This window comes from Planktothricoides sp. SR001 (assembly GCF_001276715.1).
Classification (GTDB): domain Bacteria; phylum Cyanobacteriota; class Cyanobacteriia; order Cyanobacteriales; family Laspinemataceae; genus Planktothricoides; species Planktothricoides raciborskii.
In genome coordinates this window covers 1-55,977 of the sequence record NZ_LIUQ01000045.1, presented here as the reverse complement: position 1 = coordinate 55,977, position 55,977 = coordinate 1, and the positions used below count along the sequence as shown (strand labels likewise).

Here is a 55,977-nt window from a genome sequence, read left to right as displayed (position 1 = left end):
GCGTCAGCGAAGGAGACACCGCCTTAGTGGATATCAACGAAGAAGGAAAAGTCATCGTTCAACCCGCCAAAGATCGGGAATTACTAACACCTGCGGTTTAATAAATCCGCGTAGGGTGGGCAATTGCCCACCCTACATAACTAACTACATAACTAACACCTGCGGTTTAATAAATCCTCGTAGTAGCGCGATCGCCATTAATGAATAAACCAGGGATTTTTTCTAGTAATAAGCTTTGCAGGCGATCGCGCAAATCGGCAATTTTTGCCTCATCTTTGGTCATTTCTAACTGTCGCAGTTCACAAGCTTCTCCTAACCCGACTATTCCGGGAAAATTCAGAGTTCCTGACCGGATTCTTGTTTGATCTCCGCCACCAAAAATTATCGGTTCTAAGTGAGTTCCTTTTCTGACGATTAAAGCCCCAGAACCTTTAGATCCCTATAATTTATGGGCAGAGATGGCTAAATAAGTGATATTAGAGGCGACAAAATTAGTCGGGATTTTTCCTACAGTTTGGGAGGCATCACAGAGAAAAGGGATATTATATTTCCCAATCTCTAATATAGGGTAAATATTGCCGATTTCATTATTGGCGGCCATGACGCAGAGTAGAGAAATACCGCTGCGACAGATTTGTTCAATTTCGTCTAAATCTAATCGACCCTTTTGGTCAATTGACAGATAAATAATTTCCGCTAATCCTTTTTTAGCTAATGCATTACAAGTATCTAAAACCGCTTTATGTCCAACCGGAGAAACGGCAATGCGCGGCGGTTTAGATTGTTGGTAATTTACCGATAAAATATGCCCTTGAATCGCTAGATTAATGCTTTCTTGTGCTCCAGAGGTAAAGATAATTTCTTTGGGTTTAGCGTTGACTAACTGGGCGATTTGTTGGGCGGCTTTTTAATCCCTTGTTCGGCTTCATCTCCATAGCTATGTGCTGCTGGCATTTCCATAAGCGGTGGTCATGTAATGTAGCATCAGGTTGGCTACTCTGGGGTCAACGGGAGTTGTAGAGTGATAGTCGAGATAAATTGGCTGAGATTTTACGATCATATTCGCTTCGGTTGATTGTTTAAATTAAGTCGCTATTATTTTAATAGTTTAGCGTAAATTTTATTAATTAATAAATGTTAATTTAATCTCAATTTATTAAAATATATGCATTACTAAATGTAAAAGATTAATCCGACTATTTCAGGAGGAGATTATGCAACCAACAAATCAGCAGGATATGGGTAAAGTTTTTACAACTCTGACAATTATTAATCGCCCTGACCAAATGCTGACCAAATTTTGGCCGAAGCTGGGGTAAAAACCGCAGATCAAGTGCGATCGCTGACCTTAGAAAATGTCTTAGTTGATACCGGGGCAACGACTTTATGTTTACCCCCAGAGGCGATCGCGCAATTAGGCTTAAAAATCCTCAAAGAAGTCGATGTCGCTACGGCAATGGGGATTGATAAAGCCCGCATTTTCCAAGATGCAAAAATATCCATATTTGACCGAGAAGGAACTTTTGAGTGTTTGGAGTTACCGGGAGGACATGACCCGCTTTTGGGGGTAATTCCTTTAGAATCTTTGGGGTTAGAAGTTGACTTAAATCGTCAAGTATTGAAGCCGTTGCCGATTAGCCCCACGGAAACCTATTTAACAATTTTGTAAACATCAAGAAACCGGGTTTTCCGTTGCTTTTGCAACAATATCGAGGTTTAAAGAAGAAACCCGGTTTCTGAATTAGGGGCGATCGCGCTTCAACTACGCAACCAATCAAGCAACAAAGAAACCGGGTTATCCGTTGCTTTTGCCACAATAACCAAGATGTAAATAAGCCTGCCCCCATGCAGCCTGCCCCCGTGAAGACGGGGGAATGCAGGGGAAACCCGGTTTTTGCTACCCCAGATTATGCTATTGTCTGTTTCTCATCTTTGTCTTTAGACTTCAAATACCAATACAAATTAGCCACGGTAATATCGGAGATTTCCTGCCAGTTAGATGCAGCCAGGGCTCGATATCCGTGATGGGGCGATCGCGCAGAAATATAGCTTTCGTAGTTCTGCCGCGCTTGGGGATTAATGGTAAATTTCAGATGGTCGCGCAAAGCCAGAAAATGAGATGTATTTTTCAACTGTTCATATTGAGTTTGTTCGATTAGTTCATTGTTTTGTTCGATTAGTTCATTGTTTGGAGATGCGGCTAAGGTTTCTTGCGGGCTTTCCTCGGTATTTACCAGATTTTTAATTGCTTCTAATTCTTCTTTCGGTGCGGTTTTCAAATAATCCACTTGAGCGTGCCACCCAGCGATCGCGGGTAAATCTTGAGTGTGAATTCGCATCAGTTCAGGATAAATAAAATCAACTTCTTCCTCGGTTTCACAACAAGACAAGATATCCCATGTATCTTGATAAATATTGTCCCGCAACTGCTGCATTTGACTACTCGCTGCCCCAAACTCACCTTTCCAGATAAAAATCATCGCCATTGCTTGTTCCATTTGCCATGCACATTCATGCCGTCTTAGTCGCCCCGGAGCATTTGTGTTTTGATTGTATATTTGAGGATTTTTGTAGTCAGCTAAAACTTGAGTTAAATTTCCGTATATGTTTGCCAAGTTACTCAGGCGAGAATGACTATCTTGGATTTCTAAAATATTTTTAAGACTACGAATACTTTGCTGAAATCGCCCATAAGCTTGATCTAATATGGTGCGGTGCATCTTAAATTCAACATCCTGCGCCACTTGATCGATTCTTTGTTTGATATCCTCCGACTCTGAACTAATTTTATCTAAAACTTGATCGATTTTTAAATCGATTTTTTGGAGACTTTCTCTAATTTTCAGAGTTTGATATAAATTTACGCCAGATAAAGCGACTCCGGCAAAAGTCCCCACCCCAATCACCGCCGTTGTCCCCTGCAACACTGCTACACTCTTCTGCAAAGTATCCAGCATTTGATAGGTTTTTTGGAATCCCAGGTGAGTTTGAACCATCTGAATTGGCCCCATGATCAGTTGAGCAGGAGCGGCGATCGATTCCAGGGAAAATCCGGCGGTAGCTTTGGCTATCTCGACCATTCGACCTGTGGTGACATCTCGCAATATCGGTAATAACGTTCCATCTGCTGTATGTGCTTGCACTAGCTTGCCTGCGTGGAGCAAAGCTTGACTGGCTGCGCTGAAATAGTAGTTCATTGTTTTTGCTTTTGAGTCTACATATTGGCTAATTCTTATTGTATTATAGATCGATAGTTATTCCGACTATGCTTTTAATACAATGACTACCAATCCCCTCATCCCTATCCGTAAAATTACGGAATCACTGCGTCAAGTTCAAGCGGAGCCTGCACAGCCTGAAGTTTCCTCAGAGTTAAAAGTATATGCCCAAGAAATTGATGAATCGCTGCGTCCTGTCTTAAAAATATTCCAGGAATCAATCAGTCAAATCCAAGAGAGTTTATCGGTTAGCTTTGAAAAAATAAATCTGGCTAGAGAAACTTGGAAAGCTAAACAAAGAATCTGTGAAATTAATCCCCTAGAGATTTGGGAGGAAATTGGCAAGGTTAGTGGGTTTATTCAAAAAATTAAATTAGAAAAAAGCCGATTAAGAATTCTCACAGTAGATGCCGTGAAAACCAAATGTAATTCTCAATTTATTCTCATCAAAGATCAATACTTAAAAGACTCTCAAGGAAGTCCTAAGTCTTTATCTGTGTTCGATATCCCTAAATTGCAAAATAAAATTACTGAGGCGATCGCCGAGATTTCTCTATTTTGTTCTCAGATAATCCTGGAGCGATTACAGGAAATTTTCGATTTATACGATCGCGGAATTAATCGGCAAAAAATTACTGAATATCTATTTTGGGAGGATCCGAAAAGCCAAGAAAAATTTCAAGCTAGTTTAAATTTAGCGGAACGTGAATTAAATGCATCTTGGGAAAATCATAGTGACATTATTAAAGTCTATTTAAGCAAGTTTGAAAAAGAGGCTATCGACAAGTTTAAATCCATGAAGAAATCAATTTCGCAAAAAAATACACAAATTGAAGCTTACGATCGCTTTGAGCAAGAGGTTTATCAACTCATTTCACAAACCATTGAATCGATATTTGACGAACGAGTAGAAATCACCACAGTGATTTTAGACGATGTTTTATCGTTTTATGATTACTTGCTGGAACAACAGCAAAGATATAGTCAAGAGTCCCCAGAAATGATCAAAGCTGAGAAAGATTGGATTGATACTCAAGAAGATCGACTCAAGCAAAGTTCAAACCAAATGTCTGAAATGATCGATATTTGTAATATTTTATTGAATTAGTTTGATTATTGCCGATATCTGGCAGATACCGGGTTTCTTAAAGCAACCCGGTATCTAGCCATCCTTTGACCCGCTAACCAGCTAGTTGTCCAAGCATTTAGCTGCATTTGAAATTCGGGATTTTGCACCAAATGCCGCCCCCGAATTCGCAGCATTTCCCCGACCATAATATTAGCATCTACGACTAATTTCATAATTTTATCTAACTCCGATCGCCGGCTTCAAATCTTAAATTTCGGATGAATCGGTAATAAGCTGCGAATTTTCTTCAAATGGAAAAGGTTGACTAGGATCTAAAGCATCAATTAAAGCTTCTCGATCGATCCCACTTTCTGCTACAGCTTGAGCCAAAACTTGATCCAACCGCTCCCAAACAGCATCGACTTCAACTGGCTGTAAAGATGCCGGGTAAAAATATCCCAGCAACTTGCCATTATGCTCTACAGACAGAGCCTCGTTATTTGCTAATAGCACTTGTTCTGATAACTGGTTTAATTTGATATTTTTCATGGTGTACCTATTTTTTTACCAATTCCATAATTTATCTGTAATTTAACTAGATAAATTTTAACATATAAGTAGGTGAACATAATTAATTGCACTTTTCGTTCCTCGCCGATAGGCTTTGGATTCCCGCCTTCGCGGGAATGACAGTTTTTTTTCTCATGGGGTCTGTGGTGCATTTATTTCTGCCCGTAAACTTATAATAGCGGTTTTTATTGGATTACAGATTTTTTGTGGATTCCCACCTGCGCGGGAATGACAGGTTTTTTTGTACTTCATAACCCTGAAAAGTGCTATATCTGGCAGATACCGGGTTTCTTTAAGAAACCCGGTATCTAGCCATCCTAATTTGCCATCCCTTGCCCCGCTAACCAGCTAGTTGTCCAAGCACTTTGGAAATTGAAACCCCCGGTAATTCCATCAATATCTAAGATTTCTCCCGCAAAAAATAGACCGGGACAACGGCGACTTTCCATTGTTTTAAACTCGACTTCTTTTAAAGAAATGCCCCCACAGGTGACAAATTCTTCTTTAAATTCACCTTTGCCGACGATTTGATAGCGACTTTGAGTTAGTTCGGTGATTAATTGATTAATTCCTTTATTAGATAACTCTGACCAACGCTTTTCATGGTCAATTTCCGTCACATTAAGCAGCCTTTCCCAGAGACGACGGGGAACGGGAAAAGGGCAACTGGTAGCGATCGCTTTTCGGGGAAGTTGCGATCGCACCGCTTGCATTTGTTCTTGCAAAACTTCTAGCTTATATTCCGGCAACCAATTAATCATCAGGGGCGTATCATATCGGCGATCGTGGAGAAATCTCGCCCCCCAAGCGGAAAGTTTCAACACTGCCGGACCACTAAGTCCCCAATGCGTAATCAACACTGGGCCAGTTTGTTCTAATTTCGCCTCTGGCAAGCGGACTCGCGCTGTTTTCACCGCCACTCCCGCCAAATCTTCCAATCTGGCATCCCGAATTTTAAAAGTAAATAAAGAAGGAACTGGCGGTTCAATAGTATGACCCAAAGATTTAGCGATCTGATAGCCCCGTGGACTGCTACCTGTCGCCAGCAAAAGTTTGTCACATTCCAACATTTCCCCAGATTTTAACTCGATTTCAAACCCAGGGTTTTTGTCCCTAGGATACACCGCCATCACCGGGCTTTCTGTCCGCAGTTCCACCCCCGCATCCTTTGCCGCAGTTAACAAACAATTCACCACCGTGGCAGAATTATCGGTAATCGGAAACATCCGCCCATCAGCTTCGGTTTTCAGTTCCACCCCCTGCTGGTTCAGCCAAGCCACCATATCTTTAGGCTGAAACCGGGTAAATGCCCCCCGTAACGCTTTGCCCCCTCTGGGATAATTTTGGGCTAAAACTGCCGGTTCAAAGCAAGCATGGGTGACATTGCAACGACCTCCACCAGAAATCCGCACTTTAGTCAGGGGTTGCCGTCCTGCCTCTAATAAAATTACATTCGCTTTTGGGTTGGCTTGTGTACAGGCGTTCGCGCCAAAAAAGCCAGCCGCCCCCCCGCCAATTACCACAACTTGTAAACGATTTAAACTCATTTGAACTGACTCCGATATTTGTTGGTTTACATATTTGTTTACATATTTGTTTACATATTTGTTTACATATTTGTTTCTGTAAGCAACTCATTAATATTAACCCAAAAATACCCATTACTGGATTGTTATAAACCTAAAAATGACCTTTTTGGGCAAGATATTCAGAAATTTTCCTGATGGCATCACGAATCGCCTGATCGGAATATACCCCATCATCAATCACTGTTAAAATATATTTATTTCCCGAAATTTCCATCGCTAAAGTGGTGCCAATGACCCAGGAATTTTGCCCGGTTTTTTCCCCCAACCACTTGGCAGAGGAACCTTTTAATGCGGCAAATCCTAATTCGCGATCGTGTTGTAGCCCAAATAGAGAAATTAATCTATCATCTCCAGGATGCTGACGATTATAAATTTGCACCATCATTTCCGTCAGTTCATTGGTCGTTGAAGTATTTAACTTTTCTCCAGCATCATCAGGGATGAAAATATCCCCAATAAATTTAGCATACACACGGGTGGCTCGGTAGCCGCGACTTTCTAACACTTGGTTAATATAATTTCTGCTTAAGTAGTCTATCAGTTGATTGGGAGCAATATTACTGCTGTTGACAATCATTTCCAATAATAATTTACCCAGGGGATATTTTCTTTCTACTTTTAAATCGGAGGCATCTTCGGTAAAGTTACCTTTACTGATATAAATCTGGTTATTCAGAGGAATCTTTTGCCGATTCACTTGATCTAAAAGAGTGACGGCGATCGGTACTTTCATTAAACTGGCTAAACTGATTGGGATTTGGTTTCCTCGGAGGTGCGAACAGGTTCTCTGGAGATTACAAACGGTAATCTTCACTTTGGTTGATAAGCCACTTGTTTGGGCAATTTGATCTAATATCTTAGAATTAGAATACTTAGAATTAGAATACTTAGAATTAGAATACTTAGAATTAGAATACTTAGAATTAGAATATTCCGGAAATACCACAGATTTTTTGTCTGATGGCTTGGTTTCCACCGCAGAATTTATGGCCAAAAAGTTTTGCCCGAACTGGGAGCCGAAAATCAGGTAAGCCACTAACCCAATTATACTAGAAGCGAAACCACAGCCAATCAGAAAACCTAAACAGTGCGTCCAGGTAAAAAAAGTAACAGGTTTCAGGAGAGAACCGACCGATCCGGAAATCCGGTTCTGAGATAACATATTAATGACAGTCTCAATTTTAGCTATTCTCTTGATATATTAAAGATTAAAATACAAATCGGTCAAGGTTTTTGTCCAGATTTTTTGAGATTTTTTTGGCGATTTTTCGGTCATCTTGCGGCGGAAATTGTCTGCAAGCCTTCATTTATGGGCATTCTTGAGGCAATCGGCTGGCAGTGATTGCCTCTAAAAGCTTTAGACAGCCAAAATTTACCATAAATCTAGCTGGAAATATGCCGGGAAGATGAGAAGGTTGTTGAGAACTGAGAACCCGCGACGCGATCGCTGCCCGATCTAGTGATTTGCCAGAAATTACTTATTATGTCATAATGAGGTCAGGGACGATCGGGTAAGAACGAGACTCAAACCATCGAGTAAAGTCAATGGAAATCCCGCTTTTTCAAAAATGGGAAAACCTTCGATAAAAGCATAAGTTATTTCCCAGAAAAATCCAGAAAAATATTATGATATTTCGTTGGTTTGACAAAAAATATCATAGCCGATTGTTGATGAATTTTGATCGGCAAAATAATATTCAGTAATAATCATGCATAGCTGGAGGTAAATTTTATGAATTCAGAGTTGAATATTAATGGGGTTTTAGCTTCAGTTTTGCTGAATGATGAGGAAGAGGACGATCCTGATATCAGAAGCATTGACGAGTTAGAAAGTGCGAACGATTTGTTTGATAATAACTTCATTAATCCAAGCAATTTTGCCCCAGCCAATAATTTCATTGATGAAGATTTATCAGTATTGATGTCTAATAGTGATGGCGATCGCGACAATCCTGAAACCGGATCTAGAACGAATAATAATCAATATTTCGCAGATGAGGATTATTTTTGGGATTCACCCGTTCAAACTAGCGTGGTAGAGAGTCAACAATCATTCAACCCCGAACTTTTTGAGAGACAGGGCATTGATATTCCAGGGCTGAACGAGGATCCTGTGGCCAACAATCTTATGAGCGATCGTCAAATCACCGAGGTTTCTGAAAATGATGTTTCAGGCAGTTCAGTCGTAGATCCAGATTTTTTTGGGGACTTAAATGAGGATTTTTTTGGAGATTCAGACATATTAAACTTCACCAGAGATTCTCAAGTAAATGAAACAGAAAAGGAATCTGTTGGTGACAATAGTTCTGAAAAAGAGCAAACCACCTCTGGGAATCAGCAAAATATTCAGGAAAATATTGAGGAAAATATCGATCCCCTGACTGGCGCTCCTTTCAATGATTTTTTAGCGGATCCCAACGTTCAAGAAAACTTATTAGCCTATTTTAATGAGCAGTGGTATCGGCAGCAAAATCCCGATGTGGATGCGGCGATCGCTCAAGGATTCTTGAAAAGTGGTCTAGAGCACTTTATTTTATTTGGCCAAAAAGAAGGTCGTCCGAGTAACCCATTTTTTGATGAAACGGATTATTTGACTCAAAATCCTGATGTTAATCAGGCAGTAATATCCGGGTTTTTTCAATCTGGAGTAGAGCACTTTCTCATACATGGCTTAGATGAAGGACGCAACCCAGGCCCAGGATTTGATAGCAATTTCTATCTGAATCAAAATCCTGATGTGGCTCAAGCAATTCAAAATGGGGCTTTTGATAGTGCCTTTGAGCATTTTTTGCTGTTTGGTCAGCGTGAAGGACGGATCTCAACGGGTGAGACATAGCAATCCTATTTAAGTTGTAATATTTTGGGAAATTTAACCCATATCGTAGGGGTATTTTATGAATTACCCCTACCAAAACCTCTAAACGGATTGCTATATAATTATAGCAATTGTCATGGTCATGAAGTACAAAAAACCTGTCATTCCCGCAGGGATTAAAACCCCCCTTGGCTAATAGGGAAAATCATCACCACAAAGACACAAAGGAACACAAAGGCGACATATTCTCTGTGTTTCTCTGTGTCTCTGTGGTAAAAAATCATCACCACCGTAAAAACTTAGGCTTCCGTGTCCCGACAGAGACAGAGAGAATTATTTTAGTTTGATAAGGCAAGAACGCGATCGTATAGTTGGGGACTAATCCGAAATCCCGCTTGTTTTACCAGATCATCCATGAGAGTTTGTACTCTAGGAATTAAGCCTCTTTGTTTAGGGATCATCAAAATACCCAATATGCCAATTACAGATAGTCCCAGTTTCAAGGCTTCTCTGCGTCCGAGTCGTTCATCAATTAGCAAATCATCTGCAATTAATTCAATGGTTATCGATAAAGGTGATGTGTCGCTGACGACAATCATAACCAACCTCGATCGCGCAAATGCTGAATATCTTCTTCAAATTCTTCCACATCATAATGAATACAAATGCCTCGACTCGCTAAAAGCTGCTGAAATTCAATGGGGTGCATTCTGGCAATTTTGCTGCCTCGACCCAGGGTAATCAGTTCTTGTTGAAATAGCGCGATTCTCGTTCCGAGACGCTGCGCGATCGCAATTTCTCTTAACCAGTCAGCATCACTTAATTGACTTGCTTGGGCGATCGCCTCATCAGAAATTTCTAGAGTTATTTGCATTGCGTCCCTCGTCTATTTTATATTGCTTTATATTGCTTTATATTGCTTATTTCTTAGCCTATCGCCAATACCTTGTAGGCTGACACGGATTTCCATTATATTTTTATAAGATTATTTTGCCAGAAATAGGGAAAATTGTCAATAGGGGCAAAGCGTATAGCTTACCCGGATGCTGCTTCGCGTCTACGGCATCGAAATTACCGCGCAGATATTTTTAGGAAAAATAGACAAATTTTAGCCGCGAATAAAAAAGCCCTCACTTGAAACCAAATTCTAAGCAATAAGTTATTTCCCGGAATGCTTTGCCCCTAAAAAATTATACCAAATTATACCATTTACAAAAATTCATGCAATTTGGGCGCGGCGGAAAAACGCCCAAATAAGCCTTGGAATGGTAGCAAAATTTTAAAAAATTGGTATCAAATTTTGGTGTGTTTTGGCGGAGAGAACCCCCCAGCAAGAAGCGTAAGTCCGGTAAAAAGGCTAATATGAGATTGGTTTATCGATCATAAATCAGATGATATTGCGACAATTTCCGGCAAAGTTTCTCTGGGGGGCAGCCACTGCTGCTTATCAAATTGAAGGGGCATGGAATGAAGATGGTAAGGGTGAAAGTATTTGGGATCGATTTGTTCACCAACCTCAGCGGATTTTAAATGGGGATACGGGGGATATCGCCTGCGATCATTATCATCAAATGCCGGAAGATGTGGCCCTGATGCAAGAATTGGGGCTGCAATCTTATCGTTTTTCGGTTTCTTGGCCACGAGTGCTGCCCGAAGGACGAGGAATGGTGAACCAGAAGGGATTAGATTTTTATGACCAGTTGGTCGATCGCCTATTGGATGCGGGGATTGTGCCGAATGTGACTCTGAACCATTGGGACCTGCCCCAAGCATTGCAAGATTTGGGTGGCTGGCCCAATCGGGATTGTACGGATTGGTTTGCAGACTATGCCGGGGTGGTGTTCGATCGCCTCGGAGATCGGGTGGCGCTGTGGTGTACCCATAATGAACCGGGGATTATTGCGTTTTTGGGCCACGCTTACGGGGTTTTTGCCCCAGGAATTGCGGACTATTCTCAAGCGTACCAAACCGCCCATCATTTGCTGCTGTCCCACGGCAAAGCGGTGCAGCTATTTCGCCAAGGGGGATATGCGGGGGAAATTGGCATTGTTCTCAGTGTGTCCCATTATGAACCGGCCAGCGATCGCCCGGAAGATGTTGCTGCCTGCGATCGCGCTGATCAAAATGGCACCGCTTTATTTATGGATCCGCTGTTCAAGGGTCACTATCCAGAAATGTTATGGAATTGGATCGGTACTCATCAGCCAAAAATTCACGATGGGGACTTAGAAATCATTCGTCAACCCATTGATTTTTTAGGGGCAAATTATTATTTTACCGAGGGGATCGCCTTTAAACCCTGGGGCGGTTTGCTGAAACTGGAGACGACGCCAATTTCCGCATCCGGTTGGGGCAAAACGGAGATGGGCTGGGGAATTAATCCCGCTGGGTTTACCAAAATTCTGCGGAATTTTCAAGAAAATTATGGCAATCCGAAAATGTACATTACGGAAAACGGTTGTGCCATCAAAGATATTCCCAATGCGGAGGGATATGTGTGCGATCGCCAAAGAATTATGTTCATACAAGAACATTTAATCGCGATCCATGATGCGATTCAAGGGGGCGCGAACGTGAATGGTTATTATGTCTGGACATTAATGGATAACTTTGAATGGGCGCATGGTTTTTTCCCGCGCTTTGGACTGGTTAGAATAGACCCGCAAACGGGCAAACGCATTCCTAAAGAAAGTGCTTTTTGGTATCGGGAGGCGATCGCGAAAAATGGCGTTTAATGCAGTATAATCCACCAGGGGCGAAGCATTCCGGGAATAAACTGAAGCTTTTAACCAGAAATATCTGCGGTCATGCTTCGTTCCTACGGATATTTGTGGTTCACTAATCTGAAAATATAAAAACTGGGGGCTTTGCGCGAATCAAAGCACTCGTGTCTAATGTGATAAATAAAATGTGATAAATAAGATGTAATCTCAGCCGCATATGTGGTGTTGATACCTATGAACCAGCAACATGAGCCTAACTCCCAAACTGACAATTCTCAGCCGTCCCCGGCACCAATTTCCGACCCATCTAGGAATGATGAAAAAGTAGGAGAGATTCGCGAATCGCCCCTAGGATGGAAAAATCGCCTAAGTGGGATTTGGCATAACTCCACTGACCGAATTAAACAACTTTTTCCCGTGGGCAAAGCCGCTGCCCAAAAACTGTTGCAATCAATTTTACAATCATTAACAGTCAGTGAAGCAGAAATTGCCGAAATTTTAGAGAAAGTTAGGGCAGAATTACCAACTACAGAAGCGACGTTAATTGGCAAACCCCAAGCGGGAAAAAGTTCGATTGTCCGGGGACTAACCGGGGTTTCCTCAGAAATTGTCGGTCAAGGTTTTCGTCCCCACACCCAACATACTCAACGCTATGCTTATCCTTCTAATGACCTGCCGTTGCTGATTTTTACTGATACGGTCGGACTCGGTGATGTGAGTCAAAATACAGAAGAGATTATTCAAGAATTAGTGGGAGATTTGCAACAACCTAGTCAGCGGGCAAAAATTTTAATCGTCACGGTAAAAATTAACGATTTTGCCACAAATACTCTAAAAAAAATTGTGCAGCAATTGCGACAATTTGATGCAAATATTCCTTGTTTGCTGGTGGTTACTTGCCTCCATGAAATTTATCCCCCGGAAGTTGATAATCATCCGATTTATCCCCCGGAAGATCCAGAAATACAGCGAGCATTTGCTAGTTTGCAAGAGGCTTTTGGTAACTTGTGCGATCGCGCTATTTTAATTGACTTTACTTTAGAAGAAGACGGTTACACTCCGGTATTTTATGGCCTAGAAAATCTCCGAGATACCTTGGCGGAAATGCTGCCAAAAGCTGAAGCCCAAGCGATTTATCAACTATTAGATGAAAATGCCAGCAAACAGTTAGGCAATCTTTACCGAGATGTCGGTCGGCGCTATATTTTGGCCTTTTCCGTGATGGCGGCCACCCTAGCAGCAGTCCCCCTGCCTTTTGCCACCATGCCCGTATTGACCGCATTGCAAGTGTCAATGGTGGGTTTATTGGGCAAATTGTACGGCCAAACCTTGACCCCATCTCAAGCGGGAGGGGTGGTCAGCGCGATCGCTGGGGGATTTTTAGCCCAAGCAGTAGGACGAGAATTGGTGAAATTTGTCCCGGTACTTGGTAGTGCGATCGCTGCTTCTTGGGCTGCTGCTTACACCTGGGCATTAGGGGAAGGGGCTTGTGTCTATTTCGGTGATTTAATGGGGGGCAAAAAACCCGATCCCCAGAAAATTCAACTAGCCATGCAAGAAGCATTTAAAGCCGCCCAAGAACGGTTTAAAAAAAATTAACCGTCAACAAAATTAACCGCAATACTCAAAAAAATGTGCAAACAAATAAAAACCGGGTTTGGCTGAAAAACCCGGTTTTTGAAGATTAAAGTTTAAGATTACTCAGATTAAGAATTGTTCCCAGGTCGTCAATAATACTTTACTTCTGTTTCTGGCTGAAGTTCAGGCATGGCAAAATTAGAAGGATCGTAAATAAACCGATGAATTTCTTCTTCTAGCCTGTTAACTAGATAGGCTTCGATCGTATTGGTCTGTCGCAATGCAGCTAAATAGCCGTCTAAATACATTCGCATATCGTCATAACGATAGCCCCGATTCCATAATTCTACGAGGGCGTCAGAAAGTTTTTGGTAGTGACGGATAGTTGCGGTATCTTGTAGCATGGTAGCCTCTTAAGATTGGGTAGATATAAAATTAGAAGTGGATTTTTATCAACGGGGATCGGTAGGTTTATTTCTGGTTGAACATCTTCAGAGATTGTTCAAATGAGAGTGATTTCCTCGAACCCAAATTTAACAGCTTGCAGGGGTTGGCGTAGCCTACCGTAGGTAATCGCCGATGGCATTGAGAATGCTAAAATAGATTAGCTAAGTGATAAATTGAATCAATGAACTTGACTCAAAAGACGAAAAAATTCTCAAAATTGTTCGCTGTCAAGCTCAAACATAGCCGTCGATCGCTCTAAGGATTTAAAACATTGGGCTTAGTCTCCTGTAGCCATCGCTTTGGGTAACTTTTTCCACAAAACTCGTCTGAAAAAACGAGAACCTTAAAAGATATCAGCAGCAGCGATCCAGGTTATGAAAATGCTCTGGTCTGAACGATCGCATTTACAGCGAATATACACAGCGAATCTACAATGATCCGTACCCGAATTGTTGAGCCAAGGAGAGTGGATCGTCATCAAGAGGCATCAATTGTAAGCTGTGGCAGAATTTGACCCGGAAATGGCACCCGGAAATGGCACCCGGAAATGGCACCGAGAAATGGGGTTTTCTGGGTATGTTAATCTGTTATACCCATTTTAGCCAGAATTCAGATGAGGCAATCATTAAAGATGGCTATCCCTTTAAAAATGAGCGAATTACCCTAGCTATAGGGTAATTGTTCCCTTAAATACCCCAATCTTACACCAAATATAGAGATGGTGCATTAGTCTTAAGTAGGGGCGATTCGCTTTCTCCTCCCGTAAGGGATTTTCGTGGAGATGGCAGCAAATCGGCGGCGATCGGGGGCAAGAATCCCCGGAAAATCGAGGCGTTTACCGGAGATTGCTCTCTGAATCGGATGGTTACTGATTCTCAAAATTTAAGCCGAAGATCAAGATGAATCTTATGCGTCTTCTGCCAATTATTTAATAATAAATTAAGATTTAGAGTAACAAATGTGACAAAACCTTGACAAAAGCTCTGTTAACGTGAAAATCACTATTTTGCCAAGCGAAAGTCTTGTGTGAGCAACCCTTATGGGAAATTTGCGCCTAGGGAAATATAAACAAAGAGGGTTTTACAGGCAATTTGTCAACCAGCAATGGCGATCGCTCCCATAACCGCGATAAATTGTCTGATATTAAGGGTTTGAAGCATCCGCTCTATCAGCCCAATTCAGAAAAGTTGGGTCAGCACTCTAAAAAACAGGCGCTTGTAATTGATCCTAGGCAGAACCTATTTTCATACAGTAAGGTAAACCCAAGGTTAGTTATGATGTTGCCCATCCAAAGGATCAAGCATACTTGGCCTGTAATTTCTTGAGTTGCCATGAGCGCGAACCAAATCATCGGAGATGACTCAAACACAGTACCCTTTGAATGAAACATCTCTGCGAACTAGCCAGTTCTCAGAAGGCGCAAGTCTTCTGTATAAATAAATTTGTCTAGGTGTACATAGTCGGTCATGCCGACAATTAGGAGGTAGTGGTGGGATCAATTTCTATTTTGATTGTTGAGGGAAATCCTCACCTGCGATCGCTATTAGGTTGGCATTTGCAGCAAGTCGGTTACAGTGTCTATCAAGCCAATGATATCCGGCAGGGACGCGATTTATTTTCCAATCATCAGCCAAATCTGATCGTGCTTGATTCGGAACTTCCCGATGGGGATGGTTTGGAATTTTGTCAGTGGCTGTATCAGCAGCAACAAAGCATGGTTTTAATTTTATCCGCTCGCAATAACGAAGCGGATATTGTCAACGGCTTAAAAGCAGGCGCGGATGATTATCTGAAAAAACCTTTTGGGATGCAAGAATTCCTGGCTCGAGTCGAAGCCCTGGTGCGACGGCAAAAACGCATTGCCCCACCGATTTCGCTGGATTATGGGGATTTGCAAATTGACTTGGTGCATCGTCGGGTTCGCTATAAGGGGGATCTCATCGAACTCACTCCCCAGGAATTTAGCTTGCTTTATGTGTTAGCTCAAGCCGGAGGACTGCCCATGAGTCGTCCAGAACTGCTGCGGAGAGCTTGGCCCGAAGCCATTGATAATCCCCGCACCATAGACACTCATGTCTTGTCGTTGCGAAAGAAAATCGAGATCGATCCTCGGCAACCGAGTTTGATTCAGACGGTGCGAAATGTGGGCTATCGCTTGAATATGGAGATTCTCAGCGATCGCGTCATCTCGAAAGTGGAATCCTTGCAGGTGAATTCCCACGGCCAACAAAAAATGTCCATGCGTCATTTTTCTGAGGTTGGCAGCCGGAATAACCCTCGATAAAAAAGCAAACAAAATATGACGCACTGCTCTTAAGTGTGGGGTTCCACTTCAGCAATCCGGAGTTAATTTCGGGCTTAATACTGAGGTGGATATTTCTATGACTGGGAATCATTGGGATCATTTAATTCCATTCATCCACCGTTTGAGTTTCGGCAATTTTCAGGCTTTGCCGTAATTGGTTCCAGTCCATTTGTGCTGCCAGCACATCTTGAATCAATGATCCTTGTGCTAAATGCAAGACACGGGTGCAATATTGTGCAGCAAATTCTAACTGGTGATTCACCATTAAAATTGTGGTTTGACCATTAGTGGTCAATTCTTTTAAAACTGCTAAAACATGAGCGGAGCGACCCGTATCTAAAGCAGAAGTCGGTTCATCTAATAACAAAATCTGCGGTTGAATCACCCAAGCCCTGCACAAAGCGACCAGTTGACGTTGACCCACCGATAGTTGGGATTCTGTTTTTTCCAACCATTGATCGGGAATGCGCCACTTTTCCAGCCCTAGGGCAAGTGTTTGCTTGATATCGGGAGCCGCCATTCCGCGTAATTTCAACGGATAGGCGATCGCCTCTTTGACCGGCATCCCCAACAGCTTCGACTCTTGAAGTACCAGAGTCACTGAAGTCCGTAAATCCATCACGGGGATCTGGCGGTAATCCCGATTTTTCCAATAAATCGCTCCCGACGTTGGTTCATTCAGCCGATTTAACAACCGTAATAAAGAAGTTTTGCCCGCTCCCGTAGCCCCCACAACCGCAATAAACTCACCCTCCCTAGTCGAGGCATCATCTCTACACACCTCAAAAGAAATATCTTTCAGCAAATAGCTATTGCCGATTTTTGCGGTTAAGCTCACTTGCTCTAAGCGGAGTAAAGAAGAATTCGGAGAACTTGGCAAATTCATAATTTATTTGTTGTTGGTTATTTGTTCTTGGTTCTTGGTTCTTGGTTATTTGTTGTTTGATTCTAGTCAAGAATCACCAATAACTAATAACTAATAACTAATAACTAATAACTAATAACAACCATAGCTTAAATATTGGTTCATATATTATGGGCTATTATGGGCGATCGCCGTGGAAATTGTCCAAACATCCATCAGCAATAACAACAAAGTACAGCCCAACAAAATCAGATACATCCACGGTTGCGCCAAAGGACGGACATCCCTTGTATCAATTCCGGTTTTGGCTTCCACCAGCTTCACCAACTTAGCAAAACCAGCCACCCGCATGGGCAGCAAAAATCCTTTACCCGACTCACTCAAAAAATAGTAAACCAATCCCCCTTGACCTGTGGTGCGAGGTTTCAACTCTTTCACCTCTGCCCAAGGTAGGGACCACCCAGAGCGAAAAAAACGCGGCACCCATTGAGCATAAGTCACCTGAATTCCTTGGTCATCCAAAATCACCCGCTCAGTCAGCGCCCCATACAAAGCCACGGCACCCAATCCTAAGCCCACCCATAACATCCGAGGATCCACGGGCGCGGCGGTGACTTCCGCCAGAAAAGGCAACGGCACCGTTAAAGCCACATACAAAGATAACAGCGTGATTCTAATTAATGGAGAAAGACGGAAAACCGCCGGAAAATCACTGGTCATGGTAGAGATTTCTTGGTTCATTTTCTGAGGATTCACGGGATTAATTGGTTCTTTTGTTGTTTGTTGTTTGTTGTTTGTTGTTTGTTGTTTGTTGGTTGTTGTTTGGGGAACGGGGAACAGTTATCAGGAGCCACTGCGATCTTGGGGTCTCCCCAAGTCTAGCAAGTGGCGTGGAACGGGGAAAGTGAATAGTCGTAGGGGCGAATGGCCATTCGCCCGTACAAAAGTCGTAGGGGCGAATGGCCATTCGCCCGTACAAAAGTCGTAGGGGCGAATGGCCATTCGCCCGTACAAAAGAAGTATCACTATTCACTATTCACCACTGTTGCCTGTTGCCTGTTGCCTGTTGCCTGTTCCCTGTTCCCTGTTTGTTGTTTGTTGTTTGTTGTTTGTTCCCGATCGTTTCATCGGTAGGGTGGGCAAAATTTGCCCACCCTACAAATAACACATAACCAACAACCAACAACCAACAACCAACATTAAGGTAAATATTTCTGTACCACCGTCCAACCAGTCCAGGAAACCCAACTTAAACCGAAAAATAGTAAAGCGTTAATACTGATATGTAGCGGTTTTGCCCAAGGACGTTCTGGGGAAATTTGGCTGGCAGCCCCCGCAGAACATAAGACCAAAGCCACTACCATCAAACCAGCCAGCAAATGTGGGGAATGTCCCAGGTTTCCATAGTGACCCAAAGTGCCGACGATGCCTATGCCCAGCAGTAGTAAGACTAGGGCGACTAGGATCCAGCCGATCGCATAATGAAGCGATCGCACCACTCCGACCCTAATGGGGTTTGGCGGACGGACTGCTGGGGGATTGGCTGCTGTGGGGAATTTTCTCATCCAAAACATCAATCCGCCACTGGCAGCCAACAGAACATAAGCCAACACAGACAAACCCATTGACCAAGCGGCGATTTTCCACAACCAAAGAAAAGAAGGCAGATCCAATGTAAACAAATGTAAAAAAACGATTAACAAACCTACACTAATCATAGCCTGCGGGATTCCTCCTGAGCGAATTCCCGTCGTCAATTTTGAGACGTAGCAGCACAAATTAGACGTAGCAACACAAAAAAAAGAAGAGTCATTGGGGTTTTCCACCAACGACTCTCCTGATTTTTCAAGCTGATTTTTCATTCTTAGGTTGCACAAACAACAATCGTTGAGTTGAGCCACCTATTTTTTTCATTTGTCTTGCTTTAAGGGATATTCAATGAGGAGATGTTTCTCCCAAACCCCAGATTAGTATCAACCTATAATCCCAGTTTTTCGTCACTTAATCATCTAAAATTCAGGTCAATCAAACCTGAAACATCGATGATGACTATTTTAACTAGGACTTTCACTAAAACCTCGGTCAAAAATTTCTCAGCATTCCGGGATTATGAGGAATCAGCGTCCTACTTGACAGCGAATCTACAGCACATCACATCAATAAACCCACAAATTAACTAACAGCTTACCATTTAATCCGCGAAATCACTGTTAGATAAAATTCTGGTGAATGAAGGCTGATTACTGCAAGATCAATCCTGACAAAAATGCGTGACCCTTCAGATTGATCCTGGAATTTTGTCCGATCTTTAGATCTAAATTTTCTTTGATAATTGTCAAGCATCAAAGCTTGATAAAAGATGCACTCAGCAGATGTATCCGTTTCTCGGAGAACGTTCCCGGCACTGGTAGGACTAATCTCAAAACCAAAAAAAACGGTTGATTGGCATCAATCCACCAAGGTTAGAGCCGGTTCCATGAAGGATTCTGCGATCTCTTTTACCTTATTCGGTGTGGCAAAAGGTTTGGAATTATAAAGTGATTTGGCAACGGACTCTAGGGTTTTTTCTGAGTCAGGTTGCTGATGAGCATCATTGGGTCTGCCGATGATTAAGCGATCGCAGGGAATCGTATCTGATAAAATCGCACTAGCCATCATCCCTGTATGAATTTCCAACAAAGCTTCTGGCAACGCTTCAAAAATCAGCCGCTGTCCAGGGAAGACCACGCGCTCAAAATACCAATTAGAAATATTTGTCACGCGAGCAATCTGAATCTTGCTGGTGGCATTCACATAGCAGCAAAGAATGTGATTCGGGCGATCGGATGGAACGGGATCTAGTATTTGAGACATATCTGCACAGGAATCTTTATTGTAAAACCTCTTATCGTATAAAAGAAATAACATTCACCGATCCCGAATCGCTGTAAAGAGGAATACCAACTGCCAATAAATCGGCAAAATTTTTCTCAAAAATCTGAGAATCATTGATTCAAGGATTTTAGGCTTGAGGGATTCTGATAGGGATCATTAGATTTTCTTGTGTTGGCACCGGACGGGGCAAGATACCGGCAAACTCTTGATTAGAGATAGTTTCAGCGATCGCGAGCCTCTGGGGATCTGGAGCGGAAAGCGCCGCCAAAATCATGCTTGTGTCAAGAATAGAGTGGTATTGTTAAGTTATATGAACCGCGCTTTCATAAAACTGTGACAGTTGAGACAGTATGGAAAATCGTATCCTTTACGTTCGCCTTCCGTGTAATCCGATCTTTCCCATTGGGGTGGTCTATCTCTCGGATCATGTCCACAAACTTTTTCCCGAAGTTGAGCAACGCATTTTCGATCTGGGGACTATTCCTCCCCTAGACTTTGGGAAAGCCCTGGATGCTTGCATCGATGAATTTAAACCAACCCTGTTGGTGTTCTCCTGGCGAGATATTCAAATCTACGCCCCAGTGGGAGGACGCGCTGGCAACCCGTTGCAAAACGCTTTTGAGTTCTACTACGCCAAAAACCCCTTGATTAAACTACGGGGAGCCCTGGGAGGCTTAAAAGTCGCCACCGCGTATTATGGGGAACTTTGGCGCAACATTGGCTTGATCAAACGGGGATTGAACCGTTCTCGCCAATATCATCCTGAAGTTCGGGCGGTGGTTGGGGGTGGCGCCGTGAGTGTGTTTTATGAACAGCTAGGGCGAAGCCTGCCAAACGGGACGATTATCTCCGTAGGTGAAGGGGAGGCTCTGTTAGAAAAACTGTTGCGGGGTCAAGATTTGAGTGATGAACGCTGTTATGTGGTGGGAGAAACTCAACCACGCGATCGGCTAATTCACGAACAACCCGCCAACATTGAAAAAAGCGCCTGTAACTACGACTATATCGAAAGCATCTGGCCAGAATTCCCCTATTACTTCCAAGAAGAAGACTTCTATATTGGCGTCCAAACCAAGCGCGGTTGTCCCCATAACTGCTGTTACTGCATTTACACCGTCATTGAAGGCAAACAAGTCCGCATTAACCCTGCGGATGAAGTAGTCAAAGAAATCCGCCAATTATATGACCGAGGTATCCGTAACTTCTGGTTTACCGATGCTCAATTTATCCCCGCCCGTCGATTTATTGATGATGCGGTGGAACTGCTGCAAAAAATCATCGATGCGGGGATGGATGATATCCACTGGGCTGCCTATATCCGCGCTGACAACCTGACGCCCGAATTGTGTGATCTGATGGTCAAAACGGGGATGAATTATTTTGAGATTGGCATTACCAGTGGTTCTCAAGAATTGGTGCGAAAAATGCGGATGGGCTATAACTTACGGGTGGTCTTGGAAAACTGCCGCGACCTAAAAGCCGCTGGATTTAATGACTTAGTTTCCGTCAATTACTCGTTTAATGTGATTGATGAAACCTTTGAAACTATTCGCCAAACCATCGCCTATCATCGCGAACTGGAACGAATTTTTGGGGCTGATAAAGTTGAACCAGCGATTTTCTTTATTGGGTTACAACCCCATACCCATTTAGAGGAATACGCTTTCAAAAACGATATGATCAAACCGGGTTACAATCCAATGAGTTTAATGCCTTGGACAGCCCGGAAATTACTCTGGAATCCTGAACCGTTAGGGTCTTTCTTTGGGGAAGTTTGTCTGGAAGCTTGGCGCCGAAATCCCAATGATTTTGGCCGTGAAGTGATGCAAATTCTCGAAGAACGTCTCGGATGTGCAGATTTAGAAGAGGCTTTGTCTGCCCCGATTGAAAGTAAAAATCCGCCTAAACAACTGGTGACTGTTTAATTCCATTATGGTTTTTTTGTAGGGACACGGCACTGCCGTGTCCTTATTTTATTTCCTGATTGATTGGCCATCAAAATTATGGTTTTCACCTCCCAAGATTATTCCGGTGAACCGGGAAAGATTCTATCCCCAAACTTGTCACCAAAATTGTCACCAAAATTAAGCGGTTCGTTCGGTTCGCTGTTGAGTAGTTCCTCAATTAAAGCGGGGGGTGTGGCGGAACGATACGCCCCACAATAAGCCATTGTTTGCACGGCTTTAAATGCCCAATGATTCGCCGGGACATCGCTGTATAGTTGGGGCAAAGTTTCCGCTCTTTCTTGAATACAAGCGTTGAGAATTTCTGCTTTGGTAAGTTCTCCTTGCTGCGGGTTATTTTGTGCCACTGTTTCAGGGTTTTCTGGGGAAATTTGCTCCGATCGCGCAGCGGCGAGGATGCGCGATCGCCCCGGCAAACTACTCCCCACCCAAAGCATCAAACTGATTAAAGGAATAATACTATATTTCATTTTTTTGCCTCTTGATTGCCTATTTTAATAATCAGAAAAAAATCCTGATTAATAATTATTAATCAGTGAAATATGGACTAGGGCTGGATAGAACACAAGGAGCGATCGAACTATTACCAAATTGTCGATAAGTCTAAGACAAAACCGGGTAAAATATTCTCGCCCGATACCGTATCGGGATTATCCAAAATTTCTACCTCTTTATCCGGGTGATAAACTTCTACCTGTCGCTGTTTTCGGTTAATTAACCAACCTAACTGGGCGCCATTGGCCATATATTCTGCCATCTTTTCGCGGGTTTCTGCTAAAGTATCGTTTGGCGACATCAGTTCCACCACAAAATCAGGACATAAAGGGAGAAATTTATCTTGTTCTTCGGGAGTTAAAGCATTCCAACGCTCCATCTTTAACCAAGACGAGTCCGGGGCACGTTTTGCTCCATTGGGAAGTTGAAATCCGCCATTAGAATCAAAGACTTTACCAAGATTATTCTGGCGACTCCAAGCTCTTAATTGATAAGTTAGATCGGCATTGCGATCGCTAGTGGTTCCTCCAGTCGGTGGCATGATAATTAATTCTCCGGTCGCGGTAGCTTCAAATCTTAAATCGTCGTTTTCCTGGCAGAGTTGCCAAAACTGTTCGTCAGTCAGGTTGAGTTTTAGCTCTAATCTTGGGGGTAAACAAATGCCTGCGGTTTCCATGATGTTTTTCTCCTAAAACCCGATATTATCTATTTTAGCTCAATATTTTAGTATTTATATTTTAGGGTGGGCAAAAATCCACACTGAGGAAAGAGAAAAGAGGAAATAGGAAAGAGGAAAATTCTTTTTTCTCTCTTCTCTCTTCTCTATTCTAGGCATTTTTTGCCCACCCGAAGAATGTTAGGGGCTGTTGGATGAATTTTTGTAAATGGTATTATCTATTTTAGATCAATATTTTAGTTCAAAATAATACAGACATATTTGTAAATAGACTTTGCCTTTAACCTTATTCCTCTTCCCTCTTCCCTCTTCCCTCTTCCCTACACCCTACACCCTACACCCTACACCCTACACCCTACACCCTACACCCTACACCCTACACCCTACACCCTACACCCTACACCCTGTTGCCTATTCCTTTGGTAATTTTGCCAAATTACCCTCGCGTCGCCCCACGCCGCATAAACACCGCAATTATACCCAAAAATAAAATACCCATTAATCCGGCGATCGGATTTTTGCCAATTCCCGTCAGCCATTCAGAAACCTGGTCAGAATAAACCACTAACTGACCCGTATTAATAATATAATAACCCCAGACTAAACCGCCATGAAAACCCATCGGCAAACCCAACCGACCTTGACTACTTCTCTTTGCCCAGACTAAGGTCAAACCCAACAACAATAAACCCGGAAAAGCCGGTAAATTTCGCACCATTTCTTCAACAGGTTTGATATAGTGCAAACAGGCAAAAATTGTTGCCGAAGCCCACAGGGATGCGGTCAAACTATAGTCCCGCTGCAACTCAGTCAACAGCCAACCCCGAAATAACAGTTCCTCGGCAAATCCCACCCCCAGAGACACTAAAAAGCCTTCTAAAATTACCTTGGGTAAATTGCTTGGTTCTGGCAACTGCCAGGTTAACCAACCTAACCCGGATTCTAAAAGTAACAAACTCATCACAACCACCAAACCAAAAGCCAAGCCTCTGATTAATTCTTGGCCATTGCGTTTGGTAAATTCCAGCCCTAATGAGTGGAGAAGTTTGGGTTCTTGGTAAACGTGCTTGCCCCAATATTTGACTAGAAAAATAAATTCACCATATAAAATAGCCATTGTCAGGATGCTTTGCCAATTCGGGTCACTGACAAGCCAATAAATGGGGATAGCTAAGGGTGCCCAGAGGCACAGCAGAGTCAGCACAAAAATTGCCAGCCTCAGCGGTGCTGAATATTCACTGAGACTGGTGGAAATAAGTTTCACAGGATTAATGCTTAAATGGTTACTCGTCCGGTTCGATTGTGCTAGTTAGCCCGTGGTTTTTCAAGGTTTCACAGTAGAACTCTGCCGGTTCTAAGGCACAAGTAATTACCAAGGCAAGGCCATTGGTGTGGGCTTCCATCATAATGCTGACCGCTTGGGGCTGAGTCAGACTCGGCACTGTGGTCAACAAGGTTTGTACGACATGCTCCATTGAGTTGAAATCATCGTTATGGAGCAACACCCGATAACGCGGTGCTAACTTCCTGACTGTTGAACGTTTTTCAATGGTTTCAACTGACACGGCTGATAACCTCTTTGGCAAAAATGGACGTTGATGTGATTTATCCTAGTATATATAGTGTGTGGGATTCTACTTGACCAATATTCAGCCGCCCCTGGCTAGTGCCTCAGATATTAGCCGTTGGTCGGTTCGGGTTCTGTAAAAATTTTAGATAAGTTTAGATCAGATTTAAAGAAATCAAGCAAAGATGTGTGCGATCGCCAACTTAGGAACGATGGACTCTGACACCGAAGCTTTTCAACCTTGTCAGATTGTTTGCCTAGAACATCAAAATCGCTGTTTATACGCCGAAATTATTCAAGTTTTGCCATCACGGGGTCGCTTTTGGCTGCGACCCTTGATGCTGGGCATTTGGCCAATTAAGGATGATCTCCGTTTTACCGAACCTCCTCAAGAACTCTACGATCTGCGTCAAGGGGCCGATCTGGTTTGGCCTACTACCGGATTTCGGTTAGCCTGGGACACGGAGGTGATTCCTCTGTTGATGCAGTTGGAAACTTTGGAAAAATCCCCAGATCATCCGATTTTGGCCCATCGTCAACTGAGAGATTTTGTGGATCGAGTTTGGCAAGCCTCCTCTGAACCCGTCTAATATCTACCAATACCAAAAAGGACATGGGAGCGATCGCCATAAAGTGAATAAAGTGATTGGTTTTCCAGATATCTGTAATTTATCTGTAATCTATTGGTAGCGAATTCCTGCCGCTTTCATGCGAGCGATCGCCTCTTGGATCCGTTCTTCTCCCAGGGTAATGGCAATACGGAAAAAACCCTCACCATTTTTGCCATAAGCATTACCCGAAGGCACAATAATCCCACATTTGTCCAACAGTAACGAGACAAACTCCTGGGAAGTATAACCTGGGGGAACCGGCACCCAGATATAAAGAGTCGCCCCAGGGGGTGAAATCGGCCAACCCAGAGATTTTAATCCTGCCACCACCAAATCCCGGCGTTTTTGATACAGAGAAATCATCGGTTGGATTTCTGCCTCGGTAGAATCAAAAGCGGCGATCGCGGTTTTTTGAATTGCCTTAAACACCCCAGAGTCCACATTCGACTTCACCTGTCGCAAACCCTGAATCCCCACGGCATTACCCACCACAAAGCCAATCCGCCAGCCGGTCATATTATAGGATTTCGACAAACTATGAAACTCGATCGCCACATCCTTAGCCCCCGGAACTTGCAACACCGAAGGAGGCTGATACCCGTCATAAGCGATCTCAGAATAAGCATGGTCATGGCACAGCAAAATATCGTAATGACGGCAAAATGCCACCAATTCCTCAAAATAAGCCAAACTTGCCAAAGCCCCCGTGGGATTATTGGGATAATTCACCCACAGCAATTTCGCCTGTTGCGCCACCGACTCAGGAATAGCTTTCAAATCCGGCAAAAAATGATTTTCTGGCGTCAAGGGCATCACAAAAGGCTCCCCACCGGCAAAAATCGTCGCACTCCGATATACCGGATACCCAGGATCGGGAATCAGGGTATAGTCACCGGATTCCACAAATGCCAGAAAAGTATTATGAATCGCTTCTTTCGCCCCAATAGAAGAAATAATTTCCGTATCTGGGTTTAATCCAGAAACCCCAAACCGCCGTTCCATCCACTGACCAGCCGCTTTTCTAAACTCAAGGATGCCCTGATAAGGCGGATAACTATGATTAGACGGATCATCCAGGGCTGCGTGCATCGCTTTGAGGATCCGTTCCGGAGTGGGTTTATCTGGATCTCCGGCTCCCATATTGATAATATCAACCCCTTGAGCGATTAGCTCCTGGCGTTTGCGGTCCATTTCCGCAAAGAGATAAGGGGGAATTTTTTCTAAACGTTTGGCAAACTGCATGACAATGTGACAACCCACTCCAGATGGTAACGAGAATCAAGCCTTTGCAAAGTTTACCGCCAAGTGGTCTCCTGGATCGTCAAACGGCCAAGATAAAATCAGGAGTTACCCACAGAAACTATATGTATGGGCAATATCCCCGTTTTTGCCCAATATTGCGCTAAATATATAAATGTTGCGTAAATCCTCAAAATGCCAAGTTTAGGATCCAAGGTGTCTATCAGAGAATCGGGACTGCCATCCCTAGCAGATTCGCCAATCCCGCATCTCAAGCTGATGGGTAAGCTGATGGATAAATAGTATGGCCGGAATTTTTCTCGTTTTATGGGTTAATTTTGTCATTTACAACCTGTAATGTGTCAAATCGTCACCCACGAGAGGACTATTTTACTAAAACAGCGGTGATGGCGAAACTTTTTCGATGGAATTTCGTCCCAGGCTTGGTCTTGATATTTGCAGAGCATATGGGATAAGTTTGACAAATTAGCTGAGTGATTTGAGTGATGAAAAATTAGCCACCAACTCAATCTGCCCAGCATCCATTTCACTCATCAATAATTCGAGGGCTTCATAATCAGCATCATCAATATAACCAAGCCTGGTAAGCTCTACATTAATTGCGTTCTCAATCTCAGGGGTTAATCGTTTAATGTAAAGAGCTTTTTCGACTAAATGACGAATCATTTTTTTTACCGTGTTGAAATCAATGAATGTAAGCTATCAGCATTAAGCTATCAGTCAACAATTAAAAAGCTAATAGCTGAAGGCTGATAGCTAATAACTGAATGCTTAAGGTTTATTAAAACTGTTTTTTGCCAATTTATAATCTATGTCTGAATTTTAGACAATTATCGGTATTAGATCAGTGATCTAAATCACTTCCGTAAATTCACGGATAATTTTGCACAATCTCCAAAATTATGCAAAATTATACAAAATTATTTAAAATTATCGGAGTGGCTTCAGCCGAAAGTGTTGGCGATTCTGCGGGGATGTTAATGGCCAGCAAGGGTTTATAGTTCTGTTTGTCAAGTAGAATACAAATTATTTTTTTTAGCCAAATCTTTATAAACTATAAGATTTTGATATAAAAGCTCCCTTTTTTTTAAAGATTTGGCAAAATATACTCTATTTTGTAGCCAAACTAGGCAAAAAGCGATTATGCTCAGAGGTAGTGGCGATGATTAGTCGGTGTCGATCGCTTATAAGCCTTAAGCCGATAAACTTTTGTAACGTATTGCCAATATGGCAACACAGTTATTAAAAAATATTGTTTGATCGGCACAGGCTTGCTGTATTTAAGTTGATCTGTGGTTTAGCTTTCTCTTGGGAGTTTCATTATGTACGGAACGGCTTGTGTTTCAGCCAAAGAAATTACGGTGGTTCAGCCTTCTGGGCCAATTAATGCCGCCAATGCTGCTGCATTTAGGTCTGAGTTGCATTGGGCAGTAGAATCAGCCGTCGATTCTCCATTGCTGGTCGATATGCAAAAGGTAGAATTTCTCGACAGTGCCGGACTGATGGTTTTAGTTAGTGCCCTGAGTCGCGCTCAAAAAGTGCAGCGGAAATTTGGTCTTTGTTCCGTTGATCCAGCAATCAAGATGATTTTTGAGTTGACCCAGTTGGAGAGAGTCTTTGAACTGTATGAAAGCCGTGCCGCTTTTGAAGCTGCAATTGATTAAATTTGGCTAAGGTTCAAATCCATGACTTCTAACCAAAGCTGAAGACACCACCGAATGATGATGGTGGTGTTCGGCTGGAGGTGACACCTGGTAAAATCATTATTTTTTTTGATGGGTCATTTTTAAATCATTTGTTTGGCAAATCAAAAACGGCAATGAAAGTGCTTAACGCTTCAAGTGAATAAAAAAACACCGGGCAGTCCCATCAGGAAAGTTGGCATATTTGGGGCTGCCGTTTAGTTTTGCCGTCAATTTTGGCCTGGACGCCTGAATCTGTTAATAGATCGATCGCCTCGATCGCCCCGATCGCCCCGATCGCGATCTCCTCATCCACCGTAGGATAAATTTGAAGTTCACGATATAATACTCATCACGCCACCGAGTCTTCTTTGTCTGGAACGATTTTTGATGTCGCGCTCTCATTGAACTGGACAAAAAATATATAAAAGATAGATTATATAAATTAAATGTGCAATTAAATCGGCCATAGACTCGGTAGTAACTTGAGATTTAGCAGCATAGAGAAGGTAGAGTAATATCGTGGCGATCGCAATCGAAAAACTTATTTCCACTGAAATCCTACAACCGGCTCGTTATCTGGGCAAAGAACTAGGGACAGTTCACAAGCCCTGGGAATCCGCAACGGTGCGCTGGGTTTTGACCTACCCAGAAGTGTATGAAGTTGGGGCATCTAATCTCGGTCATATCATTTTGTATAACATCTTAAATGCACAACCGAGGCAACTGTGCGATCGCTCCTACCTCCCAGCCCGCGACCTAGCCCAAAAACTCCGAGACAGCCAAACCCCCTTATTTGCCGTGGAATCTCGCCGTTATTTAACGGATTTCGATATTCTCGGCTTTAGCTTAAGCTATGAACTGGGCGCCACCAATATTCTAGAAATGTTGGACTTGGCAGGCATCCCCCTCACCTGGAAAGAACGAGCGGAAAACCCCCCAGCCACCGGGGAGTCAGGGGCAGGGCAACCACAATGGCCGCTGATTTTTGCCGGGGGTCAAACTGCCACCGGCAACCCAGAACCTTTCTCCGACTTTTTTGACTTTATTGCCCTGGGAGACGGGGAAGAACTCCTGCCAGAAATCGGCTTAGTCCTGGAAGAAGGCAAAAATGCTGGCCTCAGTCGGGAAGAACTGCTGCTAGATTTAGCCCAAGTCCCTGGGGTCTATGTGCCTCAGTTCTATGATTTAGCTGCCGATGGCGCCGTTTACCCCAACCGCCCTGGGGTGCCTGCGCGGGTGTTGCGGCGCGTGGCTACTCCCATTCCCGCTTATTCCATTGGTTTGGTGCCTTATACGGAAACCGTCCATGACCGGCTGACGATGGAAATTCGGCGCGGTTGTACCAGAGGCTGTCGTTTTTGCCAGCCCGGAATGCTGACCCGACCAGCCCATGATGTAGAACCAACGGTGGTGGTGGAGGCGATCGAGCAAGGAATGCGAGCCACGGGCTATAATGAGTTTTCCTTACTTTCCTTGAGTTGTTCTGATTATCTGTCCCTGCCCGCAGTGGGGATGGAAATCAAGAATCGCCTGAAAGACCAAAATATTTCCCTTTCTTTGCCGTCCCAACGGGTCGATCGCTTTGATGAGAATATCGCTAATATTATTGGCGGCACCCGCAAAAGCGGTCTGACCTTTGCCCCGGAAGCCGGAACTCAGCGAATGCGGGACATTATTAATAAAGGGCTGACCAATGAAGAACTCTTGCGCGGGGTGAAAACCGCTTTTGAGCAAGGGTGGGATAAAGTCAAGCTCTATTTTATGATTGGCTTACCGGGAGAAACCGATGCGGATGTTCTGGGCATTGCCGAAACGGTGCGCTGGTTACAGCAGGAATGCCGCGCCCCCAAACGCCGCCCACTGAGTGTTAATTTGACCATTTCTAACTTTACGCCGAAACCCCATACGCCGTTTCAGTGGCATTCTGTCTCTACCGCAGAGTTTCAGCGCAAACAAGAAATGTTGCGCTCCTATTTTCGCAGTATGAGAGGAGTTAAGGCCAATTTTACGGATGTGCGGATTTCGGCGATGGAAGATTTTATTGGTCGAGGCGATCGCCGTCTCGCCCCCGTGGTGCGTCGGGCTTGGGAGTTGGGCGCCGGGATGGATTCCTGGTGGGAAAGTTTGGATAATGCTTTTAAAGCCTGGACTGAGGCGATCGCCCAATCGGGCCTAACCTGGAAATACCGGCAAATTGAAAATGGGGAATGGAATTTAATTCCCGGATCCAGTCATCCAGAATCTACTCAGACTCCAGAAATCCTCGATGCCCAGTTAGATGCCCCACTACCTTGGGATCATATTAATACGGGCATTGATAAAAATTGGCTCAGAGAAGACCTGAAACGAGCGATCGCGGCGACCACCGTGGCCGATTGTTCTTTTGATGGCTGTTCTCACTGTGGGGTTTGTGGCACAGATTTTGGCCATAATATTGTCTTTGAAGCCCCACCAATTCCCCCATTTATCGGTCAAGTTCAACCCCTACAAGACCGCACCCAACGGCTGCGCGTCTGGTTAGGCAAACTCGGCGAGATGAAATTTCTCAGCCATTTAGATTTAATGCGTCTCTTTGACCGGGCAGTCCGACGAGCCGGATTACCCATTTCTTACTCTGGGGGCTATCACCCCAGCCCAAGAATCTCTCCCGCGAATGCCCTGAGTTTAGGTGCGACCTCTAGCGGCGAAATTGTCGATTTTGAACTGACTCAGACTATGGATCTGGGGGATTTTCAAACTAAATTGGCGGCTCAACTGCCCGCTGAAATTCCCATTTATCGGGTAGAGGAAGTGGAAGTTAAGTCGCCGTCCGCCACCCAGTTGTTAGAACAAGCGGAGTATTTATTGACGGTGGCTTGGGTGCCGTCCCCAGACCAGTCCCCAAATCCGGTTGATGAGCAATTGAGTACAACCCAGTGGCAGCAGTGGCTTGACCAGATTTTAGGGACCGCAGAAATTCTCTGGGAACAGACCACGAAAAAAGGCAAGGTGAAACAGGTAAATCTGCGCGATCGCCTCCTGGAACTAGAATTGCTAGAAGTCAATCCCGATGCTCAAACCAGCCAGATCCGGTATCGTGGCATTTGCCGCAATGATGGCACCAACCTGCGTCCCCATCAAATCATCTATTTATTGGAACAAGTCACCCAGGAGCAATTTCAACTTTTAAATATCCATCGGCAACAACTCATATTAGGATCGGGATTGAAAGAATTTTTGTAATCTCACCCGTTTCCGTAGGGGGAATTGATCGATTTCCCCTATTAGGGAGAAAGGTGATCCGATCAGTCCGCTCTAAAAAACCAGGGATCTGGCTAAAACCCTTGTTTTCACCACGAGGGTGAATATTTATAATCAATCTAGCCACTTCAACTTCAGACTAGAGACGGAACATTAACCCGGAAAATGGCCAATCGATTTATTCGTCATGTAAACCGATGGTATCCACCAATTCCTTGACAGTGATTAATCGGTGACAAGGTTAATCAGAATCTTGTTTAAGCCCTCAAAAAGCTTGAATCCTAAGCAGAGAGCCTTTTCCTGAGTCTAATCCACTCAATTCCCCAATGCCGAAATTTTTGAGCGTGATTTTTTTTCAGCCTTAGCATCGGGTATAATTCCGAATAGAAAGAAGTTGTTGTGGCTTGAGAAGCCAATTAAACCGATCTCACTCAAGCTTTCGCAGTTAGAGAAACTGGGCGTAATTCCAACTAATAAAGAATTTCAAGCTTTTGATCGATTCTTGGTAAAATTGGGAAAATCACGGTTGTATCCCAGTATTAGCCTTCCGGCCATTGGGAACATCGATTCCAAAAGCATGGACAGTCCTTTGGTTCCATCCAACCATCGGCTCCTTTGTTCGCGATCAGGGAGTCCAATGTACCCCATCAAGTCCCTAAGCTTGAATTCTTTAACAAGAAATTTTTCCGGCGCGATGGATCGGTTTTTGGGTCATGGTTGTTGACATTCTCCATTGATGATTGGGTAATGATTTTTACCATCAAGATTCTGTGTTGATTAGAAAGAAATGGTTTCCCCTGGTTAGACCACGGACAACCGGAGGCTCTTACCACACAGTAATCAAATCAATGCTGATGTAAGGTGACAGCCTCCGCCCACAAAAAACAAATAGCTGATAGTGAATTACTGTTCAGCCAAGTTTTGAGGAAATTGAATGCCGAAACAAATTATTATCGCGGAGCAATATCGACTTGCTGCCGTTTTTTCTGAAGATCAAATCCAGGAACTGGTTGTTGCCACAGGACAACATCAGGTTGGTGATATTTATCTGGGCGTTGTGGAAAATGTACTTCCTGGAATTGATGCTGCCTTTGTCAATATTGGCGACGCCGAACGCAATGGATTTATTCACGTCAGCGACCTCGGTCCCCTGCGCTTGAAACGTTCTGCGGGCGCCATTACCGAACTGTTGGCACCTCAGCAAAAAGTGCTGGTACAGGTGATGAAAGAGCCAACGGGCAATAAAGGTCCTAGACTCACGGGTAATATCACTCTACCCGGTCGCTATTTGGTCTTAATGCCCTACGGTCGAGGGGTGAATCTTTCGCGGCGAATTCGCTCGGAAGCGGAACGCAGCCGTTTACGCGCTTTGGGAATTCTGATTAAGCCTTCGGGGATGGGTTTGTTGATCCGTACCGAAGCGGAAGGGATGGCCGAAGAAGCCATTATGGAAGATTTGGAATTTCTCCAAAAAGAATGGGAAGAAATTCAGGTAGAAGCGGCGTCCATTAGACCTCCCGCCCTGCTAAACCGGGATGATGATTTTATTCAACGGGTGCTGCGAGAAATGTACAGCACTGATGTGAATCGAATTGTGGTGGATTCGCCGATCGCCGTCAGTCGGGTGAAGCAACAGTTAATTAACTGGAGTGGTGGCAAGTCACCCCAAGGGGTCTTGGTTGACGAACACCGAGATCCTCGCTTGCCGATTTTGGAATATTTCCGGGTGAATGCGGCTATTCGTGAAGCCCTGAAACCCAGAGTGGATTTACCGTCTGGGGGCTACATTATCATTGAACCCACGGAAGCACTGACGGTGATTGACGTGAACTCTGGTTCTTTTACTCGTTCGTCTACAGCGCGGGAAACGGTTCTCTGGACTAACTGTGAGGCGGCTACAGAAATTGCCCGTCAATTGCGATTACGCAATATTGCCGGTGTGATTATTGTGGACTTCATTGATATGGACTCCCGGCGGGATCAGTTGCAGGTGTTGGAGCATTTTACTAAATGCCTACGAGCGGATAAAGCTAGACCCCAAATTGCCCAATTGTCTGAACTAGGTTTAGTTGAACTGACTCGGAAACGCCAAGGCCAAAATATTTATGAGTTGTTTGGTCGGGTTTGTCCAACTTGTGGCGGTTTAGGCCATGTGATTCATTTGCCCGGTGAAGGGGAGCCGATCGCCCCTGAACCCTTCCCCCCCATCAGTCGCCCGGTGGTTCCCAGCGAGTCCCTGGCTCAGTTGGCCCAAGAACGAGAACGTTCGGTTTCACTTCCCAGTCGAGAAGTTCCACCCCTGGAGTCCCCCGCCCGTGATTTGCTGGATTTGGAATCGACCAGTGATTTACAAGAGCTTGATTTGTTGAATCATCCCAGCTATCAGGAAATTGGTGGGGCTGCCAGTCGTCGTCGTCGCCGCCGTCGCCTGGAAGTTGGGGAAAAAGATGCCACCGAGGACTTGGGTCTGCGATCGGGGGGACGGCTTTCGGCTCCCACTCTCTCCCCTTTGCGGGAAAGTAAAGGGGAATGGGATGAACCCAGTGAATCTTTATCCCCTACGGGACCAATTCATAAAGAGGAACGTCTGGAAAAAACCGATCGCCGCTCTAAGCGTGACTATAACAAGTCATCCGCAGAACCCCCGGAAATTATTCCGGTACAAATGACCGAAGATGAACAAGATGTTTATGCCTTGATGGGAATTTCACCCCTGGTTTTGTTTGATGGTGAGGTGAAAAATCCTAAATCAGCAGTGATTGCGGTTTATGAACCCGGAACCACACCGAATATCCCGATCGCTTCGGTCAGTTCTGCATCTAAACCCTTGGAAGTTGTGCAAGTCGTGCAGAATAACCCGGCGATCGCACTTGATGAGATGGATGAGATCGACGAGATGGATGACATCGATGAGTCTGATGAGTCTGATGAGTCTGATGAGTCTGATGATTTTGATGAGTCCGATGATTTTGATCGGTCTGAGGCGATGGATTTCTCTGATGACATCGATGAGTCCGACCAGTCCGACCAGTCCGACCAGTCCGACGATGTTGATCAGTCTGAAAAGTCCGATCTCACCCTGGGTACTAGCGCACCGACGAGTCGGCGCCGCCGCCGACGCTCTTCGGCTTTGTAATGGTGAGAAAACTTACGCCAATTTTCAGATTTATCAGATTTAAAGAATATCAGTGCCACCTGGTTGTTCGCTCCTAGGACACCAACGGTTGACTATATCTCAAGGTGATGCGTAAGTTCTCAGGGATTTAGTTTGAACGATTAATATTGCTATACTCCTGGCAAATTCCCGACGATAAGGTTAACGGTTAATGATTAACTGTTAACCTTATATTCTTTTAATTCCACCAGATATGACGTAGCAGCACAATTGTGAATATTCAACAGGTACTTCAACAGGTACAAAGACAGAAGCTATCATTCGATCGCCCGGTGGCTGGGGTCGATGAAGTAGGCCGGGGTTGTTTATTTGGTCCGGTGGTCGCAGCGGCAGTGATTTTGCCTGACTCAGGTTGGGAAATGTTACAAAATGCCGGGGTTACAGATAGTAAGAAATTGTCCGCAAATCAACGAGAATCCTTGGTTCAGTTGATTATAAAAGTGGCCATTGATTGTAAGATTGGTGTCGCTTCGGTGGCAGAAATTGACCGATTAAATATTTTACAAGCGTCTCTGCTGGCCATGAGGCGATCTCTCCTGAAACTTTATCCCCAGCCAGAACTTTGTTTAGTGGATGGGAATCAGCGCATTCCGGGATTATCTCTACCCCAAGAAACCATTGTTCAAGGAGATAGTCAATGTTTGCCGATCGCCGCCGCCAGTATTCTGGCTAAAGTTTGGCGCGATCAATTAATAATTCGCTTGGCAGATCGATATCCTGAATATGACTTAATTAATAATAAAGGTTATGGCACAAAAGCCCACAAAAAAGCCTTAGCTTTGTATGGTGCATCGCCTCAACATCGACTCTCTTTTAGTCCTTGCCAGCCCAATCTTTCCGCCCCAAATCAGCTTTCACTATTTGATATAACACGATAATTTGTATTACTTTTTTATCCTTGAAAAATATCCACGTATTTACTGATTATCATAGCAGGGGCAACCACCAATACCAAATAAACCCTAAAGACCAGTTGCTATCACTAATTCTGAAAAAAATCAGCTTTGATCTTGACAATTTCACCAAGCTATGTCAAAATAATATTATCAAGATATAATCGGAGTCCGTGTCGGCCTACGAGGTATTGGTGACAGGCCACGTTAGGGAACCCCCCGTCGGCAGAGGGGGGATGAGGGGCAGGGGGCTGAAGGGCAGGGGGGAGAGAGAAGAGAGGAGAGAGGAGAGAGGAGAGAGAAGAGAGGAGAGAGGAGAGAGAAGAGAGAAGAGAGGAGAGAGGAGAGAGGAGAGAGGAGAGAGAAGAGAGAATTTTCATGGTTCACCTCTTTCATTAGCATCCTATGCATCCTATGCATAGGATGCATCCTCCCCACACTTCCCACACTTCCCCTGCACCCCCGCTCTAGAAGATCCCCTACAACCTGCACCCTGCAATCAATTAAGCGGCGATCGCCTCTTCGGGTTGGGCGATCGCCCACTTACTGTAATCTAACAACAACTGCTGCATTAATTGTTGCTTCATTTTCAGCAAAATACTCCGCAGCAAACTATTGCCCGTAGACTGTACCATTTGCTTTGGCATCATAGAAAACGGCGGGGGTAGAAAAATCTTTAATCCCAACTCAGCCCCACCTTTTAAGTAAGTTTCTCCGTCAACTTTACACGGCTGCATCGTCCCCTGAAGTTGGATATCAAAATGTTCGTTAATTGTCTCAATGCCTTTCAGTTCACAACCGACGGATTTTAAATGAATTGTCCCATTAGAATCAGCCCATATTTTTAAATCCACCGTTGGCTCTATTTTTAGGGTAAAAAATTTTAATGGTCGCATGGTCAGCCGATAGGAATCGTGGCCAATTTGGTGGATCCTGCTGGAGTCGGCGATCGCCCGCACAATCCGCTTTGGCTGCCGTAAATAATGATGAATCGGTACAGCTTGCTGGGGCACCGCTAGTTTTACGGACTGAGAGGCAAAGAAATTGTTATACATTTTATAAATTTACGCAAAAACACAGGGACGTTTTGATGATTTGATAAAATTTACAATACTTTAAGGAATGTTGCAAGATTCTCAGGAATAAATTTTGTTATTTATTGGTTATTAGTTATTATTTGTTAGTTTTATTCATCAAATAACGAATAACGAATAACCAATAAATAACAAGCAACAAGCAACAAGCAATAGCCAATAGCCAATAGCCAATAGCCAATAACATTACGCACTTTGACCATTGGGGGAAAATACTGGCTGCTGAGAGAAATTCGTTGCCTCAATTTCATCGGAAGCCCAACGACGATAATCGAGTAATAGTTGCTGGGTTAACCGTTGTTTAATCGTCAGCAAGATACTCCGCAGCAAACCATTGCCGGTGGTTTCTAGTATCATCGGTGGGGTGATATCCAACGGAGGGGGTACATCTACTTGAACAATTAAATCCGCTTTTCCTTTGAGATAGGTGATACCGTTGACTTCACAAGGGGACAATTGACCCACTAAATCTAAGGCAAACCGTTGGTTGATATAGTCCACTCCGCGAATTTCACAGCCCACGGAGGCTAAATGAATGGTGCCATCAGCTTTTGCCCAGACTCGCAGATCCACCGTTGGCTGAAGCCGAAACATCATAAACTCGCGAGGACGCATTTTCAGGCGAAACTTTTCTGGGCTTAACTGTTCCATCCGACTGGGTTCGACCAGGCTATGTACCAGACGCTGGGGTTGGCGTAAATAGTGACTGATTGGTATGGGCTGCTCTGGAACCACGATTTCCACAGATTGTGAGGCAAAAAAATGAGTCAACATGAGAAACCAGTAATCATTGTTCAAATAATTTGTGATAAATTGTAACAAATATTAATAATGTATGAAGAGGCGATCGCGGCTGTGGGAATTTTTTGCTCGTCAATCAGCGCTGGCAACTGAAACTATTAAATAACTTGGCGGATAAACTTGGCGGATAAACTTGGCGGATAAACTTGGCGGATAAACTTGGGTGATATTTTTCACCTCACCATCAGACTTTTTCCCGATCATCCTAGGGCATTATGGTGATAATTCCCCAGAAATTCCCAGGTAATGAAAAAAATCTCTTGATTACTGAATCAGCAATGACTAAATCGAAATATCCGGGCATATCCCTAAAAAATTCGCGATCGGCTTTCCCTTGATTTCTGAGACGGCGGGGAAAATTTGCTGAATTTCCGGGATTAAATCAGTACAAATACTTAAATAAATTGCGATGATTTCCAGGATCAATACCAGCATCAATAATTATTGAATGTAGAATCAAAAATTCTTATGAATCAATCAATTGCGTATTTAGGCCCTGCGGGGACTTATAGTGAAGCCGCTGCCCTGGCATATCTGAATCAACAATCGGTAAAATTTTCCGGGGAATGTTCGTTGTGTCCCTATCCGACGATCGCCCAAACTTTGCGGGCAGTGGCAGAGGGTGAAGTTTCTCTGGCAGTGGTGCCGGTGGAAAATTCCATTGAAGGCAGTGTGGCCACAACTTTGGATACGATTTGGCAGTTAGATCAGTTGCAAATTCAGCAAGCTTTATTGTTGCCTATTGCTCATGCTTTGCTGGCAAGAACCAGTAATTATGAAGGGATTAAAACTGTGTATTCTCATCCCCAGGCTTTGGGGCAATGTCAGCAGTGGTTAGAAAAGTCTTTGCCCGCAGTGAAATTGATTGCGACTAATTCTACTACTGAGGCAGTTCAGCAATTAGATCAAGATGAGTTTGGCGGGGCGATCGCTTCTATGCGAGCCGCAGAATTATATCAGGTTCCCGTACTCGCTTATCCTATTAACGATCGCCCAGATAATTGTACTCGGTTTTGGGTAGTGAGCTTGCAACCTTCTCAAGAGGGAACTCACACTTCTCTGGCTTTTAGTTTACCAAAAAATATCCCCGGTGCTTTAGTCAAACCGTTGCAAGTTTTTGCAGAAAGAGGGATTAATATGAGTCGGATTGAATCCCGTCCCACTAAACGGGCGATCGGTGAATATTTATTCTTTATTGACATCGAAGCGGATGCGGAAGATCCTTTAGTTCATTCGGCATTAGATGAACTCAATGCTTGCACCGAAACCCTCAAAATATTTGGCCGATATCCGGTGATATTCATCAAATACTAATTAACTATGAGAATCATAGATACCTGGTTGCTAAAATAAACCTGGTATCTTGTCTTTTTTTTACCACAGAGACACAGAGATTCACCGAGTAAATACCGAGTCAATATTGTATAACAAAAAGTTTTCTCTTGGTAAGCGATCGCTATCGCCAGGAAAAGAAACCCGGTTTCTTCTCTGGGAAAAAGAAACCCGGTTTCTGAGTCTAATTCCCGGTTGTCTTATCTAAAATTGAAATATATTCCACCACCGAAGCAATCAAATGCAAGGCCAACTCCTTAAAGGACGCTATCAAATCTTACAACCACTGGGGCAAGGCGGATTTGGTCAAACCTATCTCGCTGCGGATACCCAACGACCAAACCACCCCCAATGTGTAGTTAAGCATCTCCAAGTGCTGTGCCGTCTTCTTTTTGGTCATAACTGCTGACACGAGCATAGTTTATAGTTATGCGCTCATCTAATTGACTTCGCCCTCTTGGTGTTATGCGTTTTATGTCTGTCAGGTAAAACCTCACTCCCGGAAGATTTGAAAAGATATGAGTAGATATCTTGTTACAGTTCTTTACCCTGGAAGGGCGACTTCTGAACTGAACGCAAACCAATCCCCGGGCAGCGATCCCAGGGATCCGTTGCCATATGATTAGTTCACAATTTTCAACTTATCAAGAGACACTCTTTAGGGGTAAAATGCTTCTGATCTACCCCAAAGAGATTCTCAAAAGCATCGTTATTTATATTTTTAACCATAACGATTCTCGCTGATTATTTTATTCAGACTGCCGCTTGCACCAGGGTTGCGGACTCCGTTGCCCTGGAAGGGCGCAAAATTTTAAAAGTCGCCCTGGAAGGGCGCAAAATTTTAGAAGTCGCAGCCGGAGGATAGAACCCTGACCACTCGCGTTATTTTAGTTCGTCATGGCCAGAGCACCTATAATGTAGAGCAGCGGATCCAAGGCCGCCTAGATCGATCCGTGTTAACGGATGTCGGTCGGGAGACTGCTCGTCAAGTTGCTGTAGCCTTACAAGGCATTGCATTTGATGCCGTTTACAGCAGTCCCCTGCAACGGGCGAAAGAAACCGCCGAAATTATCGTTGCTGCCCTATCAGAAAAAACGGCGGCAAACACGGCGCACCCTGCTCCTGCTGCTCAACCAATTGACCTTTTAAGAGAAATTGATTTGCCCTTATGGGAAGGTTTGCGGCGCACGGAAGTCCAAGAGAAGTATTCTGAAGATTACCGACTCTGGAAAGAACGCCCCCATCAGTTATGCATGATGACCCCAGAGGGAGAACATTTCCCGGTGTTAGCATTGCATCACCAAGCGAGGCAATTCTGGCAAGACATCCTGACTCAGCACCCGAATCAAACGATTTTAGTGGTAGCCCATAATGGGATTAATCGTTGCTTAATTAGTACCGCTTTAGGGATTTCCCCAGACCGCTATCATTCGATTCAGCAATCTAACTGTGGCATTAGCGTGCTCAATTTTGCCGGAACCTTGGCCGATCCGGTGCAGTTAGAGTCGATGAACTTAACCGCCCATGTGGGACATAAACTCCCCAAACCCCGCCCTGGTCATCATGGCCCGCGTTTGTTATTGGTGCGCCACGGGGAGACGGAATGGAACCGTCAGCAGCAGTTTCAGGGACAAATTGATATTCCCCTGAATGATAACGGCAGAATCCAAGCCCAACAAGCGAGAGATTTTCTCGCCTGTGTGCAGATCGATTCAGCAGTCAGCAGTCCGTTGTTGCGTCCCAAAGAAACGGCGGAAATTATTTTACAAGCACATCCAGGGGTGACGCTGCAACTGGATGAGCGGTTACAAGAAATTTCCCACGGCCTCTGGGAAGGTAAGTTTGAGTCGGAAATTGAGCAAGCTTTTCCAGGGATGTTGCAGCAGTGGAAAATTGCCCCGGAAACGGTGCAAATGCCAGAGGGTGAAAATTTGCAGGATGTCTGGAATCGCAGTATCCCCGCTTGGCAGGAGATCGTGGCATCTACGCCACCCAATACCACTTGTTTGGTGGTCGGTCACGATGCAATTAATAAGGCGGTGATGTGTTATCTGTCTGGCTTAGGTCCAGAACATTTCTGGAATTTTAAGCAAGGTAACGGCAGTGTGACGGTGATTGACTATCCTGATGGGCCTGATGGTCTGCCGGTGATAGAAGCTGCCAATATTACGATTCACCTCGGTGGGATTTTGGATCGAACCGCAGCCGGGGCATTATAACATTAGTTACTGGTTATTCGTTATTCGTTATTTGAGCGAAATAACCAATAACAAATAACCAGTAACCAGTAACCAGTAACAATCTGTGAACAGTCAATTAATCCAACAAGTCCGCGTATTAGACCCAGTTGCCAATACAGACGAAATCGCTGATGTGCTGATTGTTGATCGCACCATTCAGGCGATCGCCCCCCACTTGTCTGAAGCGATCGGCGCTGATACAGAAGTGATCGATGGTCGGGGATTAATCTTGGGGCCGGGTTTAGTCGATTTATATAGTCATAGCGGGGAACCAGGATTTGAGGAACGGGAAACCCTGGTATCTTTGATGCAAGCCGCTGCTGCTGGGGGTTTTACCCGGTTAGGGATTCTGCCAGATACTCACCCAGAGATTGATAATGCTACCGCTGTCACCGGGTTGCACCGTTGCCTCAACCTGTTACCCCAACAGTCACCCCAAAAGCTGCCTCAATTCTACATTTGGGGGGCGCTGACCTTGGGGGCAAAAGGAGAACAGATGACCGAGTTGGCAGAGTTAGCCAATGCTGGGGTGGTGGGATTTACCGATGGTCAGCCGGTGAAAAAGCTGGGTTTGTTGCGTCGGAGTTTGGAATATTTGCAACCCCTGGGATTACCGATCGCCCTGTGGCCTTGCGATCGCGATTTAGGGGGCAATGGTTCCGTCCGGGAAGGCAGCACTTCCATTCGTTTGGGGTTAGTCGGTTCCCCAGCGATCGCGGAAACTTCTGCCCTAGCCGCAATTTTGGAAATTGTCGCCGCTACAGGGACTCCCGTGCATTTGATGCGAATTTCCACCGCCCGCAGTGTGGAATTAATTCGCGCTGCCAAAGCCCAAGGATTGCCGATTACTGCTAGTACCACTTGGATGCATTTATTATTAAATGTGCAAAATATTCGCGGCCATCTTAACCCCAATTCTTCTTTATGTCATCCAGCCCCAGAAATTCCCTACGATGCCGCGATGCATCTCGATCCCCCGTTAGGAAATATTGAAGACCAATTAGCTTTGATTTCTGCGGTTGAAGATGGGGCGATCGATGTGGTGGCGATCGACCATAGTCCCTATTCTTATGAAGAAACTCATGTGGCTTTTGCTGAGTCTCCCCCAGGAGCGATCGGGTTAGAATTAGCCCTACCTTTATTGTGGCACAACTTAGTAGAAACTGGCAAGTTAACCGCCCTACAACTCTGGCGAGTTTTAAGTACCAATCCCGCTGAATGTTTCCAACAAAAACCGGCAACTTTTACCCAGGGAAGTTCCGCAGAACTGATATTATTCGATCCGCAGAAAACTTGGAAAGTAGAGATTAATCATTTAGCTTCGCGATCGCACAATACCCCTTGGTTGGGACAAACTCTCACAGGTCAAGTGGTGAAAACTTTGGCTTAGAAACCTTCCCAGAAACCCGATTTCTTTTCTCGGAGAAACCGGGTTTCTTGTTGGCGATCGCTCCTAACTTTAAATATCACCTAGAAGGTTTACCTAAGTAGATTTATGGAGAAATGGAGGAGTGTAGGGTGTGGGGCAGTGGGGTTTACTATTACGATGTAGTTAAGGGAGAAATAAGTAAATTGAACCACAGAGACACAGAGGTTCACAGAGATGCTTCCGGAGCAGAGACGTCAGCATTGCTTCCGGTGTAGGGACGCAAGCCGAAGCGCCCCTACACCGGAAGCCGACGGCGGACTCCTCGGATCCTCGGATCCTCGGATCCTCGGCTCCTCTGCACCCCAAACCCCACACCCCACACCCAGGGACTATTCAGACAGTTTTCGGGTAAGTCTGGTACAATTTACCTTATCTAAAGCTGGAAAGATGAAACCACTAAATGAAAGCTTATTCTAATGACTTGCGCCAAAAAATTATTCAGGCTTATGAAAATAAGGAAGGCTCTTATCGTCAATTAGCCAAGCGTTTTAGTGTCAGTCTTGGTTTTGTGCAAAATTTGATGAAACGATATCGGGAAACCGGACAGGTTGACCCCCTACCCCACAGTGGAGGTTCGACCCCGAAGTTAACAGCGAAGCAAATGGAAATCGTGGCTGAATTGCTGAGAGCATATCAGGATGCTACTTTGCTGGAATTGTGCGATCGCCTCGATGAAATGACCCAAGTTAGACTCAGCCAAGCCACCATGAGTCGGATTCGCAATCGACTCAAGCTAGATAAAACAAGAAATAATTAAGGCTGATTGATTAGCTATTTATTTATATGTTAAATAACATTAAATTTGCTGATTTTTAGTTTACATTAATTCAGTAAAATTTGATGAAAATTCACTGAAAAATATTTTAATTAAAGTGATAATTGTGCTATATTATAGTTGCTTAAATCTGGGCATTAATGATAATCTCAAAAATCAAAAAAAATTACAAAGCCGATTTAACCATGACAAATGCGATTACAGCGGTTTTCACGTTGGTCAACCACAAATACCCGTAGGGGCGAAGCATTCCGGGACAAAATTTTTTATTTGGTTCCAGAGATTATTTGCGGTCATGCTTCGCCCCTACTAAGCATATGTGATCTATTCAGCAGAAAAACGCTATAAATTAATAGAATATATGAATAAAATATATGCAATATAAGGAAGACAATAAATATATGCAACTCCTGAGTAATTATTGGCGACGGTGTTTCGCGATTCCGCGAAGAGGATCCCTCACGGGAATCGCCCTAACTTTTGTATGTGCGATTTTATGCGCGATCGCTCTTTCTGGGTGCAATCCCGCTCAATTCAAAAGTCAAGCCGCAAGTGTGAATCAAGTAGTCTTGAGCGTACTCAGCGATCCCAAAACTTTTAACCCAGTTCTCAGTACAGAATCTCCCAATATTTTTGGGCTAACTTTTGAGGGCTTAACCACGCAAAATGGTATCACCGCGATGGTAGAACCGGGACTAGCAGAATCTTGGAAAATTTCTGAAGACAAACTAAGATTTATCTTCACCTTGCGGCCGGATTTAAAGTGGTCTGATGGGCAACCTTTGACCGCTGATGATGTAGTATTTACTTACAATGAATTGTACTATAACGAGAAAATTCCTACCAGTGCTAGAGATACTTTACGCATTGGCAAAAGTGGCGCTTTAGCCCAAGTGAGAAAACTAGACGATCGCCAAGTAGAATTTACGCTACCCGAACCATTTGCGCCTTTTTTACGCACCACTAGCCAGGAAATTTTACCCGCCCATATTTTGCGTTCTACCCTCAAGGAAGAATCTGATGGAAATCTGCGGTTTCTCTCCACTTGGAATACCAATACACCACCGGAAAAAATTATCGGCAATGGCCCATACCAATTAGCCGGTTATACTACCAGCGAGCGCTTATTTTTTCAAAAAAATCCCTACTACTGGCGCAAAGATGCTCAAGGTAATTCTCAGCCTTATATTGAAAGGGTAGTTTGGGAAATTGTCGAATCTCAAGATACCTCATTGCTGAAGTTTCGCTCTGGTAATTTAGATTCTATTTCGGTTTCTCCAGACAATTTTGAGTTACTCAAGCAGGAAGAAAATCGGAATAATTTTACCATTTATAATGGTGGTCAAGCACCGGGAACCACCTTTATGGCTTTTAATCTGAATCAAGGTCGGAATGCGGATACTCAAAAACCTGTGGTAGACCCGATTAAATTGCGGTGGTTTAGTAATGTGGCTTTTCGACAAGCTGTTGCCTATAGTCTGAACCGGGACCGAATGATTAACAATACATTTCGCGGGCTAGGAGCACCTCAAAATTCTCATCTTTCCATCCAAAGCCCTTATTATCTTTCCCCAGAAAAAGGCTTACCCGTCTATGATTACAATCCCGAAAAAGCTAAAGAGTTATTATTAAGTGCGGGGTTTAAATATAACGAGAGAAATGAACTCCTAGACCAAGACGGCAACCGAGTTCGCTTTACTTTGATTACCAACGCGGGAAATAAAATTAGAGAGGCAATGGGCGCACAAATTAAACAAGATTTGAGTGAAATCGGCATTACCGTTGATTTTCAACCGATTGCTTTTAATGCTATGGTTGCCAAACTGACGGATTCTTTGGATTGGGAATGTCATTTGATTGGATTTACCGGCGGAGTCGAACCCAATAATGGGGCAAATCTTTGGGCTCCTGATGGTCGATTGCACGTTTTTAATCAATCACGCCAACCGGGGCAAACTCCTTTGGTGGGCAGAAAAATCGCTGATTGGGAACAAAAACTCGGTGATTTGTATGTCCAAGGAGCCCAAGAATTAGATGAGGAAAAACGCAAGGCTATCTATAGCGAAGCCCAGAAATTAGTGCAAGAATATTTGCCGGTGATTCATTTGGTGAATCCTTTGAGTATGTCCGCAGTGCGCGATCGCATTCAAGGAGTGCAATATTCGGCCATCGGTGGTGCATTCTGGAATATCTATGAACTAACAATTAGCGAATAATTTCAACAAATTTCAGCAAATTTCAACAAACATCTAGCCGTGAACTCACAAGCCTTACAAACCTTACTCGAAGCCGTCGCCAACGGCACCCTCAAGCCCGATGCTGCCTTGGAAAATCTCAAAATTATGGCCTTTGAACCTGTCACCAGGGACGGAGAAACGGAATTTGCTCGCATCGATCATCACCGCAGCCTCCGCACGGGATTTCCCGAAGTTATCTGGGGGCCGGGGAAAACCCCAGAGCAAATTGGGCAAATTATGCAGGTGATGCGCGATCGCCATCCCGTGGTCATGGCAACTCGCATCGACCCAGAGGTTTATTTGCAGTTAGATGAACTATTGCCCGGTTTGGTCTATTACCGCAGTGCGCGGATTTGTGCCACCGCTATTCCCCCCATAGAACCGGAATATCCGGGCACCATTGGGGTAGTTTGTGCCGGAACTGCCGACTTGCCCGTAGCGGAAGAAGCGGCAGTCACCGCCGAACTTTGCGGCTTTCGCGTCCAACGTCTTTGGGACGTGGGAGTGGCGGGAATTCACCGTTTATTGGCCAACCGCCATATCCTGATGGAGTCCGATGTGTTGATTGTGGTCGCCGGGATGGAAGGGGCTTTACCCAGTGTGGTGGCGGGTTTGGTGGAAGCCCCCGCGATCGCTGTTCCCACCAGTATCGGTTATGGGGCTAGTTTTAATGGGTTGGCCGCTTTATTGGGGATGCTTAACTCCTGTGCTGCTGGTCTGGGGGTGGTGAATATTGACAATGGCTTTGGGGCGGCGATGTTAGCGGCTAAAATTCTGCGTACCAGAAACCAGGTTGCTTGAGTCAGAAACCCGGTTTCTGGCGTCAACCCTTGCCGAAGACTCAAACTAAAATAGAAACCGGGTTTCTGGGTTTCTTGCGTGAAACCGGGTTTCTGGGTTTCTTACGTCAGCCTTTGCGATAAACTCATTCATACATAAAATAGAAACCGGGTTTCTGGGTTAAAAAATAATGATTGTCACCGATGACGCCAAGAATTTACTTTCAGACTTAATTCGGCGATTTGCCCACCGAGTTGATTATTTGGCCATTCGCCTAGAAGCCGCCGAGGGCACCGATATCTTTTTGCGCGGGGAAAAGATTGAAACCCTCAGCGAAGGGGTGTCCACTGGGGGACAAGTTCGGGCCTGTTACAAGGGAGGCTGGGGTTTTGCCAGTTTCAATAATTTGGAACATATCCAAGCCAGAGTGGAAGAAGCGATCGCGGCTGCCCGTTTAGTCGGGGATGACACCACTTGTCTGGCTTATGTGGAGCCCGTGGTCGGCACTTATCATTTACATAGAAGTGGCACCAACCCCAGAACTTTGCCCCTGTTGGTGAAAAAGCAACTCTGCGATCGCTACAGCGAAATCCTCCATAGCGTTGACCCTCGGATCGCCACCACTTCCGTCCGCTACGGGGACATTTCCCAGCGAATTATCCTCGCCACCTCGGACGGCACCTTATTAGAACAATCTTGGGTAGACATGGAAATGCGCTTTGCCGCCACCGCCCGAGACGGGGAAATGGTGCAAACCGGGCGAGAAACCACCGGATCTCGTCAGGGTTACGAAGACCTGACCAACTTGGATCAGCAAGTGCGCGGGGCTGCGGAAAGGGCTGTGAATGCCTTATCCTTACCTCCAGTTAAGGGCAACACCTACACCGTAGTAATTGACCCTATTCTCTCCGGTTTATTTGTTCACGAAGCCTTTGGCCATCTTTCCGAAGCGGACATGGCTTATGAAAACCCCGACTTATTAGAAGTAATGACCTTGGGGCGGCGGTTTGGCCCAGAAGACTTGCAAATTTTTGATGGGGCAGCCCCAGAAGGGCATCGCGGCAGCTACCTCTACGACGATGAAGGCACCCCAGCCACTACTACTCAATTAATTAAGGATGGGGTATTAGTGGGCAGGCTACATTCCCGCGAAACTGCCGGGAAACTGGATGAAGCCCCTACCGGCAATGCCCGGTGTTTGAATTATCACTATGCGCCCATTGTGAGAATGACGAATACTTGGATTGCCCGTGGTAAAACTCCCGCAGCAGATTTATTTAGTGATATTTCCGAGGGAGTCTATGCGCGAAATTGGTTAGGAGGCATGACCAACGGGGAAATGTTCACTTTCACCGCTGGGGAAGCGTGGATGATTAGAAATGGTCAACTCGCGGAACCTGTGCGGGATGTCACCCTTTCCGGCAATGTGTTCAGCACTTTGGCAGATATAGAAGCGATCGGGGATGACTACTACTGGGATGAGTCCGGGGGTTGTGGCAAAGGGGGCCAAAGTGGTTTACCCGTCGGCTGTGCGGGGCCCAGTCTCCGCATTAGCAACGTAGTAGTCGGTGGAGTGTAAGAAACCCGGTTTCTTACGTCAACCTTTGCCGAAGACTTAAATTAAAATAGAAACCGGGTTTCTGGGTTACTCAGCCCAAGAAACCCGGTTTCTTTCCTCAGCCCTTGTACTAAGAAACCCGGTTTCTTTCCTCAACCTTTGCCGAAGACTTACAGCGGTTTTCTATTAAATAAACCACAATGATTTGTAGGGGCGAAGCATGACCGCAGATAAATTATGACTTAAAATATTGTAAGGGCGAAGCATTCCGGCAGTGTAGGGGCGAATGGCCATTCGCCCCTACTGCTTGGAATATTAAATGGACTGCCGGAATGCTTCGCCCCTACGGAATGCTTCGCCCGATCGCGATTTATTAACCTGAAAACCGCTGTAAACTAAAATAGAAACCGGGTTTCTGGGTTAACTCTGAAAACCACCGTAGGGGCGATTCGCGAATCGCCCCTACAATATTTTAAGCAATAATTTGTCTGCGGTCATGCTTCGACCCTACCCCAAGAAACCCGGTTTCTTGCGTCAACCTTTCCCGAAAACTTAAACCAAAATAGAAACCGGGTTTCTGGGTTTTCCTGGGTTAACTCCCAGCCCAAGAAACCCGGTTTTGTGCGTCAACCTTTACCAAAAACTCAAAATAGAGACCGGATTTCCCGATAAACTAAATAACTAGCTAGTAACCTGGTCTTGCGAGGCTGGCCAAAAATCCCTGAAACTTAGCTAATTCGTCGGGAGCCTCGCACCCTCTCTGGGTAACGGTTTCAGCGATTTTTTTTTCGGGGTTTAGCAAAATTGTAGCAACAAAATTCCTGAGCCTCGCAAACCGCCTCTAGACATCCCGCAGGATAAGGGTTATAATTTTTGCTATCCCCACTCGTTGGGGATATTAATTGATTGGAAACCGTAACAATCAAGAATCTTACAATAGTTGCTAAGTCAATATCCCCACTCGTTGGGGATATTAATTGATTGGAAACGCATTGTTTTTTACCTCGATTAAGTTGAATTTTCCCTAATCCCCACTCGTTGGGGATATTAATTGATTGGAAACAAATCGTTGATCGGAGTATTTGTTTCAGCGTGTTTTAGAATCCCCACTCGTTGGGGATATTAATTGATTGGAAACAATTTCTACGTAGCCGTCATCATGGAAAAAATAAAATTCTATCCCCACTCGTTGGGGATATTAATTGATTGGAAACTCAACGGGGGACATCCCGCTTTTTAATGCGTGACTGATATCCCCACTCGTTGGGGATATTAATTGATTGGAAACTATCCCAAAATCCACCCCACCAAGATTTGATGGTGTCAAATCCCCACTCGTTGGGGATATTAATTGATTGGAAACATTAGAGAGAGGTTTGGCTGAAAAAAATGCTAAAAATCCCCACTCGTTGGGGATATTAATTGATTGGAAACACTTTTTCGTTCAGGACAATCTTGTTCATAATCTTCTCCTATCCCCACTCGTTGGGGATATTAATTGATTGGAAACTCGAATACGATACCATCAAGGGAATCTAGATTATCCCCACTCGTTGGGGATATTAATTGATTGGAAACCATAATACTGTTCTGTTCCCTTGCTTTGTACTACAATTATCCCCACTCGTTGGGGATATTAATTGATTGGAAACTTAAGGAATTAAGGAATAGCTCTTATATTCAAAGAATTTTATCCCCACTCGTTGGGGATATTAATTGATTGGAAACATTGATGATTAACGTTTAACTACACGGAAATATTTAGAATCCCCACTCGTTGGGGATATTAATTGATTGGAAACAGATACTTGCATTGCCTTTCTCCTAAGAGTGTACTTCAATCCCCACTCGTTGGGGATATTAATTGATTGGAAACAGATATTGGAGAACTTTTAGGATATTCTCGTAGTAAGGGGAATCCCCACTCGTTGGGGATATTAATTGATTGGAAACACACATAAAGTAATACTTAAGATTATGGGAAAAACTAAGTATCCCCACTCGTTGGGGATATTAATTGATTGGAAACAGGGCTATGGTACGTGAATTTGGATTTTGAGATTATCCCCACTCGTTGGGGATATTAATTGATTGGAAACCCTTCCGGGGCTTGACCCTCAATCATCTTCAATAGTTGAAATCCCCACTCGTTGGGGATATTAATTGATTGGAAACTACACATTTAAATTACAAGTACCCTTTCTAATAACCCTTAATCCCCACTCGTTGGGGATATTAATTGATTGGAAACGAGTCCAAAAGGCTCGGTTTTCATTTAACTTAACATCCCCACTCGTTGGGGATATTAATTGATTGGAAACGCCTTAGCTTGAGAATTAATTTTGTTGGAAGCATCAACAATCCCCACTCGTTGGGGATATTAATTGATTGGAAACCCAGTGAGGTTCCCACAGTGGAGGATATATACTCCTATCCCCACTCGTTGGGGATATTAATTGATTGGAAACATACTTCTCCCTTAAGGATACAAGGGGAAGACCCTAATCCCCACTCGTTGGGGATATTAATTGATTGGAAACTCGACATAGGCATCATGCCGACAAGCTGGAGTACTGATTAACTATCCCCACTCGTTGGGGATATTAATTGATTGGAAACTTAAGTAATGCGGTCTGCTTGTCACCCGTGTTCGGATTTGTTAATCCCCACTCGTTGGGGATATTAATTGATTGGAAACACTCTATATAGTCGTTGGATTTTGCCGTTAACCCAGGAACCGATGATCCCCACTCGTTGGGGATATTAATTGATTGGAAACCGTTAGTGGACTGAGGGAAGTTAATAGACATGATTGATTATCCCCACTCGTTGGGGATATTAATTGATTGGAAACGATAAGGCTATAGCCCTATCTCAATAAATCTTATATAGGATGAATCCCCACTCGTTGGGGATATTAATTGATTGGAAACATATTAATTGATTGGAAACTTTGCTTACCTACCAAAAATCCCCTCTTGAGACATAAGAATCCCCACTCGTTGGGGATATTAATTGATTGGAAACAAATTCGCGGAAATCGTTACTTTTCCATAGTTCGTCTTTAGATCCCCACTCGTTGGGGATATTAATTGATTGGAAACAGTAATCTGAGGCATGGTGAACGAGTGAGTCGATAATCCCCACTCGTTGGGGATATTAATTGATTGGAAACCCGAGACCTGAGACCCGGCCACGGATATCACTATCCCAGCATCCCCACTCGTTGGGGATATTAATTGATTGGAAACAGTCCAAAAGGCTCGGTCTTTATTTAGCTTAACTAAGTCGCTTTATCCCCACTCGTTGGGGATATTAATTGATTGGAAACTCACCGTTCCCGGTGAAGTAATGGGTTACCCACTCTATTAATCCCCACTCGTTGGGGATATTAATTGATTGGAAACAGTAAAGCGTTAAACATGGTCTTGATTCTCCTAAGATTTTTACATCCCCACTCGTTGGGGATATTAATTGATTGGAAACCTCCTTTTCCACATACCTCAGTGTTCAGATATAGGAGATCCCCACTCGTTGGGGATATTAATTGATTGGAAACCTGCATTAAGTAAGCGACCATTGTGAAGAAGCATATCCCCACTCGTTGGGGATATTAATTGATTGGAAACATTGTCTCCGGTGTATCTAAATTGAGATTCATTATCAAGTATTTATTATCCCCACTCGTTGGGGATATTAATTGATTGGAAACGAGTAGTTACCCTTTACTTGTATCCCATCAATCTCTTCAATTAATCCCCACTCGTTGGGGATATTAATTGATTGGAAACCAGCCGTCTGGGAATTCCACCTCTAGATTTAGGTAGGTATCCCCACTCGTTGGGGATATTAATTGATTGGAAACAGATTTCATAGATTAGAAAGTAGTAAATCTTAATTACTTACAATCCCCACTCGTTGGGGATATTAATTGATTGGAAACTCCATACCTTCCTTGATAGCTTTAATCCATTGGGTGAAATCCCCACTCGTTGGGGATATTAATTGATTGGAAACAACCATTCCAGTTGTGTTGACCTGGAATAAAGCGGAACTATCCCCACTCGTTGGGGATATTAATTGATTGGAAACAGTGGGACAAGCCTGACTTGGAGATTTCTAAGTCGGTGATCCCCACTCGTTGGGGATATTAATTGATTGGAAACTCAGTTTCATCGTTCCTTGCGTTGATTGATGCTATTAAATCCCCACTCGTTGGGGATATTAATTGATTGGAAACTCACGGAATAAGGCATCGAACAGTTGTCTTCTAGGTAGGAAATACCGAATCCCCACTCGTTGGGGATATTAATTGATTGGAAACCATAGAGAGCGTTATTGTTAAGCGACAGCATCTTCCAATCCCCACTCGTTGGGGATATTAATTGATTGGAAACTGAACTGTCCGTTTACTGGGGTCAGACCGAAAGGCATAGAATCCCCACTCGTTGGGGATATTAATTGATTGGAAACATATGTCCCCATTTAAGGGTTCCCTCTTTAGGACCTATATCCCCACTCGTTGGGGATATTAATTGATTGGAAACGCATCAAGCATCCCTTAGCTAAACGGAAAGAGTATAGTATCCCCACTCGTTGGGGATATTAATTGATTGGAAACATAGGTTCCCGGCTTGTGACGGGTTTAGCTACATTAAGACAATCCCCACTCGTTGGGGATATTAATTGATTGGAAACTATCTTGGTATGAATACCCGCTTTCCGAGGGAACCCAATATCCCCACTCGTTGGGGATATTAATTGATTGGAAACAGGCACCTATCGCCATGTAGGAATTCAGACGACTGGATTATCCCCACTCGTTGGGGATATTAATTGATTGGAAACTTCCGCACCTTTTAGGCAATTTGTTAAGTCTGGATTGAATCCCCACTCGTTGGGGATATTAATTGATTGGAAACCGGAATCGAACCGGCAGCGGCATCCACTATGCGCGATCGCGATCCCCACTCGTTGGGGATATTAATTGATTGGAAACTGCATAAAGCACTAACCCCTTTTTCACCCAATCAGGTAAATCCCCACTCGTTGGGGATATTAATTGATTGGAAACAATTGCGGCGGCTTCCACGAACGGTTCTCTATATCCTTACCTAGATCCCCACTCGTTGGGGATATTAATTGATTGGAAACGTGAAAGTGGTGAGGAAAGCCTCCCGGGTACCTACCTATCCCCACTCGTTGGGGATATTAATTGATTGGAAACCCTCTATTTGTTCATTAGCTTTTTTTGCTTGGGTTTCCTGATAAATCCCCACTCGTTGGGGATATTAATTGATTGGAAACCGCCCGGTTCCGACCCCGGCAAGGCATCCAATATGCGCGATATCCCCACTCGTTGGGGATATTAATTGATTGGAAACGTTTCAATTGTTGACGGCTCGCATTTACATTTTTTTGCTGCATCCCCACTCGTTGGGGATATTAATTGATTGGAAACCGCCAAACTTTTTCGCTTCAGCCAATTTTTTGTTGAATTATCCCCACTCGTTGGGGATATTAATTGATTGGAAACGAACCGTTCTCACTGTATTGGATGCCGTTTATACGGCATATCCCCACTCGTTGGGGATATTAATTGATTGGAAACTTGATTTAGGGGTTTTTAGTGCTGGCTAACTCGGACTATCCCCACTCGTTGGGGATATTAATTGATTGGAAACTCATCACAGAAAAGCAACCCGCCAAAGTCGCGGCACGGGATCCCCACTCGTTGGGGATATTAATTGATTGGAAACCTTGTGTAGTTTTTCGATTTTGTATGGCTTGGACATTATTTTAAATCCCCACTCGTTGGGGATATTAATTGATTGGAAACCAGGGCTGTGGTACGTTGGACTGGGACTTGAGATTGAATGGATCCCCACTCGTTGGGGATATTAATTGATTGGAAACGGGGCCCTCCTCCATTAATTCTACCCAGGAGCTATAGAAATCCCCACTCGTTGGGGATATTAATTGATTGGAAACCTTGATATACTCCGTTGACTTTAGAGCCTCCTATCTTAAATCCCCACTCGTTGGGGATATTAATTGATTGGAAACACTCCATTCAGGAAGGATACCCTCGCCTTCTAAGAGTTGATCCCCACTCGTTGGGGATATTAATTGATTGGAAACTTAAGAGGAAAATAATAGGAACGTTAAGTCTAAGTTATATCCCCACTCGTTGGGGATATTAATTGATTGGAAACAACAGGACATCCCTTGAACCGGAAGCTAGACTCTGGAGTCATAATCCCCACTCGTTGGGGATATTAATTGATTGGAAACTGTACTTGGCTATTTGAGCAAGGCTCACCTTTTCCAAGATCCCCACTCGTTGGGGATATTAATTGATTGGAAACTGAACACAGTCTTCCCATTAGTGGAAGAGACTACCGATAATCCCCACTCGTTGGGGATATTAATTGATTGGAAACATTGTTATGGTCAACCGGACAATCAGGAAGATTAGCTATCCCCACTCGTTGGGGATATTAATTGATTGGAAACGGTTGAAAAGCTTAGTAGCTTTATCCACAAGGAACTATCCCCACTCGTTGGGGATATTAATTGATTGGAAACCCATTAGCAAAGATGTTAGAAGTAGCATTAATGCTAACGATCCCCACTCGTTGGGGATATTAATTGATTGGAAACTCGGTCTTTGTTTAAATCGACCAAATCCTTTTCATATACTATCCCCACTCGTTGGGGATATTAATTGATTGGAAACGATTTAAGAGCGTGCTTGCCATATTCTTCAAACCATACTATCCCCACTCGTTGGGGATATTAATTGATTGGAAACGTTGTAGCCACGGGCTACCTCTGGAAGCATATTACATCCCCACTCGTTGGGGATATTAATTGATTGGAAACTATCCTTCGGGGGTATAAGTCATAAGCTCTCCCTTATATCCCCACTCGTTGGGGATATTAATTGATTGGAAACCCAGAAGCCTTGCTCAATGCAAGTCTCAATAACAGTATCCCCACTCGTTGGGGATATTAATTGATTGGAAACCCATTAGCAAAGATGTTAGAAGTAGCATTAATGCTAACGATCCCCACTCGTTGGGGATATTAATTGATTGGAAACAGTCAGCTGCAATAGCTTGCATACGACGCTTCCAGTGATTATCCCCACTCGTTGGGGATATTAATTGATTGGAAACGTAAATATGTTCTTTTTGATAGCAAGCAAGCATATTATATCCCCACTCGTTGGGGATATTAATTGATTGGAAACGATTCTTTACGTTCTTACCGTTAGAAGCAGCGACCTGTATCCCCACTCGTTGGGGATATTAATTGATTGGAAACCGGTCATTATGGCTAGTGGCATACAAGAGTTTGGCAAGATCCCCACTCGTTGGGGATATTAATTGATTGGAAACCTTGACCATGCTTCAGCTTAAGAATCTTCTTAGCTTTATCCCCACTCGTTGGGGATATTAATTGATTGGAAACAGAAAGTTTGCAGCTTTCTCAAGGAGATTAGTGTCCTTATCCCCACTCGTTGGGGATATTAATTGATTGGAAACACCTTTCTCTTGGTCCAACCGAGGCTTAACACCCAATCCCCACTCGTTGGGGATATTAATTGATTGGAAACGCCTCCTTCTACTAAGGCCGCTAATGTTTTACGGTTCTATCCCCACTCGTTGGGGATATTAATTGATTGGAAACATATGCTTCCTCACAATTAACCGCCTTGATAACAGTTTGAATCCCCACTCGTTGGGGATATTAATTGATTGGAAACAATAAACCATAAGCCTAGAAGATTAGTTCTTCTAGATCCCCACTCGTTGGGGATATTAATTGATTGGAAACTTAGGAAGCATAATCACTACTGCTGATCCGTGGAATATCCCCACTCGTTGGGGATATTAATTGATTGGAAACACCACTCGGTATCTGAGGTAAACCCTCCCCGGACACACCATAATCCCCACTCGTTGGGGATATTAATTGATTGGAAACAATGTCATATTTTTCAGCAATAAATTTGTCTAGATTTATCCCCACTCGTTGGGGATATTAATTGATTGGAAACTCCATTCAATTAAACGATGCAGTTAAGAAACCCGGTTTCTTGCGTCA

46 protein-coding genes, 2 pseudogenes and 1 CRISPR repeat array are annotated in these 55,977 nt (G+C 44.1%); of the genes and pseudogenes, 23 read left to right on the top strand and 25 right to left on the bottom strand.

The window, feature by feature from the left end; translation table 11 throughout:
• Positions 1 to 166 precede the first annotated feature (166 nt).
• Both AM228_RS31185 and AM228_RS36335 read right to left on the bottom strand, forming a co-directional pair.
• Positions 167 to 892, bottom strand: a pseudogene (locus AM228_RS31185) (cysteine desulfurase family protein).
• Positions 893 to 937: 45 nt separating this feature from the next.
• Positions 938 to 1,060: a hypothetical protein gene (locus AM228_RS36335; RefSeq protein WP_255353242.1), complete on the bottom strand. Its 123-nt coding sequence runs from the start codon at positions 1,058 to 1,060 to the stop codon at positions 938 to 940.
• Positions 1,061 to 1,214: 154 nt separating this feature from the next.
• On the opposite strand from AM228_RS36335, the pseudogene AM228_RS21760 reads away from it, so the two are divergent.
• Positions 1,215 to 1,669 (top strand): annotated as a pseudogene (locus tag AM228_RS21760) (retroviral-like aspartic protease family protein).
• Positions 1,670 to 1,907: 238 nt separating this feature from the next.
• Here AM228_RS21760 and AM228_RS21755 read toward each other — a convergent pair.
• A complete protein-coding gene (locus tag AM228_RS21755; protein WP_054469046.1) occupies positions 1,908 to 3,197 on the bottom strand; it encodes a hypothetical protein in 1,290 nt (429 codons plus the stop codon).
• A gap of 82 nt (positions 3,198 to 3,279) precedes the next feature.
• On the opposite strand from AM228_RS21755, the gene AM228_RS21750 reads away from it, so the two are divergent.
• Positions 3,280 to 4,326: a hypothetical protein gene (locus AM228_RS21750; RefSeq protein ID WP_054469045.1), complete on the top strand. Its 1,047-nt coding sequence runs from the start codon at positions 3,280 to 3,282 to the stop codon at positions 4,324 to 4,326.
• A gap of 5 nt (positions 4,327 to 4,331) precedes the next feature.
• Here AM228_RS21750 and AM228_RS21745 read toward each other — a convergent pair whose 3' ends face one another.
• From AM228_RS21745 to AM228_RS21730, 4 genes are all read right to left on the bottom strand, one after another.
• Complete coding sequence (locus tag AM228_RS21745; RefSeq protein ID WP_054469044.1) at positions 4,332 to 4,520, bottom strand: hypothetical protein; 189 nt, start codon at positions 4,518 to 4,520, stop codon at positions 4,332 to 4,334.
• 34 nt (positions 4,521 to 4,554) lie between these two features.
• A complete protein-coding gene (locus tag AM228_RS21740; protein ID WP_054469043.1) occupies positions 4,555 to 4,836 on the bottom strand; it encodes a hypothetical protein in 282 nt (93 codons plus the stop codon).
• Between the two features lie 338 nt (positions 4,837 to 5,174).
• Complete coding sequence (locus tag AM228_RS21735; RefSeq protein ID WP_054469042.1) at positions 5,175 to 6,404, bottom strand: NAD(P)/FAD-dependent oxidoreductase; 1,230 nt, start codon at positions 6,402 to 6,404, stop codon at positions 5,175 to 5,177.
• A gap of 133 nt (positions 6,405 to 6,537) precedes the next feature.
• Positions 6,538 to 7,608 (bottom strand): serine hydrolase, encoded by a 1,071-nt coding sequence (locus tag AM228_RS21730; RefSeq protein WP_054469041.1) that lies wholly within the window; start codon positions 7,606 to 7,608, stop codon positions 6,538 to 6,540.
• Positions 7,609 to 8,178: 570 nt separating this feature from the next.
• On the opposite strand from AM228_RS21730, the gene AM228_RS21725 reads away from it, so the two are divergent.
• Complete coding sequence (locus AM228_RS21725) at positions 8,179 to 9,282, top strand: hypothetical protein (RefSeq protein WP_054469040.1); 1,104 nt, start codon at positions 8,179 to 8,181, stop codon at positions 9,280 to 9,282.
• A 317-nt stretch (positions 9,283 to 9,599) separates the two neighbouring features.
• On the opposite strand, the gene AM228_RS21720 is transcribed toward AM228_RS21725, so the two are convergent.
• Positions 9,600 to 9,860 (bottom strand): DUF3368 domain-containing protein, encoded by a 261-nt coding sequence (locus AM228_RS21720; RefSeq protein ID WP_054469039.1) that lies wholly within the window; start codon positions 9,858 to 9,860, stop codon positions 9,600 to 9,602.
• Entirely contained in the window at positions 9,857 to 10,135 is a 279-nt protein-coding gene (locus AM228_RS21715) for a UPF0175 family protein (protein WP_054469038.1), read from the bottom strand. Before AM228_RS21715 ends, AM228_RS21720 begins: the two co-directional genes overlap by 4 nt.
• 517 nt (positions 10,136 to 10,652) lie before the next feature.
• On the opposite strand from AM228_RS21715, the gene AM228_RS21710 reads away from it, so the two are divergent.
• Complete coding sequence (locus AM228_RS21710; RefSeq protein ID WP_054469037.1) at positions 10,653 to 11,996, top strand: GH1 family beta-glucosidase; 1,344 nt, start codon at positions 10,653 to 10,655, stop codon at positions 11,994 to 11,996.
• Between the two features lie 222 nt (positions 11,997 to 12,218).
• Positions 12,219 to 13,583 carry a GTPase family protein gene (locus AM228_RS21705; RefSeq protein ID WP_054469036.1) on the top strand — a complete coding sequence of 455 codons (1,365 nt, stop codon included), beginning with the start codon at positions 12,219 to 12,221 and terminating at the stop codon, positions 13,581 to 13,583.
• Between the two features lie 128 nt (positions 13,584 to 13,711).
• Here AM228_RS21705 and AM228_RS21700 read toward each other — a convergent pair whose 3' ends face one another.
• On the bottom strand, positions 13,712 to 13,966 hold the full coding sequence (locus AM228_RS21700; protein WP_054469035.1) for a DUF6761 family protein: 255 nt from the start codon (positions 13,964 to 13,966) through the stop codon (positions 13,712 to 13,714).
• A gap of 1,532 nt (positions 13,967 to 15,498) precedes the next feature.
• Here AM228_RS21700 and AM228_RS21695 point away from each other — a divergent pair.
• Complete coding sequence (locus AM228_RS21695) at positions 15,499 to 16,293, top strand: response regulator transcription factor (protein WP_082348999.1); 795 nt, start codon at positions 15,499 to 15,501, stop codon at positions 16,291 to 16,293.
• Positions 16,294 to 16,414: 121 nt separating this feature from the next.
• Here the strand turns inward: AM228_RS21695 and AM228_RS21690 are convergent, their stop codons facing one another.
• From AM228_RS21690 to AM228_RS21675, 5 genes are all read right to left on the bottom strand, one after another.
• Positions 16,415 to 17,200 carry an ATP-binding cassette domain-containing protein gene (locus tag AM228_RS21690; RefSeq protein WP_054469034.1) on the bottom strand — a complete coding sequence of 262 codons (786 nt, stop codon included), beginning with the start codon at positions 17,198 to 17,200 and terminating at the stop codon, positions 16,415 to 16,417.
• A gap of 147 nt (positions 17,201 to 17,347) precedes the next feature.
• On the bottom strand, positions 17,348 to 17,920 hold the full coding sequence (locus AM228_RS21685; protein WP_054469033.1) for a hypothetical protein: 573 nt from the start codon (positions 17,918 to 17,920) through the stop codon (positions 17,348 to 17,350).
• Between the two features lie 102 nt (positions 17,921 to 18,022).
• Positions 18,023 to 18,181 (bottom strand): hypothetical protein, encoded by a 159-nt coding sequence (locus tag AM228_RS33275; protein ID WP_156331962.1) that lies wholly within the window; start codon positions 18,179 to 18,181, stop codon positions 18,023 to 18,025.
• Positions 18,182 to 18,378: 197 nt separating this feature from the next.
• Entirely contained in the window at positions 18,379 to 18,852 is a 474-nt protein-coding gene (locus AM228_RS21680) for a DUF4079 domain-containing protein (protein ID WP_054469049.1), read from the bottom strand.
• Positions 18,853 to 19,627: 775 nt separating this feature from the next.
• On the bottom strand, positions 19,628 to 20,032 hold the full coding sequence (locus AM228_RS21675; protein ID WP_054469032.1) for a DUF1830 domain-containing protein: 405 nt from the start codon (positions 20,030 to 20,032) through the stop codon (positions 19,628 to 19,630).
• Positions 20,033 to 20,403: 371 nt separating this feature from the next.
• Between AM228_RS21675 and AM228_RS21670 the strand changes: the two genes are divergently transcribed.
• The gene (locus tag AM228_RS21670) at positions 20,404 to 21,978 is read left to right on the top strand and encodes a photosystem II high light acclimation radical SAM protein (protein ID WP_054469031.1); all 1,575 of its coding nucleotides are present in this window, start codon (positions 20,404 to 20,406) and stop codon (positions 21,976 to 21,978) included.
• Between the two features lie 98 nt (positions 21,979 to 22,076).
• Here AM228_RS21670 and AM228_RS34450 read toward each other — a convergent pair whose 3' ends face one another.
• From AM228_RS34450 to clpS, 4 genes are all read right to left on the bottom strand, one after another.
• The gene (locus tag AM228_RS34450; RefSeq protein ID WP_190880431.1) at positions 22,077 to 22,487 is read right to left on the bottom strand and encodes an S-layer protein; all 411 of its coding nucleotides are present in this window, start codon (positions 22,485 to 22,487) and stop codon (positions 22,077 to 22,079) included.
• 113 nt (positions 22,488 to 22,600) lie between these two features.
• The gene (locus AM228_RS21660; RefSeq protein ID WP_054469030.1) at positions 22,601 to 23,188 is read right to left on the bottom strand and encodes a Uma2 family endonuclease; all 588 of its coding nucleotides are present in this window, start codon (positions 23,186 to 23,188) and stop codon (positions 22,601 to 22,603) included.
• A 436-nt stretch (positions 23,189 to 23,624) separates the two neighbouring features.
• A complete protein-coding gene (locus tag AM228_RS21655; RefSeq protein ID WP_054469029.1) occupies positions 23,625 to 24,452 on the bottom strand; it encodes a CPBP family intramembrane glutamic endopeptidase in 828 nt (275 codons plus the stop codon).
• Between the two features lie 19 nt (positions 24,453 to 24,471).
• Entirely contained in the window at positions 24,472 to 24,753 is a 282-nt protein-coding gene (gene clpS / locus AM228_RS21650; RefSeq protein ID WP_054469028.1) for an ATP-dependent Clp protease adapter ClpS, read from the bottom strand.
• Positions 24,754 to 24,940: 187 nt separating this feature from the next.
• Here clpS and AM228_RS21645 point away from each other — a divergent pair, with 187 nt between their 5' ends.
• On the top strand, positions 24,941 to 25,345 hold the full coding sequence (locus AM228_RS21645) for a hypothetical protein (protein WP_231636899.1): 405 nt from the start codon (positions 24,941 to 24,943) through the stop codon (positions 25,343 to 25,345).
• 90 nt (positions 25,346 to 25,435) lie between these two features.
• Here AM228_RS21645 and AM228_RS21640 read toward each other — a convergent pair whose 3' ends face one another.
• Positions 25,436 to 26,608 (bottom strand): pyridoxal phosphate-dependent aminotransferase, encoded by a 1,173-nt coding sequence (locus AM228_RS21640; protein ID WP_054469027.1) that lies wholly within the window; start codon positions 26,606 to 26,608, stop codon positions 25,436 to 25,438.
• Between the two features lie 483 nt (positions 26,609 to 27,091).
• Positions 27,092 to 27,292, bottom strand: coding sequence for a hypothetical protein (locus AM228_RS21635; protein ID WP_054469026.1), 201 nt, complete (start codon positions 27,290 to 27,292; stop codon positions 27,092 to 27,094).
• Positions 27,293 to 27,948: 656 nt separating this feature from the next.
• Between AM228_RS21635 and AM228_RS21630 the strand changes: the two genes are divergently transcribed.
• Entirely contained in the window at positions 27,949 to 28,290 is a 342-nt protein-coding gene (locus tag AM228_RS21630; RefSeq protein ID WP_054469025.1) for an STAS domain-containing protein, read from the top strand.
• A 205-nt stretch (positions 28,291 to 28,495) separates the two neighbouring features.
• Here the strand turns inward: AM228_RS21630 and AM228_RS36330 are convergent, their stop codons facing one another.
• Positions 28,496 to 28,624 (bottom strand): hypothetical protein, encoded by a 129-nt coding sequence (locus tag AM228_RS36330; RefSeq protein ID WP_255353241.1) that lies wholly within the window; start codon positions 28,622 to 28,624, stop codon positions 28,496 to 28,498.
• A 206-nt stretch (positions 28,625 to 28,830) separates the two neighbouring features.
• On the opposite strand from AM228_RS36330, the gene AM228_RS21625 reads away from it, so the two are divergent.
• From AM228_RS21625 to AM228_RS21610, 4 genes are all read left to right on the top strand, one after another.
• On the top strand, positions 28,831 to 31,533 hold the full coding sequence (locus tag AM228_RS21625; RefSeq protein WP_054469024.1) for a TIGR03960 family B12-binding radical SAM protein: 2,703 nt from the start codon (positions 28,831 to 28,833) through the stop codon (positions 31,531 to 31,533).
• Positions 31,534 to 32,485: 952 nt separating this feature from the next.
• Positions 32,486 to 34,687, top strand: a complete 2,202-nt coding sequence (locus AM228_RS21620) for an Rne/Rng family ribonuclease (protein WP_054469023.1) — start codon at positions 32,486 to 32,488, stop codon at positions 34,685 to 34,687.
• 257 nt (positions 34,688 to 34,944) lie between these two features.
• Positions 34,945 to 35,604 carry a ribonuclease HII gene (locus AM228_RS21615; RefSeq protein ID WP_197285363.1) on the top strand — a complete coding sequence of 220 codons (660 nt, stop codon included), beginning with the start codon at positions 34,945 to 34,947 and terminating at the stop codon, positions 35,602 to 35,604.
• 188 nt (positions 35,605 to 35,792) lie between these two features.
• On the top strand, positions 35,793 to 36,041 hold the full coding sequence (locus AM228_RS21610; protein ID WP_197285362.1) for a hypothetical protein: 249 nt from the start codon (positions 35,793 to 35,795) through the stop codon (positions 36,039 to 36,041).
• A gap of 81 nt (positions 36,042 to 36,122) precedes the next feature.
• On the opposite strand, the gene AM228_RS21605 is transcribed toward AM228_RS21610, so the two are convergent.
• The 3 genes from AM228_RS21605 to AM228_RS33270 all read right to left on the bottom strand — a co-directional run bounded on the left by AM228_RS21605 (position 36,123) and on the right by AM228_RS33270 (position 37,949).
• Positions 36,123 to 36,674, bottom strand: coding sequence for a DUF1997 domain-containing protein (locus tag AM228_RS21605; RefSeq protein WP_054469020.1), 552 nt, complete (start codon positions 36,672 to 36,674; stop codon positions 36,123 to 36,125).
• 225 nt (positions 36,675 to 36,899) lie between these two features.
• Positions 36,900 to 37,487, bottom strand: a complete 588-nt coding sequence (locus AM228_RS21600; protein WP_054469019.1) for a DUF1997 domain-containing protein — start codon at positions 37,485 to 37,487, stop codon at positions 36,900 to 36,902.
• A gap of 309 nt (positions 37,488 to 37,796) precedes the next feature.
• Positions 37,797 to 37,949, bottom strand: a complete 153-nt coding sequence (locus tag AM228_RS33270) for a hypothetical protein (RefSeq protein ID WP_156331961.1) — start codon at positions 37,947 to 37,949, stop codon at positions 37,797 to 37,799.
• Between the two features lie 33 nt (positions 37,950 to 37,982).
• On the opposite strand from AM228_RS33270, the gene pheA reads away from it, so the two are divergent.
• The 10 genes from pheA (at position 37,983) to AM228_RS21565 (ending at position 47,886) form a co-directional block, all read left to right on the top strand.
• Positions 37,983 to 38,828 (top strand): prephenate dehydratase, encoded by an 846-nt coding sequence (pheA, locus tag AM228_RS21595; RefSeq protein WP_054469018.1) that lies wholly within the window; start codon positions 37,983 to 37,985, stop codon positions 38,826 to 38,828.
• Positions 38,829 to 39,087: 259 nt separating this feature from the next.
• Positions 39,088 to 39,255, top strand: a complete 168-nt coding sequence (locus AM228_RS33265; protein WP_156331960.1) for a hypothetical protein — start codon at positions 39,088 to 39,090, stop codon at positions 39,253 to 39,255.
• 460 nt (positions 39,256 to 39,715) lie between these two features.
• A complete protein-coding gene (locus AM228_RS21590) occupies positions 39,716 to 41,065 on the top strand; it encodes a histidine phosphatase family protein (RefSeq protein WP_072160883.1) in 1,350 nt (449 codons plus the stop codon).
• Between the two features lie 85 nt (positions 41,066 to 41,150).
• The gene (locus AM228_RS21585; RefSeq protein ID WP_054469016.1) at positions 41,151 to 42,476 is read left to right on the top strand and encodes a dihydroorotase; all 1,326 of its coding nucleotides are present in this window, start codon (positions 41,151 to 41,153) and stop codon (positions 42,474 to 42,476) included.
• Between the two features lie 439 nt (positions 42,477 to 42,915).
• Positions 42,916 to 43,272 carry a helix-turn-helix domain-containing protein gene (locus AM228_RS21580; RefSeq protein ID WP_054469015.1) on the top strand — a complete coding sequence of 119 codons (357 nt, stop codon included), beginning with the start codon at positions 42,916 to 42,918 and terminating at the stop codon, positions 43,270 to 43,272.
• 124 nt (positions 43,273 to 43,396) lie between these two features.
• Positions 43,397 to 43,603 carry a hypothetical protein gene (locus AM228_RS33260; RefSeq protein ID WP_156331959.1) on the top strand — a complete coding sequence of 69 codons (207 nt, stop codon included), beginning with the start codon at positions 43,397 to 43,399 and terminating at the stop codon, positions 43,601 to 43,603.
• A gap of 61 nt (positions 43,604 to 43,664) precedes the next feature.
• Entirely contained in the window at positions 43,665 to 45,506 is a 1,842-nt protein-coding gene (locus AM228_RS21575; RefSeq protein ID WP_231636898.1) for an ABC transporter substrate-binding protein, read from the top strand.
• 39 nt (positions 45,507 to 45,545) lie between these two features.
• On the top strand, positions 45,546 to 46,328 hold the full coding sequence (larB, locus tag AM228_RS21570) for a nickel pincer cofactor biosynthesis protein LarB (protein WP_054469014.1): 783 nt from the start codon (positions 45,546 to 45,548) through the stop codon (positions 46,326 to 46,328).
• Positions 46,325 to 46,450, top strand: coding sequence for a hypothetical protein (locus tag AM228_RS36325; RefSeq protein ID WP_255353240.1), 126 nt, complete (start codon positions 46,325 to 46,327; stop codon positions 46,448 to 46,450). Before larB ends, AM228_RS36325 begins: the two co-directional genes overlap by 4 nt.
• 47 nt (positions 46,451 to 46,497) lie before the next feature.
• Positions 46,498 to 47,886 (top strand): TldD/PmbA family protein, encoded by a 1,389-nt coding sequence (locus tag AM228_RS21565; RefSeq protein ID WP_054469013.1) that lies wholly within the window; start codon positions 46,498 to 46,500, stop codon positions 47,884 to 47,886.
• Between the two features lie 857 nt (positions 47,887 to 48,743).
• A CRISPR array of direct repeats spans positions 48,744 to 55,930; the repeat unit is 36 nt; unit sequence ATCCCCACTCGTTGGGGATATTAATTGATTGGAAAC.
• Between the last annotated feature and the right edge of the window lie 47 nt (positions 55,931 to 55,977).

Coding starts and splice junctions, on each gene's coding strand:
- AM228_RS36335 (WP_255353242.1), bottom strand. CDS start 1,060: ATGATCGTAAAATCTCAGCCAATTTATCTCGACTATCACTCTACAACT.
- AM228_RS21755 (WP_054469046.1), bottom strand. CDS start 3,197: ATGAACTACTATTTCAGCGCAGCCAGTCAAGCTTTGCTCCACGCAGGC.
- AM228_RS21750 (WP_054469045.1), top strand. CDS start 3,280: ATGACTACCAATCCCCTCATCCCTATCCGTAAAATTACGGAATCACTG.
- AM228_RS21745 (WP_054469044.1), bottom strand. CDS start 4,520: ATGAAATTAGTCGTAGATGCTAATATTATGGTCGGGGAAATGCTGCGA.
- AM228_RS21740 (WP_054469043.1), bottom strand. CDS start 4,836: ATGAAAAATATCAAATTAAACCAGTTATCAGAACAAGTGCTATTAGCA.
- AM228_RS21735 (WP_054469042.1), bottom strand. CDS start 6,404: ATGAGTTTAAATCGTTTACAAGTTGTGGTAATTGGCGGGGGGGCGGCT.
- AM228_RS21730 (WP_054469041.1), bottom strand. CDS start 7,608: ATGTTATCTCAGAACCGGATTTCCGGATCGGTCGGTTCTCTCCTGAAA.
- AM228_RS21725 (WP_054469040.1), top strand. CDS start 8,179: ATGAATTCAGAGTTGAATATTAATGGGGTTTTAGCTTCAGTTTTGCTG.
- AM228_RS21720 (WP_054469039.1), bottom strand. CDS start 9,860: ATGATTGTCGTCAGCGACACATCACCTTTATCGATAACCATTGAATTA.
- AM228_RS21715 (WP_054469038.1), bottom strand. CDS start 10,135: ATGCAAATAACTCTAGAAATTTCTGATGAGGCGATCGCCCAAGCAAGT.
- AM228_RS21710 (WP_054469037.1), top strand. CDS start 10,653: ATGATATTGCGACAATTTCCGGCAAAGTTTCTCTGGGGGGCAGCCACT.
- AM228_RS21705 (WP_054469036.1), top strand. CDS start 12,219: ATGAACCAGCAACATGAGCCTAACTCCCAAACTGACAATTCTCAGCCG.
- AM228_RS21700 (WP_054469035.1), bottom strand. CDS start 13,966: ATGCTACAAGATACCGCAACTATCCGTCACTACCAAAAACTTTCTGAC.
- AM228_RS21690 (WP_054469034.1), bottom strand. CDS start 17,200: ATGAATTTGCCAAGTTCTCCGAATTCTTCTTTACTCCGCTTAGAGCAA.
- AM228_RS21685 (WP_054469033.1), bottom strand. CDS start 17,920: ATGAACCAAGAAATCTCTACCATGACCAGTGATTTTCCGGCGGTTTTC.
- AM228_RS33275 (WP_156331962.1), bottom strand. CDS start 18,181: ATGGCCATTCGCCCCTACGACTTTTGTACGGGCGAATGGCCATTCGCC.
- AM228_RS21675 (WP_054469032.1), bottom strand. CDS start 20,032: ATGTCTCAAATACTAGATCCCGTTCCATCCGATCGCCCGAATCACATT.
- AM228_RS21670 (WP_054469031.1), top strand. CDS start 20,404: ATGGAAAATCGTATCCTTTACGTTCGCCTTCCGTGTAATCCGATCTTT.
- AM228_RS34450 (WP_190880431.1), bottom strand. CDS start 22,487: ATGAAATATAGTATTATTCCTTTAATCAGTTTGATGCTTTGGGTGGGG.
- AM228_RS21660 (WP_054469030.1), bottom strand. CDS start 23,188: ATGGAAACCGCAGGCATTTGTTTACCCCCAAGATTAGAGCTAAAACTC.
- AM228_RS21645 (WP_231636899.1), top strand. CDS start 24,941: ATGTGTGCGATCGCCAACTTAGGAACGATGGACTCTGACACCGAAGCT.
- AM228_RS21640 (WP_054469027.1), bottom strand. CDS start 26,608: ATGCAGTTTGCCAAACGTTTAGAAAAAATTCCCCCTTATCTCTTTGCG.
- AM228_RS21635 (WP_054469026.1), bottom strand. CDS start 27,292: ATGATTCGTCATTTAGTCGAAAAAGCTCTTTACATTAAACGATTAACC.
- AM228_RS21630 (WP_054469025.1), top strand. CDS start 27,949: ATGTACGGAACGGCTTGTGTTTCAGCCAAAGAAATTACGGTGGTTCAG.
- AM228_RS21620 (WP_054469023.1), top strand. CDS start 32,486: ATGCCGAAACAAATTATTATCGCGGAGCAATATCGACTTGCTGCCGTT.
- AM228_RS21605 (WP_054469020.1), bottom strand. CDS start 36,674: ATGTATAACAATTTCTTTGCCTCTCAGTCCGTAAAACTAGCGGTGCCC.
- AM228_RS21600 (WP_054469019.1), bottom strand. CDS start 37,487: ATGTTGACTCATTTTTTTGCCTCACAATCTGTGGAAATCGTGGTTCCA.
- AM228_RS33270 (WP_156331961.1), bottom strand. CDS start 37,949: ATGCTGGTATTGATCCTGGAAATCATCGCAATTTATTTAAGTATTTGT.
- pheA (WP_054469018.1), top strand. CDS start 37,983: ATGAATCAATCAATTGCGTATTTAGGCCCTGCGGGGACTTATAGTGAA.
- AM228_RS33265 (WP_156331960.1), top strand. CDS start 39,088: ATGCAAGGCCAACTCCTTAAAGGACGCTATCAAATCTTACAACCACTG.
- AM228_RS21580 (WP_054469015.1), top strand. CDS start 42,916: ATGAAAGCTTATTCTAATGACTTGCGCCAAAAAATTATTCAGGCTTAT.
- AM228_RS21575 (WP_231636898.1), top strand. CDS start 43,665: ATGCAATATAAGGAAGACAATAAATATATGCAACTCCTGAGTAATTAT.
- AM228_RS21565 (WP_054469013.1), top strand. CDS start 46,498: ATGATTGTCACCGATGACGCCAAGAATTTACTTTCAGACTTAATTCGG.